The following is a 57,493-nucleotide window of genomic DNA, read 5'->3' on the forward strand; positions in this document are numbered from 1 at the left end:
TTACCAAAACAAAAACAAATGAATTTTTCTTCCAGAGGTGTTATATTTATGCTGTATAATTGTATGTGTTTTCAATCTGAAAGATGGAGGTGTTCAACTTGAAGGTGTCGAAAAAAAGAAGACAGGAACTCATAAAAAAGATCATACACGAAAAAAGAATAAGCAACCAGTTTCAAATCGTCGAGGAGTTGAAAAAATACGGTATAAAGGCCGTTCAACCCACCATCGCTCGAGATTTGAAGGAAATAGGAGCGGTGAAGATAATGGACGAAAGTGGCCATTATGTCTACCGACTCCTGGACGAAACACCAGTGATCGATCCCTGGAAAGAGTTGAAGAGAAACTTCAAGTCCTTCGTTGAAAGCATAGACAGGGCTGGAAACCTTATAGTCATAAAAACGATTCCAGGAACTGCCAGTGGGATCGCCCGTGTCATAGACAGGCTCGACATAGACGAGATCGTTGGAACACTGGCAGGAGACGACACCATATTCGTTGCTGTGCGAGATCCGGAAAGCTGTGAGAAAATCGTGGAAAAACTCTCGTCTATACTTTGATCTTTTTTCTCATGAGGGTGTAGATCACGGGTATTACAAAGAGTGTGAACAGCATGGATATTAACAGACCAAAGATCACAACCCACGAAATGGGTGATTCTATCTCTGCACCCTCTCCCTGGCTCAGCGCGGTGGGAAGCAGAGCCACAATGGTTGTGAAGGTGGTCATAAGAATGGGTCTCAATCTGCTCTGAGCACCCTCAAGAACGGACTCCATCAGGTCTTTTTCCTTTCTTATCTGTTCTATCCTGGTTAGCATCACGATGGCGTTGTTCACGACCGTTCCCGAGAGGGTCAAAAGCCCCACAAGAACAGGAACATTGAGAGAATATCCGTTCACAAGTACGGCAAAAGCAACTCCGACGATCGCAAAAGGAACGGTGAGGAATATGACAAAAGGCAGCACAAAGGATTCGAACTGAGCCGCAAGTATCATGTAGACAAGGGCTATTGCCATATAAACCACAGACCTGAGTTCCGCGAAAGCTTCATCCATGAATTCTTTCTGCCCTGAAATATCCACCTTAACACCTGAGAGGTTCATTCCACTCAGAACTTCTTCTACCTCTTTCGAAACATCACCTATCGCACCCTCTATACTCACCAGATCCACGTAAATGACTCGCTCGCCATCGGAATGGTCGATCACCGAAGGAACGGTCTTTTGAGTGACAGTTGCAATGGCTCCAAGCGGAACTTCTCCCTTCAATCCCTCAAGGGGTGTTCTGGGAAGATCCTCCAGAGATAACGTCTCTGCTTTCTTAAGAACGATCGGCAGTGTTCCTTCACTTGTTTTCAAAGTTCCTATGTTCTTTCCAAGCATGTAGGTTTGCAGGTCCAGGAAAACCTGACCCGCCACCACACCGTTCATGAGGGATTTGTTTCTGTCTATCCTCACGTGCACAACGCTCTTTTCATAAGAGTTTCGGATCTGGATCTTTTCAACCTCGGGAAGGTTCTTCAAGCGTTCGAATATCTCCTCGGCTTTTTCCTGAATGAGAGAAAGGTCTTCCCCTCTTATCTCAACCGTGATCGGATATCCCAGAACCTCGTACAACTGCTGTGACTGTTCCAGAACCTCTATCTTTGCATCCGGGATCTTCAGAGATGCGATGGCTTCTTTCAACCTTTCTCTGTTTTTTGCAAACTCTTTTCTGCTTCCTCCGAGGTTCACCATTATCCTTGCCTCGTTCTGTCCCCGTCCCATTATCTGTGAATACTCACTGGTTATTCCCACTTCCGAGTAGAAGGAAGTGATGTTGTAGGTGGATCTGTGCTCGTTCAGGTACTCTTCTATTTTCTGAACCGCTTCAGATGTCCTCTCATAGGAAGACTGAGGCGGCAGTTTCACGTCTATGACCACAAGGTTTGTCTGGAAGGAAGGAAGAAATCCCATGGGTTTTGATAGAAGAAACACAGCCGACACGATAACCAGGGTGAAAGCCACTGCAAGAACAAGTCCCTTTCTATTCATACACCATTCCAGGGCTTTTCGATAGGACTTCTGAAGCCTTTCGGTGAGTTTTCCTCTCCTTGGTTTTATCCATCTTGTACCGGCTGGAACGATGACGGTTGAAACAAAAAGAGAGGAAGAGAGGGCAAAAACAAAGGCGAGGGCAAAGTATTTGAACAGCCTCACCACAAAACCGGTGAAGAACACTATGGGTAAAAACACAGAAACGGTGGTGAGTGTGGAAGCAAGAATTGCCAGCCAGACTTCTCCCGTTCCTTCTCTTGCGGCGTCGGGGATGGACTTTCCCAGAGAACGATGGCGATATATATTCTCAAAGACAACGATGGAGTTGTCCACCAGCATTCCCAGTGCCATGATGAGACCACCGAGGGTCAATGTATCGAGATTAATTCCGAACGCGTACAGAAAGACGAAGGTGACGGTGAGAGAAAGCGGTATCGAAAAGGACGTAACGAGTGTGGAGATGAAATCCTTCAGAAAGATCAAAACCACAGCGAACGCTGCTATGAAACCGTAGAACAGATTCTTGAGAAGATTATCGATGGCTCTTTCGGTGTAGTATGCCTGGTTCATGGCCTCTATGTAATCTATTTTGGAATTACTCAGTATTTTCTTTATCTCACGAACAGTCTTGACGGTGTTCGCACCACTTCTTTTGTAGATGGCGATGAGCGATGCCTTTTTCCCGTTGACCCTGACTTCTCCCTGGACACTTTCTTCTGCTATCTTCACCTCTGCTATGTTTTTCAGGCGAACGGGAATCAAAAGTTTTGGTATTTCACCTCGAAGCAGAGACTGATATTTCACCCCTCTGAAACCCACGATGGTGTTCTTCAGATCATCGAGGTTTTCGAATCGTCCATCAACAGAGACAGAATAGATGTTCCCCTCAGAATCCTTCACATACCCGAACGGATAGACCAGATTCCCCGAGAGAATGGTTTCTATCAGTGAAGGATCAACATCGAACTTTTTTATCTTCTCGTGATCCAGAACGATTTCAACGATTTTCTTCGGCTCTCCCATCACTTCGACGCTGGCGACATCTGGAAGCCTTCTGATCTTCGAGACAACCTCTTCGTAATCTTCCTCAGTTGAGAAGGCATACACCGGAAGCAGGGACGGATCGAATTCCACAACGATCGGCTTGGCTCCTTCCGGGAGTTCTCGAGAGGCAAGTTCCACATACCTGGACAACCTTCCCACAGCATCGGCCGTTTTCACATTCCACTCAAACTCCACAAGGATGAAGGAGACAGAGTCCATGGACATGGAGGTGAACCTTCTAACACCCGGTGTGGACGAGATGTACTCTTCAAGGGGAAAAGTCACGAGTTCCTCTACCTCTTCTGCACCCGCACCCATGTAAGTGGTCAAAACAACCGCATAAGGGTACTCGATTTGTGGAAGAAGGTCCAGTTTGAGATGTTGAAAGGAGATGAACCCAAGAAACACAATGGCAGCCAGTAGCATCAATATTGCTATGGGTCTTTTCGATGATATCTCTGCTAGTTTCATCCGGATCCCTCCCCGGCTGGTTCAATTATATATCATTCCTTGAAGGAAAACTCATTATCATTCATAAGTTTCGTTTGCTATACGATATGATTACATATAAATTATGATATCTCATTTGTAGATAAAAAGCAAAATTTCAAAATGAACGAATTATCCATCGAAATCTTGACATACCATTCGAAGCTTCCTATAATTTCACACGGAGAAAGAAATTGAGGAGGTGGAACAATGGCGGAAAAGAAAGAATTCGTTGTTGGTATAGACCTTGGAACAACGAACTCCGTTATTGCCTGGATGAAACCAGATGGCACGGTTGAAGTGATACCGAACGCAGAGGGAAGCAGAATAACCCCTTCTGTGGTTGCCTTCACAAAGAGTGGAGAAATACTCGTGGGAGAGCCCGCAAAGAGACAGATGATACTCAATCCCGAGAGGACAATAAAGTCCATAAAGAGAAAAATGGGAACCGACTACAAAGTCAGAATTGACGATAAAGAATACACCCCTCAGGAGATCAGTGCCTTCATCCTGAAAAAACTCAAGAAAGATGCCGAGGCATACCTCGGAGGCGAAATAAAGAAGGCAGTCATCACCTGTCCTGCTTACTTCAACGACGCTCAGAGGCAGGCCACAAAAGAGGCTGGAATCATAGCCGGGCTTGAGGTGTTGAGGATCATCAACGAACCCACCGCAGCAGCGCTCGCGTACGGTCTGGATAAGGCAGGAAAAGAACAGAAGGTTCTGGTTTACGACCTCGGTGGTGGTACGTTCGATGTCTCCATCCTGGAAATCGGAGATGGTGTCATTGAGGTCATTGCAACCGCTGGTAACAACCATCTCGGAGGAGATGACTTCGATCAGAGACTCATAGACTGGATGGCAGAAGAGTTCAAAAAACAGCATGGAATAGACCTGAGAGAAGATAGACAGGCACTGCAGAGATTGAGGGACGCTGCAGAGAAAGCCAAGATAGAACTTTCAACGAAGATGGAAACAGACGTGAGTCTTCCGTTCATAGCGGTTTCTCCAAGTGGACAGCCGCTTCACCTCGAGATGAGAATCACCAGAAGTCTCTTCGAGTCGCTGACGAAGGACCTTGTCGAGATGACAAGGGGTCCGATAGAACAGGCACTCAACGACGCAAAACTTTCACCACAGGACATAGACGAGATCATACTCGTTGGTGGAATGACCAGGGTTCCAATGGTCCAGAGGTTCATAAAAGAGTTCTTTGGAAAAGAACCGAACAAGAGTGTCAACCCGGATGAAGCGGTTGCCATCGGTGCAGCGATTCAGGCAGCCATCCTTGCAGGAACAGAGGGTGCGAAAGGACGAGATATTGTCCTCGTGGATGTCACACCGCTCACACTCGGAATAGAGGTCAAGGGAGGCCTGTTCGAACCGATCATACCGAGGAACACCAAGATTCCCGTGAGAAAGAGCAAGATCTTCACCACCGTTGAAGACGGACAGACCGAGGTTGAGATCAGGGTCTACCAGGGTGAAAGACCGATCGCCAGAGAAAACATTTTCCTTGGAAGTTTCAAACTCGTCGGTATACCGCCAGCACCGAGGGGTGTTCCTCAGATAGAGGTCACGTTCGACATAGACAGCGATGGAATAGTCCATGTCTCAGCAAAAGACCTTGGTTCTGGAAAAGAGCAATCCATGGTGGTGACCGGAAGACACAAACTCTCTGAAGAGGACATAAAGAGAATGATAGAGGACGCAAAAAGATACGAAGAACAAGACAGACGTCTCAAAGAAGAGATCGAACTCAAAAACAGAGCAGACGACCTCGCATACAGTGTGGAAAAAACCTTAAGAGAACATGGAGACAAGATACCTGCAGATCTCAAATCCAAGCTCGAGAACATGATCAAGGAACTCAGAGACGCTATCAATAGAAACGACATACCAAGGGTGAAGATGCTCTTCGATGATCTCCAGAAAGAGAGCATGAAAATAGGAGAATACCTCTACAAGTCTGCAACAGGAGGAGAAGCCACAAATCAGTAAGAGGGGGGTGACACGATGCTTCTTGGAAGAAGGGAAGACATCTTCAGACCGTTCAGGGAACTTCAGAGGGAGATCGACAGACTCTTCGAGGACTTCTTCAAAACTGAGATCAGACCAGCCAGGGAAGTTTTTGCACCGGACATGGACGTGTACGAAACAGACGACGAAGTAGTGGTGGAAGTGGAAGTACCAGGTCTTGACAGAAAAGACATCAAAATAACGGTTGAGGAAAACATTTTGAAGATCTCTGGAGAAAAGAAGATCGAAAGAGAACAGAAAGGTAGGAACTACTACTTCGTCGAAAGAAGTGCGGGTAAGTTCGAAAGGGCCATAAGACTTCCAGACTACGTAGATGTGGAAAAGATCAAAGCAGAATACAAGAACGGAGTCCTCACAGTCAGAATACCGAAGAAAGAGGAAAGGAAGAAGAAAGTGATCGAGGTGGAGGTTCAGGAGTAAGGGGAGCGTGCGCTCCCCTTTTTTATTTTTCTAGAACTCCACGATGTAGACGAGATCTCCTGTGTTGAGCATGGCGGCGTTTGCCTCGTCCGTGTCCACATGAAATTCCAGGGCGAAATCTTCCCTCACCCTTATGAGAACATCGTCGAATATCAGCCTTCTGTCTCCGCTTTCAACGATCACCTTCACTATGTCCTTGTCTTTCACACCGTAGTATTCTGCGTCTTTTGGGTGCATGTGTATGTGTCTTTTCGCTATGATGACTCCCTTTTCCTTCACCAGGATCCCGTTTGGACCTATGATGACGATTCCCGGGGTTCCCTCGAGGTCCCCCGAGTCTCTTACAGGGGGTCTTACACCGAGCCTGAATGCATCCGTTCTGGAGATCTCCACCTGGGTCTCTTTCCTGACGGGTCCAAGCACACGGACGTTTTCAATGGCACCTTTTGGACCAACTATGGTGACGGTTTCCTTCGCAGCGTACTGGCCGGGCTGTCTGAGTTCTTTCACCGGTGTGAGTTCGTAACCTTTCCCAAAAAGTGTCTCCAGGTCTTCTCTGGAAAGATGGACGTGCCTGTTGCTCACTCCAACGATTATCCCGGGTTCTTTCTTGAGCAATTGGTACACCTCCCTAACTTTATGCATTATTCCATCTGTTATCATCTCACTTTTCTATTTCTTTCTGGTTGAAAGTTAATTAAAAAACGTATCTTATTCCAACGACGATCACCGCTGCAAAGACGATCCATCTCACCCACCTTGCCCCCTTTTTAACAGAAAAACTGGCTGCGATCCAGGCCCCCGTCATGTTTCCAAAGGCAAGGACCAGGCCGTATGGAACGTTCACCTTCCCGTTCAAAAAGAAGATGATCAGCGACACCAGGTTGTAAGATGCCACGATGAACACCTTCACAGCGTTCGTCTTGACCAGTTCGTATCCAAGAAGTAGAGCAATCGCTGGTATGAGAAGGAAACCCACTCCCGCCTGTATGAATCCACCGTATATTCCTATCAAAAAAAAGACGATGTATATGAGAATCCAGTTTCTTTTAACCTCCCTGTCTTCCACCCAGATTTTCGGCTTCCACACCAGCGAAAACGCCATGACAAGAAAGATAACACCCACGATCCTCTGAAGGACTTCCTTTTCTATCTGAACCGCTACGGAACTTCCAACCAGTGCTCCTGCGATGGTTGGTATGGAAACCAGAAGCGCCTCTTTTGCTTTCAAAACGTTTTTCGACCTGAACCTTTCGATGGCAACGAGGTTTTGGAGGATTATCGCTATTCTGTTTGTGCCATTTGCCACGTCTATTCCCAGGCCAAGTGCTGTGAGTATAGGAAGTGTTATCATGGAACCACCGCCTGCCATCACGTTCAGAAACCCAGCGAGGATTCCTCCAAGAAAAGCCAGAAACAGCACAGTCAGGCACCTCCTCTTTTGATGTATCACAGTAGTTATGATACCATTGTGTTCAAAGGGGGGATATACTTGGAGATTCTGAAGGTTGTAAATCTCAAGAAGTACTATGGTGATGTGAAAGCGGTGGATGGAATTAGTTTCACTGTGGAGCGCGGGACAGTTTTCTCCCTTCTTGGTCCCAACGGTGCTGGAAAGACCACAACTGTGGAAATACTCGAGGGTCTCAGAAAGAAAGACGAGGGGGAGATCTACTATTTCGGCGAAAAGAAAGAATCTCTGGACAGTGAAACCAAAAGGAAAATCGGTGTGTGTCTTCAGAAGAGTGCTTTTTTCGATAACCTCACTGTCTTGGAAACGCTGAAACTCTTCCGCGGCCTTTACGGAAAGGGACTGAAGCTGTCTGAGGTGGTGGATCTATTTCAACTGGAAAAGATCGAAAGAAGGAGAGTTAAGACACTCTCTGGAGGACAACTCCAGAGGCTGGCTGTCGCCGTCGCCTTCATCAACGATCCTGAGGTCGTGTTCCTCGATGAGCCAACAACAGGGCTTGATCCACAGGCAAGAAGGCAGATCTGGAGCGTCATAGAGCACTTCAAAAATCAGGGAAAAACGATCTTTCTCACGACTCACTATATGGAAGAAGCAGAAAAACTCTCCGATTACGTTTGCATAATGGATCACGGAAAGATCATAGCAGAAGGAACGCCGTCTTCCCTCATAAACTCTTCCGGTTTAAAAACCGTGGTTGAATTCGACAGCGATCAGAACGTGGATGTGAAGTATCTGGAGAAAAAAGACGGCCATTACGTTGTCGAGACAGACACTCCCGAAGACCTCATAAAAGAACTTTTGAGAAGATGGAACGTTTCGAACATAGTGATAAGAAAGCCCAACCTCGAAGACGTTTTTCTGAAACTCACAGGCAGGGATTTGAGAGAATGAAGGCTCTGATCGTTTCCATTTTCAAGAACGACTACCTCAGAGACAAAGGCGCTATCTTCTGGAACTTTCTGTTTCCACTGCTTCTCTATCTGATCCTTGTGTCGATTTTCGGAAACATGGGTTCGAACATGAACCTGAAAATCGGTATCGTGGGAAAGAGTGAAACGCTGGAGAGTGTTCTCAGAAGCCTCCCCTCCGGTATCGAGGTTGTCGAAGTGAAAGATGTAGAGCAGGATCTGAAGTATGGAAAGGTGGATGTGTGCGTTGTTTTGCCTGAGAATTTCGACTCCCTTTTTACAAGAGCGCTTCTGCTTTCCAGAACGAAACTTTCCATGCCGGTTGAAGTGGAGGTTTTCTACGCTCCAGAGAGAAGAGAATCTGTGATCCTTGCAAACGTTGTGGCGAACATCTTGGAGTCACTCGATCTTCACGTCAGAAAAGTAAGCAAGGTGAAGGTGGAGTACAGAAGGAAAGAAAAGCAAGATTTCAACTATTCACACTACGTGTTTCCTGCCATACTGCTTGTGGGTGTGATGTCCGTTGGACTTTTCACCGTTCCATACCAGATCGCTCTCCACAGAGAGCAGGGTGTTATGAAAAGGCTCTTCGTTTCTCCTCTGAGAAGCTATCACTATCTCATTTCGACCATGATCTGTGGCTTTTTCGCAATGGTGATATCTTCTTCCCTTATAACTGTCTTTGCGAAGATACTGTACGGAGTTTCGGTTTCTGGTTCTTCCTTTCTGATCGGAGTAGCAGTTTCCTTTCTGACGTTTCTAAGTATTTCTTTGCTTATGGTTTCTCTTTTTAAAAGTTTTTCTGCGCTGAACGCTGCCTCACAGGTCTTCAACCAGGTGTTCATGTTCATGGGAGGATTCTACTTCGATGTTTCAAACATTTCCTGGCCGCTGAAGGTGCTCGTTGTTGGAAATCCGGCGACTTACCTTGTGGATTACTTGAGAGGGTGTCTCGGCTACAAAACGGTTTACACAAATCACTTTCTGGTTGCCATTCTCTGGGTGGTCGTGTCTCTTGTACTCTTTTCGTTGAACTGGAGGCGGGTGATGGTAGTTGAGTGAATTTTTCTCACTCTTTTCGGCGATGTGGAAAGAATCGTGGAGGGACAGAATCGCCACTTTTTTCAGCGTTGCCTTTCCCGTGATGTTTCTTTTGATATTTGGCTTCATCTTCGGTGGATCTGGAGAGTCGGTGAAGACGGCCGTTGTGACCGTCGAATACGACCTTTCAGACTTTGGGGATGTGTACTCCTCTCTGGAGGAAGTGGAAGGTTACTATCATGAAGTGGCTGTGGTGGAGAGAGACAGAATCGTCTTCATAAGGAACACCACGGACGAATACTACCAGTCCCTTCTTGATTCCTGGGAGATGTCACTCAAAACCAAAGTGGAACGGCTCTTCAACAGATTGAATCCCGTGATCGTGGTGAAAAAGAAACCTCTGGAGACCACAAGGCAACTCACGGCCTTCGATTATACTCTCACGGGTGTTATAGCTATCTCTTTGCTCTCCATCGGACTTTTTGGCACGGTGGATGTGTTCTCTCATTATCGGGAGAGAGGATTTCTGAAAAGACTCAGAGCAACGCCCGTTGGAAACTTTTCTTTTGTCTTTGGTCTTGTATCGGCAAGGATGGCATACGGCATCCTTAGCACGACTATCATAATGGTCCTTGGAGTGCTTCTCTTCAAAGCCAAATATGAGTTGAACGTCCTTTTATTTTTGTTGTCAGTCGTGAGTTCTGTTCTCTGTTTCATAGCGTTCGGTGCTCTGATCTCCATTCTGTTCAAAAAATCAGAGGTTGCAACACAGGTTTCCGTTATCCTGTTCACCATAATGATGTTCCTATCAGGAGTTTATTTTCCGATCTCGTTCCTTCCCGATTATCTGAGAACAGTTGCTCTCTTTCTTCCGGTGAAGTACGGTGTGGAGGTCATCAGATACTCACTTGGCTTTGAGATCTTCACGTTCACCAGGTATCTTTTCGCCGTCTCCATCATGTTCGGTGCGGGCCTTGTCTTTGTTTTCTACACCTCTTCTCTCATCCTGAGAAAGGAGGATTAGAGGTTCCATCTGACAATCTCAGAAAGATCTTTTCTCACCCTTTCTGAGCGTTCAATTTCCCTGTGTTTCTCTGAAAGTTCATTTTCGTCTCCCAGGTACCCCACAGCGATCAGAGTTATGAGGACATGGTCTTCTGGTATCCCAAGAATCTCTTTTACCTTCACAGGGTCGTAGCCTGCGACGGGATGTGCCACAAGTCCCATCTGTGTTGCCTGAACAAGGAGGTTTCCCACGGCAAGACCCGTGTCGAAAAGGAAATACTCCCTGTTGTCCGAGAGAACACAGTCAGAGTCTTTCTTGCTGTGGACTGCTATCAGAACGGGGGCGTTTTTCATCCAGTAGTTTCCGCCTGGCAGGGCTTCGTGTAATCTTTTGAGAACGTCTTCGCTGTCCACCACGACGAATCTCCATGGCTGGTTGTTCATACAGGATGGAGCAAGATGCGCAGCCTTTATGAGTGTTTCTACCTCGTCCCTTGGTATTCTGTCTTTCTTCAGTGCCCTTCTTGCCCTTCTCCACTCTATGTGTCTGTTGAGTGAAAGATCTTCCTTTAGAAGTTGATCAAGCGCCTCTTTCACTTCCTGAACGTGTCCTTCGACCTTCACCTTCCTCCACTCTCTTCTCACAAATCCCCATCTGTCCAGGATGAACGTGGATCTCACTGTTTTCCCGTTCTCCAGAACGTCGAAGAATTCGTGGAGTTCTCCTTCTGGGTCTGAAAGAAGAACGACCTTCAGGTTGTTTTTCTCTCTGAACCTTTTCAGAGACTCGACGCTATCCCTTGAGATGCCCACAACCTGGGTTTTTTCGAAGTTTTCTCTGGAAAATTCAACGGCTTCCCTTGTACAACCACTCGTTCCTGCCTTTGGAAAGAAAAAGAGGATCGTGTACCTTCCATAAAGATCGACATGGGTGAAAGGCTTTCCTTCGTCCGTCAGAAGTTCGAAAGGTTTCACTCTCATGACACTCACCTCCAGAAAGTTGAAACTAATTCTCAATAACTATTGTACCACAGAAATACCCCGCCAGCGGCGGGGCGCATTTCACTTTCTTACGATCGTCGAGCTGTAGAACTGCCTTCTTGGATATTCTATTTCCCTTCTTTCCTTGTTGAAGGCTGAGACAGGAACGAGATATCCTACGATCCTCACGTACTCGTCCACTTTCTTTTTTCCACAAACGGGACATCTTTCTCCGTAGAACGCATGGTTGTGTTCGCAGACGCTGATCTTCGTGTTAAACGCAAAGTACATCACACCCATGTCGGCGATCATCTTCACCATGTTGAAGGATTCCTCTTCCGTTTTGAAGGGTTCTCCAAGGTTGATATGAAGAATCGCGCCGCCGCTCACTTTTCTATCCCACATGCCAGAGTAGCGTATCCTGTTCAAAACATCTGTGTTTGCGGCAAGAGGCACCCACTGGTTGGAGTAGATCGTGAACGGTTGTTTCTCACCAAAGAGAAATCTATCCTTCTGTGCAAGTGTCACCGCAGCCTTCTCTGCCGGGACCTGCTCTATGTTGAAGGTAAAGCCGTACTCGCTGTACCCTTTTTCTGCCTCTTCTTTTATCAGATCGAGGACGGTGTCCACGAATCTTTCTCCTTCTTTCGTGTATTTGAGGCCGTCAACGTCCTCTGTTGTCAAACCCATGATGGTAGCGCTCTCCCACACACCGGTGATACCGATCGTTCCGTACTGCCTGTTCAAAAGCATGAGTTCGTTCTCGTAGAGAGGAAGAAGACCCTCCGATATCCTCTCCTTTATAATCTCCCTGATCGAGGCAAGTGACTTCTTGACAAGATCAACCCTTCGTCTCAGTATCTGAAGGAACCTGTCTCTGTCTCCGTTGCTTTCGAGGGCGATCCTTGGAAGGTTGATCGTGATGACCTTGAAAGATCCTATGTTCAGGTCAGACCCACCGATGGAGTTCATTCTTCCCTTGAGTTTTTCGTCTTCACTGGAGAGAGAAAATTTCTTCAGCGTCTGTGTGGAGGAGGTGAGTCTACAGCAAGAGGCCACCGCGTCGATCGAGTCAGATATATACCAGTTCGTGTCCTGCCACTTCATGTTCACTCTGTTTATGAAGCGAGCGCTGTCTTCATCGAGGAACTTTCCATCTCTGTACAAAAGGGATGCTGTCAAAACAGGGAAGGTGAACATCTGACGCTCTCTTTCCTTTGACACCCACTCCCAGTAGTGTTTTTGAAGCCTTATTATGTCCTCCACGTGGTCTGTGATCAGAGAGCCGTCCGGGTAACGCTCTCCATCGAAGATGGCCTTTATGTAGTTTCTGTCAAGGTAGGTGAAGTTCGTATACGGAGACTGTGTTGTTCTGATCGGCTGGTTCAGAGAGTAGGTGAGAATCTGAAAGTGCTGTTCGATGTACCAGTCCAGTTTGTCCTCTGGAATGATCCCCTCTTCAAGGTCCTTTTTGACGAAGTACCACATCCACACGAAGAAATCAGGAAGGCCCACCGCTCCTGAACTCTGGTTCGAGGCGAACATGACAAACTGGATGACGTGCTGAATGAACGTGGAAAGGTGTTTTGCTGGCTCGGACTTTATCGTCTTTATGAAGGGAAGCCCCTTCTCCACGATCGGTTTCAGTGTGTAGGCAAAACAGTAAGGCATGAGCGCGGCATGGTGTCTGTCGTGAAGGTATATGGCCCCGTTTATCTGGGATTCGACGAACTCGTCTGCCACGCTTTTACCGTACATCTCCTTCATCTTCTGCCAGATCTTGTAGAGCGAGTACAGGTAGGTGTGGGGTTTTGAGATCTCGATGAAATAGGTGCTGATGTTGGTGACCCTGACGTTTGCGTTGGCATCGATGGTGGATTCGATGATTCCTCGTCTCACGAAGTCTTCTGTGAATTTCACCACATCCAGTTGATCACCAAGGCCATCCATCTGAAACATTTCGTAGCCGTATCTGGAAAGAAGTTCCTTCAACAACTCTTCGAAGTCACTTTCGAACGAATAGCGAACTACCATGGTGTTCCCTCCTCTTCACAGCACTGATCATCTTCTCAAAGGTTTCTCTGTTCACGTGAAGTTGATTCCGGGAAGCAGGGAAGCCTTCTCTGCGATAGGTGTGAAGGTATCTTCCCATGACGAACTCGTCCACGTACTGAACGTATTCCAGAAGGTTCTCTCTAACGATGTCTTTTGGAAGTCTCCAGGTGAAAAGAACAACGACCAGTCTGTCTTTGAACTTTTCCTTGAAGGTTTTCGAAAGAAGAAGCGTATCTTCCCTGTTGTAAGGTGCAAGGGGCTCACCACCCAGAAGAACGAGTGCAACCTTTGGAAAGTATCTCAGAAGATCTGAAAGTTTCTCGTCGATGGTTTTCACCACATCTTCTGGATCTCTTTTGAACCTTTCAGAAAGGTGCCACGTTTCTGGATTGTGGCACATGTGACACTTTGGCATTGCATCACAACCCTGAAAGTAAACAGACACCCCATAGAGATCTGGATGATCCCGGAGAGTACCGATTCTGTTTATGTACAAGGAAGATCCCCCTTTCGGTGGGTTCTGGTGTGATTATACCACAATATGTTGTGGTATTACGAGTTACATCTCAATAAATTGTTGATGGAGATTCTAAGATGATGGATCCGTTTGTTAATGTTTGTTACCATTTTTCGTAGTGGATCCTCTCGGGTTTGAACCTGTCCTCTGGAGTGGGTTGCTCTGCGGGGTATCCCATGGGAACAAGCGCAAAGGGAATCACATGCTCCGGTATTCCAAGAAGTTTCTGGAAGCTTTTCACCCTGTCCTCTCTCGGATACACACCGCACCAGACGGCACCAAGGCCGAGTTCTGCCGCTCTCAAAAGGAGATTCTCCACTGCAGCAGAACAATCCTGAACCCAGAACCCCTTGCACTTTTCAAGAGAGGGATCTCCGCAGACCAGAATGGCAACGGGTGCCTCCAGTATCATCTTTGCGTGAGGGTGTATCTCCGCCACTTTCTTTCTGGTCTCGGCATCTCTGATCACAACAAAGTGCCAGGGCTGCTGGTTGCAGGCAGAAGGTGCGTGCATGGCTGCCCTTATGACTTCTTTCACCAGTTCGTCTGGCACATCTTTTTTCTGGTATTTTCTGATGCTCCTTCGTTTGTAAACGATGCTCATGGAATCACCCCCGTTATAATTTTAAGTATGAAGCTGGAGAAACTCCACAAGGAACTGAGATCGATCCACGGTCCAGTCGGTAAGTGGTGGCCGGGAACATCTGAAGAAATCATGGTGACCGCCATTCTCACCCAGAACACAAACTGGAAAAACGTCGAGCGCGCCATGAAGAACATAAAAGAAGAACTCGGCAAAGATGATATTCTGAGAAAACTGTCCTTTCTCTCCACTGAAAGGATAGCACATCTAATAAGACCAGCGGGTTTTTTCAACATAAAGGCCAAAAGGTTAAAAGCTCTGCTTGAGTTTTTGAGGGAGTACAACTTCAATCTGAAACTTCTGAAGAGAATGCCACTGGGGGCTCTTCGAGAGTTGCTTTTAAAAATAAAAGGCATCGGCAAAGAAACGGCCGATGCCATACTGCTCTATGCCCTTGAGAAACCCATTTTCGTTGTCGACAGTTACACAAAAAGGCTCCTGGCGCGTATTTTCAACATCGAATTGAAAGACTACGATGAAATCCAGAAACTCTTCATGTCACACTATCCACCCAATGTTCGTCTCTATCAGGAACTGCACGGCCTCATAGTGGAACACGCCAAAAGGTTCTGTAGCAAAAATCCAAAGTGCAGAGAGTGTCCGTTGAAGAAAAAGTGCTTTTATTCACAGATGAATGGGCTTTCCTGAGACTCCTTCCAGAGCCCCAAGGATCGTTTCGGTGAGTGTTGGATGAGGATGAATAGCCTTTTCCAGGTCTTCTGCCTTCATTCTGTGTTTCACCGCTATGACTCCTTCCATGATCATATCCGTTGCCGATGGGGAAACGATGCTCATTCCAAGGACAACCCCGTTTTTGTCGGCAACGACTTTGACAAACCCGATGTTTTCCAGCATCGTTCTTGCTCTACCGTTTGCCGAAACAGGGAATTTGGAGATCACAACTTCTTCTGGATTCACATCTTTTTCCTTCAAGCCAACTGAGGCCACTTCTGGTGAGGAAAATATTATGTTCGGAACTGCCGAGTAATCCATCTCTTCTTCCATTCCCGCTATGTTCTTTGCGGCCACTATTCCTTCGTACATGGCAACGTGTGCCAGCATGATCTCTCCACGGATGTCCCCGATCGCATAGACCCCCTCGATGTTCGTTCTCATCTTCCTGTCAGTCACAACGCCTCTTTTTATTTCCACTCCAAGGGCCTTCACGTCTTCTGGGATGTTCGGTTTTCTTCCCACAGCGAGCAGAACCTTTTCTGCCCTCAATGTCTCTCCCGTTTCCAGAGTTGCTTCAAAGCCATTCTCTATCTTGTTAAGGGAAGTTATTTTTGCTTTTTCGAGGATTTTCACGCCTTTTCGTTTCAGGGATTTTTTCACCTCTTCGGCCACGTCTTCGTCTTCGTAGGGAAGAATGTGATTGGCAACTTCCACTATGGTGACGTTCACTCCAAAACTGCTGAAGAACGTTGCAAACTCCACACCTATGACACCACCACCCACTATGAGGAGAGATTCGGGAAATTCTTTCAACCTGAACACATCGTCGCTCGTCCAGACACCCTCCACATCGAAGGGAGGAAAGACACTGGGGATGGAGCCGTGGGCGAGAACGAGGTTCTTTGTCTCCAGTTTTGTCCCTGTCTCTTCAACAACGACGGTGTTTCTGTTTTCAACTATGCCCGTTCCTATGAACACGTCTACGTTGTTTTTCTTCATTAGGTATTCTATTCCCTTTCTGGACATCAGAACGCTCTTTTCTACGTGTTTCATAATGGAGGAGACATCGAACTCCACACCGGAGACCTTCAGCCCGTACTTCGAAGATTTATCCTTTATTTCACTCATCAGGTGAGATACCGTGAGCATCGCTTTCGTTGGAATACACCCTTTGTTGGTGCACGTTCCACCGAGTGCTTCTTTCTCCACAAGAGCCACTCTCTTTCCAAGTTGGGCAAGTTTTATGGCACAGACGTATCCTCCAGGGCCACCACCGATGATCACAGCATCGTACATGCTTTTCCCTCCTGAGAAAACCCCTCCCATGTGGGAGGGGTGAGGTTATTTTCCGAGAAATTCCAGAGCCACCTCGTAAGCCTTCAGGCCGTACATCAGAGCAGGACCTCCACCCATACAAACTGCCACCTTTATCGCGTCGAGAATTTCCTCTTCCGTTGCGCCAGCCCTCACGGCTGCTTCGGTGTGCCATACGATGCAGGGTTCACATCTGACGGCTACGGCAATGCCAAGAGAGATGAGTTCCTTTGTTTTCGTATCGAGTGCCTTTGGACTCTCTGCTGCATGGACGTACTCTGCGAACTTTCCAATCTCGGGTGCCTTGCCTATGACCTCCTGGAGTTGCTTTCTGATCTGCTCGAGTTTCTCCTTCGCTGCCATTTGAAACACCTCCTGTGAGATTTATCACAGAACCATTTCGGCCGCCTTCGCGAGTGGATAAACCGTTGGAGCAGAAGTCAGGAGTGGATGTGTTCCTATCTGCATAGTGAACAGATCGTTCGCTGTGATTCCTTTCTGCATCCCAAGACTGAGGATGTTCACGATCTCACCAACGCTCTTTCCTCCACACACCTGAGCACCAAGCAGTATCTTACTGTCTTCTGAGAAGATCAGTTTCACGATGAGTTTGGTGGTGTCTTCGAACTTTCCAGGGTGTCTGTCTGGGGCTTCTGCTCTTCCAACAACGATTTCGAAGCCTTCTTCCTTTGCGACCCTTTCAGTTATACCAACGGAGCCGAACGCCTTGCTTCCTATGACCGTTGAGTAAGCGTTCAATGAGCCCTTGTTCGTTCTGATGACTTTCAATCCGTAAAGATTGGATGCGGCAATTCTTGCATCAAACACAGCGGCAGAAGCGAGCATGAGCCTGGAGGGTTTCCCCGTCAGAAAGTCTCTGTGCTGCACACAATCTCCCGCGGCAAAGACATCGGGTTTTGATGTTCTCATGTATTCGTCCGTTTCTATAAAGCCGTATTCTGTCACCTTCAATCCCAGTTTTCTTGCGAGATCTGAATTGGGCCGGTATCCCGTTGCGAGTATGACGGCATCGGCCAGTATCGTTTCGGCGTTGTCCAGCCTGACACCCTCCACTCTTTTTGATCCGTAGATTTCCGTTACCTTTCTTCCTGTCAGAACCTTCAGGTTTTCTGCTTCGATTTCTTTTCTTGCGATCTCGCCGAAGTCGGGATCGAAGGACACAGGAAGCAGACTATCCATGATTTCAACCAGTGTGACGTTCTTTCCAGATTTCTTCAACTCGTCCGCCACTTCAACACCAATGAATCCACCACCGATGATCACAACGTTCTTCGAATCTTTGATTTTTTCGTACAACATCTTCAGGTAGTTTGCGTCTTTTGGAACCGTGAAGACACCTTCAAGGTCAACTCCTGGAATGTTCGGAACGTTCGGTGTGGATCCCGTTGCTATGATGAGTTTTTCGTAAAAGATTTCTTTTCCAGTTTTTGTGAGGAGTTTTTTCTCGTCGGTGTTTCCATCCACAACCTCGTCTATCAGAAGGTCTATGCCTGCACTTTTAAATCTCTCTTCTATACCCATGTAGTCGTTTTCCACGCCACTAAGTGTATGGAAGATGTAAGGAATTCCACACGGGACCGTTTCCTTTTCCGTTTTCTTCACAACGAGGATCTTTTTGTCCTTGTAGAACCTTTTGGTGGTGAACGCTGCGACGAGTCCTGCGGGACCTCCTCCCACTATCACAACATCGTACTTCATGTTCTCACCTCCCAGAAAGAGAAAGATTTCACAATCTGTCCATGAACAATTTTAACTCTTTTTGGGTTAAATTTCAACTTCAAAGGTAGAAAAATTTGTGGTGGAAAATCAATCGGCCCAAAATTCGTCTTTCAAACTTCTTTTCATGAGATCCTTCATCGACTGAAACGGAGATTTTCCTCCGTATATCACTCGATAGACCTCTTCAGAGATGGGCATATCTATTTCCAGTTCGTCTGCCTTCTTCACCACAGCTTTGACGGTGAAGGCCCCCTCCACAACCTGATGGGAACTTTCAAGGAGTTTTTGAGGATCGAACCCTTTTGCGATCAACTCACCAAAGCGTCTGTTTCTGCTGTACTTGCTGTTGCACGTGACCATGAGGTCTCCGATGCCTGCAAGTCCCATGAAAGTTTTCTGATCTGCCCCAAAGTGTCTGCCGAATCTTGCTATTTCGTAGATACCACGGGTTTCAAGAGCTGCCTTTGCGTTGTCCCATCCACCAAGGCCATCAAGAATACCCGCAGCGATTGCGATGACGTTTTTTAACGCTCCGGCGATCTCTACACCCACCACATCTTCGCAGGTGTAAACTCTGAAGTACTCGTTTGAGATTCTTCTCTGTAACTCCCTTGCGTTGTCTCCGGCAAGTGTAACCGCTGTTGGAAGTTTTCTTGCGACCTCTTCAGCGTGGGAAGGGCCCGAAAGAACGGCGTAAGGACATCCGAGAATCTCTTTCACAATTTCGGATATGCGTTTTCCTGTCTTTATTTCCAGTCCCTTTGAGAGATTCAGAACCATCGAAGGTTTTTTCGAAAGCCTGGAAAGATGTTCCCTTACGTGCTGCACAGGAATCGCTATCACGAGTATGTCGGTGCTTTTCAGTTCGTCGAGATTGTTCGTCGCTCTGACAGAGATTTCCATTTCATCTATGTAAGGACTGGTGTGGGAATTGTTTATAAGATCTGCGATTTCCTTTCTTCTTGCCCACAGAATCACTTCTTCTCCGTTTTCCTTTAAAAGTTGAGCAAAGACTGTCCCCCAACTTCCAGCCCCGAGAACGAAAAATCTCATCTTTCAGCCTCCCTGAACACTTTCTATCTGGAATTTTAACAGATTGAAGTATTGAAACAGGATATCCCATACAGGGAGCAACACAAGGAGGGTATCGAAACATGGATTTGCAGTATGCGTGGGAAGGATTTTCATATCTCTTTGGAGCAACAAAATCTTTCCTATACCTCTAAGAAAGGATTGAAACTTGACATTGTCAAAAGAACGTGGCACTAAACAACGGTTTCCATACCTCTAAGGAAGTATTGAAACCGTGCACCTTCTTTGAGAAGTTCAGTGGGATCTTTTGTTTCCATACCTCTAAGGAAGTATTGAAACGGAACTGTTAGATGGCTGGGATATGAAGATCAAAAAGTTTCCATACCTCTAAGGAAGTATTGAAACCTTATTTCGGTGGTCGAACGGAAGCGTGGTTCTTAGGGTTTCCATACCTCTAAGGAAGTATTGAAACTTGTTGAATGTTTGATTTATTGCTTCCATTACAGCGTGTTTCCATACCTCTAAGGAAGTATTGAAACGTACAACAGAGGCACTGGTTCACCGTTGAACAAAGCGTTTCCATACCTCTAAGGAAGTATTGAAACCCGTTGGATTTCAAAGAAATTATACCACAAAGCATTTCAAAAAGCAAGAATATATGAGGACATACAGAAGGTGTTTCATCACAGGTGATTCTAACACACAGAAAGATCAAGTCAAGTACTGTTTGGAAAAATGGAATAATTACATAGTCAATAGAAAGCCTAAAGAAAGGCAAAATCAAAAGATAAATTATCCTAACCTAGGTCAGGGCATTTTGAGTTGTTTTATGGGAAAATCTACTAGTTCTCATTTTCACAAATTTGTTTAAAAAGGTACTCCTTAAAAGGTTAGAGACTAAGTACGTGGTTTCTTTATTCATGATAGATACACGATAGAATATGAAGAAATATTCTCATACCCTGTTTCACATTCTCGCTCATTATTCCATTTTCCATGCATACATCACCTCTCTCAAACCCGCATGAATTTTTTCGTTACCGGTAATTGCATACTCTGCATCGCACATCAGGAGTCAGTTACAATCACCACCCACTTTGTGAATAAATGGAACTTACCGTAGTTTATTGAATAAAACTATGATCTTTTAGACTAACATCTTTTACACTAACATAAAAAATAGAAGATGAGTGGTAGAATCTTTCAAAAGGCATGAAGAGGGAAAAAATATGCTTTCCATATTCTTTGGAAGTTTCCTTGTTGGACTTTCTGGTGCGATGGCACCGGGACCCTTAATGGCAATCGCCATATCAAAAAGCACAAAAGACTGGAAAGCATCCCTGAAGTTGATAACAGGGCATGTTCTACTAGAAGCCCTTCTGGTGATGCTGCTTTTGGTTGGTGTTCGAACGATTCCTCCAGTTCTCATGAGGGCAATTTCACTAGCAGGTGGCATTTTTCTCCTGTACATGGGGATTTCTCAACTATTTGAAGCAAAAGACCCGTCTTTGATTTCGAACACAGGAAACAGCAGGTTCCCCCTGCCCGTTCAGGGAGCACTCGTTTCTTTTTCGAATCCCTATTTTCTTCTGTGGTGGTTTTCGGTTGGTAGTGCGTTCCTTTTTCGGGCAAGAGAGCATCTCCTATCTGGTGTTCTCCTGTTCTACTTCGGTCACATACTCTCGGATATAAGTTGGTATGCCTTCCTGGGCGCTGCTGGTCAGTTTCTCAAAAGACCTTCATGGAAAGGTGTGTACAGAATCGTTCTTGTGTCCATGTCGTTTGTTCTGATAGGGTTCGGTGTTTACTTCTTACTTACCGCCTTCAGAGGAGACTTTTCTCACGTACTCTAGTGCGAGTATGTATCCGTAAACCCCAAGCCCGCTGATCTGACCATCACAGACTTCCGCGGTGACACTCTTTCTTCTGAATTCTTCTCTTCCGTGTATATTGGATATGTGAACTTCGACCTTGGGAACTTTCACGATCTCAAGGGCATCCCTTATAGCGTAACTGTAATGCGTGAACGCACCGGGATTTATCACAAGACCATCGAAGTCGAGCTGATGCAGTCTGTCTATGATCTCTCCTTCGTGGTTTGACTGAAACACCTCCACCTCCACTCCGTTTCTTTTGGCCCAGTCTTCTATCATCCTCACCAGATCATCATAGGTGAAATTTCCGTACACGTTCCTGTCCCTCTTTCCCAGCATGTTCAGATTCGGACCGTTCACAACGAGCAGTTTCAATCTACCACCTCCAGAAGTTCGAGCGGATCCACTTCCAGAAACTCCACCTTTCCAGGTTCTCTCACATATGGAAGCCTCACCCTGGAGCCTTTCATGATTTTCTTGTCGTTCAGAATGAGGGTTCTTGCTTTTTCTCTGTCAACAGCCGGAACCGGGATGGGTACGATCTCTTTGATCTTTTCAACGATCCACCTGAAGGTATCTTTTGGAACGATCCCTTTTCTGTAGAGGTACATCGTTTCTTTTTCCAGTCCCCACGCCACCGCTATACCATGGGGCACCCCTTCCAGCATCTCATAGACATGTCCCAGGGTGTGTCCTAGATTCAGAGCGTGTCTCAATCCCTTGTCGTAGGGATCTTCCATCACTATCTTTGCCTTCTCTTCCACCGATAGCCTCACCATCTCACTGAGGATTCTGAGATTTCTCCTTTCTATCTTCTCTGGATCGTCGAAGAGTTCCAGCCCCCTTCCAGAGAGAAGGGCCATCTTGAAGGCCTCCACCACACCCTCTTCAAACCTTCCCTCGTCCATCGAGAGCGTGACAACGGGATCTATGATCACATAGTCTGGCATCCTGAAAGTTCCAACGATGTTCTTCACCCCTGCAAAATCGATGGCGTTCTTTCCTCCAACGGAGGCATCAACCTGGGCAAGAAGGGTGGTTGGATAGAAGGAGAGTCCCACACCCCTCTTGAAAGTGCTCGCTACAAAGCCTGTGAAGTCGGTGAGAGCCCCTCCCCCAGCACCGGCGATGGTCTTTCCCCTCGGGAAATCCATTTGCACAAGTTCGTAGTATGCCCTTGAGACGTGTTCCAGTGTTTTCACCACTTCTCCATCTGGAAAGACCAGGCTGCTATCTGGAAGATACCTTCCGTAGATCTTCTTCACTCTCTCCGTGGTGAAGACCAGATCTTCGTTTTTTACCCTCTTGAATCCTCCAAGAACGATCTTCACAGGATGGGGCTTCTCCAGCACTGAAACTTCCATCTCGTCCAGTGCTTCGAGGACGACAAGGGCAGTTGTTTCCCACTCGTTCAAACTGGAAGTGTCGATCCTCTTGAACTCCGCGTAGAAGTGCTTTCTCTTTTCCCAGATCTCGTATATCTTTTCTTTTCCTTCTTTGAGGAGCGGCCTGTTTTCCTCAGTCACCCTCTCGATCAGCACTTCGGGAGGAGCGTAAAGAAAAAGGGTTTTTTCTTTTTTCAAAAGGTTCCTGTTTTCCGGATCTATCACCACACCTCCACCCGTTGAAACAACGATGTTATCTTTTTCGACGAGTTCTTTCAAGAGTTCCTTCTCTTTCAGTCGGAAGTATTCTTCACCGTCCTCTTCGAAGATTCTTCCGATGCTTCTTTTTTCTCTTTTTTCTATCTCATCGTCCATGTCCACGAAATCAAGATCGAGTACATCCGCCACCTTTTTACCTATCGTGCTCTTTCCAGAACCCATCATCCCAACGAGGAAGATCCTCATTCTCGAACCTCCTTTTCAGGTCGTCGATGCTGCCTTCTCCAAGATGTTCAAGCAAAGCATCCGAGATCACCACAGAAAGGGCCGCCTCACACACAACAGAGGCAGGAGGTACTGCAGTTACATCAGACCTCACGTACGGTGTTTTCTCCGGTTTCATCGTTCTCAGATCAACAGAGTTCAGAGGTTTCCCCGTGGTGGGGATGGGCTTCACGTAGACGTTCACCCAGATGTCTTCTCCGTTGGAGATACCACCTTCTATTCCACCAAGGTTGTTCGTTTTTCTCTTTATCTGACCATTTTCTATTTCGAACTCATCCAGATAATCGAATCCGTTCCACATTTCTTCGCTTCCCACGATCACTCCTTTGACAGCGGGAATGGCAAAAAAGAGTGAGCCTATCCTCGAGTCGAGTTTTTTGAACAGTTCCGAATAACTCCCGATACCTGCGGGAACCTGCCTTGCTATGACTCTCACCTTTCCACCGAGGGTGTTTCCTTCCTCCTTTGCCCTGTCGATCTCAGCGACCATCTCTTTCGTTGCCTCAGGATCTGGGCAGAACACCACGGATTCATCCCTTCTTCTCTTCAACTCTTCGAAATCACCTGGAATGTCCCTTGCCTCGACATTTCCAAGTCTTGTGACAAATCCCAGTACCTCGATACCGAACTCTTTGAGGAGGCTTTTCAAGAGGGAGCCTGCCGCCGTGAGCGCCACCGTCCATCTTGCACTGGACCGCTCCACGTAGATGTTCAGATCGGGAAGTTTGTACTTCACCCACGCAGCGTAATCGATGTGACCGGGTCTTGGAACACTCCGAACATCTTTCACAGGGTTTCCCGCCCTGTTGGGAATGAGGATCGTCACCGGTGCACCCGTTGTGATGCCCTTCCACAACCCCGAAACGATCTCGAACGCGTCCTCTTCCATCTTCATTCTCTTTCCTCTGCCGTAACAGTTTCTCCTTCTGAAAAGATCCCTCCTTATGAGTTCCTCATCCACCCTTATCCCCGAAGGCAAACCTTCCAGGATTGCAACCATGTATTTTCCATGGGAATCCCCCGCTATCGTGAGTTTCATTTCAGAACCTCCCCGAACACTTCTTTGAAAACCTCCTCGTCGTATATTCCCCATATCTTCAGATTCTCCATTGCCTGGTAGTAAAACATGAGGTTTCCCTTTATGATGTGTTTCACACCAAGTTTTCTTGCTTTCACAACAAGTGGTGTGTCGAAGTAGATCACATCGTAAACAAGGCTCAGGTTTTTCAGTGAATCGTCAGAAACGGGAAGTTCCTCTCCCTTCATACCAACCGAAGTGGTGTTGAAAAGACTCCCTGCCCCTCTTACCATCTCATCGAGACGATCGAAAGGAAAGATCTTCACAGGAAATTCCAGATTTTTTGCCCTCTCAAGAGTTCTGTTCGTCACCCAGATATCCTCAACTCCAAGGTAAAGTAAAGCATAGATCACCGCCCGTGAAGCACCACCTGCTCCCACAACTACTACGGGCTCCTTCACCTCAACACTTTCAAGAGATCTCACAACACCGGTCCAGTCCGTGTTGTATCCCTTTCCGCGGAAAACGCAGTTGACCGCCTTTATTTTCTTTGCGTCTTCAGAGGGGGTCACGTACCTCATCACTTTCTCCTTGTGTGGAATGGTAACGTTGAATCCGTCGTACTCTTCCATCACCCTTTTTATCTCGCTATCGAAATCATCCGGGGGTATCTCTTCCATCACGTACAGATGATCCATCTTCGCTCTCTTGAAATACTCGTTGTACAGCCGCGGGGATATACTGTGCTTCACAGGGTATCCAATGATGCAAAATTTCATCCTATCACCTTCTCGAGTGCTTCGTAGAAGTCTGGAAACGAGACGGCCACACACTCGTGATTTTTCACCTCAACACCTTCCTCGCTCACAAGACCCGCTATGGAAAAGAGCATGGCCATCCTGTGATCGCCTTCCGGATCCACTTCTCCTCCCCTTATTTTTTGTTTTCCAGTGATCTTAAAACCATCCTGGAACTCTTCTATTTCGACACCGATCTTTCTGAAGTTTTCCACGAGCACCTTTATCCTGTCTGACTCTTTTTTTCTCAACTCTTCGGCTCCTCTGACAACGGTTTCACCTTCGGCAAAGACACCGAGGAGTCCAACAAGCGGAAGTTCGTCTATCATGAGTGGCACGATGTCTTTCGGTACGGTGATTCCCTTCATGTTCGAAGAGGTCTCCACCCTCACGTTTCCTATTGGTTCGAGATTTTCTTCTGTAACCTCCCACTCCACGTTTGCACCCATGAGTTTCATGATCTCAAGAAGACCCGTTCGGGTGGGGTTCAATCCCACCCCGGTTATCGTTATACGGGCATTGGGATGAATCGCTCCAAGAACGATGAAGAACGCAGCAGATGAAATATCTCCCGGTATCTTCATCTCAAATCCTTTAAACGTGGCAGGCTCAAGAACCACCCGTGTTCCTTCCACCTCGACGGGAACCCCCAAATTTTTGAGCATCCTTTCTGTGTGATCTCTGCTCTTTGCAGGCTCGATGACGATCGTTCTTCCGCTTGCCCTGAGTCCTGCCAGAAGGATGGCACTCTTCACCTGGGCACTCGCCACCGGTGTTTTGTAACTGATACCCGAAAGGTGATTTCCCTTTATGGCCATAGGAAGGAAGTTGTTCTGTCTTGCCATGAAACGTGCACCCATCATCTCCAGAGGTTCTATAATCCTTCTCATCGGCCTTCTGGAAAGGGAAGAATCCCCGTAGAGGACCGTGAACATTTCGTACGAAGCAAGGACCCCACTCATCAGCCTCGTGGTGGTCCCTGAGTTTCCGCAGAAAAGAGGTTCAATCGGCTCGGAGAAAGGCTTGGGAAAAACTCTCATCTTCTCCCAGTCACCTTCAAAGCGCGTACCGAGTTTTCCCAGAATATCGTGCGTTCTCTCCGTGTCCAGACATCTCAAAAGGTTGTAAAGTGTGCTTTCACTTTCTGCAAGGGCCGAGAGAATGAGTGCCCTGTGAGTTATGGATTTGTCTGGAGGAACACTCAGCGTTCCGGACACTTTTTTTGCGGGAAGAACCTTCACGCTACCACTTCCTTTATGATTTTTTTCAGACTCTCGAAGTCTTCTTTCTCTATGAAATTGTGGAGAGTGTTCAGGAAATTTCTTGTGTTTTCAAGGTACTTGAGGATGTTTTCTTTATTATATCTGATCATATCCAGCGCCATTTCCATGTTCTGTCTTGAGAGCCTCGTGTTCGACTGATAACCTGGTCCCGCGTACTCTTCATAGGGTTTCCCTGTGAATCGAGCGCTCAGAGAGATCAGGTACTGCACATGACTCACGGCGGCAACGATCCTGTCGTGTTCTCTGTAATCTATCCAGACCGGCCTGGATCCAAGATCCCTCACAACACCTTCAACGACATCGTCTTTCTTTTCATCGGGAGAACAGAGAAAAAAAATCCTTCCGCTGAACATCTCGGGGTCCCAGCCTGCTTTACCCTTCCTCTCGTTTCCCGCCATGGGGTGTCCTCCGATGAAGTTGAGTCCCCTTTCCTTTGCTATTTCCATGAAGGGGGTTTTCACACTTGCCACATCCAGGATCTTTCCTGTGAACTCAGTTTCCTTCAGAAAGCGCTCTTCAACAGCCATGGGGAGTGCCAGGATGAGAAGATCCGTGTCGAAGAGGTCTTCTTGTCTCAAAGCGGTTCTGACACCTCTTTCCTCAAGGGCCTTTGTTACATCTTCACTTTGATCGAAGGCGAAAACCCGGTGCTTTTCGTTCAACTTCAGAGCGATCGAACCTCCGATGCATCCTGCTCCAAGCACGGAGATCCTCAATTCACCTTCACCCCCAGGGCCTCGGCAAGCCCCTTCATCTCCCGGACCAGTTCTTCAAAGAGTTTGAAATCGAGGCTCTGTTTTCCATCTGAAAGCGCCCTTTCGGGCTCTGGATGGACTTCCACTATGATTCCGTGGGCACCGACGGCTATTGCAGCACGGGAGAGTGGTATGACAAGGTCTCTTCTTCCACCCGAGTGACTCGGATCCACGAGGATGGGAAGGTGCGATTCCTTCCTGATGATGGGTACAGCGGAGATGTCGAGGGTGTTTCTCGTTGCCTTCTCGAACGTCCTTATTCCCCTCTCACACAGTATGATCCTTGTGTTCCCTGAATTTGCTATGTACTCCGCCGAGAGTAAAAACTCCTCGATGGTGTTCATGAAGCCTCTTTTCAGAAGAACGGGTTTGTCGTAACTGCCCGCTTTTGAGAGCAATCTGAAGTTCTGAGCGTTCCTTGCACCAATCTGTATGATATCGGCGTATTCGGCCACCTTTGGAAGTTCTTCCTCACCGAGTGCCTCCGTCACAACGTACATGCCGTATGTGTCAGCAGCCTCTCTCAAATACTCCAGACCCTTCTCACCGAGTCCCTGGAAAGAGTACGGCGAGGTGCGTGGCTTGTAGGCTCCTCCCCTCAGAACCTTCACTCCCAGTTCACTCAAAAAGTGTGCGATCTCCATGAGCATCTCTCTGTCTTCCACCGCGCAGGGACCTGCCATGATGGTGAAGTATCCGTTTCCTATCTTCACATCTCCAAGGTCTATCACCGTGTCCTCCGGATGGAATTCCCGTGAGACGAGTTTGTAAGGCTTGAGCACCCTCACGACACTCTCTACACAGTCCAGAGACTCGAATTTGTCTGCCACCACGTATCTGTCGTCACCGATGATGCCTATCACCGTACGCTCCTGACCTTTGGAAATGTGACACCTCAGGTTGTAACTCTCTGCCAGTTTCACCACCTTCTTTATGTCTTCTTCCGTGGAGCCGGGCTTTAAGACCACTATCATAGACCTACCACCTCCCGAAGTTTTGATAACAAAAAAAGGGCTCCGCTGCCCGGAGCCCTCTGGTTTTTTATCGCTCCGGGCAGATACCGAAAGAGGCACCTGCCCGGAGCGGTTGCACTCACGGACAGGTGCCCCTGTTAAACCAAAAGTAATAATAATTGTGTTCAGCGGATTTGATGCACAACACATGTTCAATTTGCATAATCTTTCACCCCTGTTTGGTTACTATTCTAGCAAAGCACCCTTAAAAAATCAAGTGGGAAGTTCTTTTCCTCTGAGAGCAACAAGAAGAAGCACGGCGATCAAAAAGGAAAGGACTCCAACGGTGTAGTAAAGAAAATGAATCGACACTCTATCAACAAGATACCCGTAGAGCACAGATCCAAGTGGCGTTACTCCGTTTGCCACAAGAACAAGGAAAGAAAACGCTCTCGCTCTGATGTGCGAAGGTGTCATCTTCTGAAAAGCCGTGTCCAGAGGAACGTTGATTATTGGATTCAAAAAGCCCATTATCAAAAACGTCACAAAGAACATCATGAAGAGAACCAGTCTTTCCACACTTGAAGAAAAATCTGGCATGACGAGAACACCAAGAAAAACGATGGGAAGTTCAAAGAGGAAGATGGAAACCTTCATCGCCTTCCACATATTTCTTTTTGACAGATAAGATGCGATCAGGAGGTTCCCAAAGAGCGCCCCCAGAGTGAACGAGGTCTCAAGAAAGCCAAATTCCTGAGCAGAAAACTTCATCACTTCCCTGATAGTGTAAGGATAGACAACCATGAAGAGAGGAGAGATAAGAAGATTCAGAAAGAGTGCAAAGATAAGAATGGTCCTTATGAGCGAGTGATTCCAGATGAAAAGAAATCCTTCTTTGAGGTCCTGGAGTATCTGTTTGAAATGAGAAGGTTTCTTCTCGATCTTTTGACGGTAGACTATGAAGATTTCACTGATGGCGGAGAGAATGAAGGACACTCCGTTCACAAGAAACACGATCGCTATGCCGTAGAAACCGTAGATCATCCCTCCAAGAGCGGGCCCCAGGATCTGTGGAAAGATCCTCACCATTCCCATTATGGAATTTGCCCTCATGAGAAAATCTTCCGGCACGATGTCTGGAAACATCGCACCGGTTGGTATATCAAAAAGGTTGTCCATGACCGCCATGGCAACCTGTGAAACGTAGAGAACAGAGAGGGTGATGGCATTTCTGAAGGCAAGAAACGAGAGAAAACATATGAGAATTCCCCTCAGAAAATCCATCGACACCATGAGGAACTTTCTGTTCCCCCTGTCTCCAATTATCCCGGCTATCGGCATGAGGAGTATCCTTGGAAGCATATAGGCGATGCTCATAGTGGCGACCGCTGTTCCAGAATGCGTCAAATCCAGTACGAAAAGAGGAATTGCAACTGCTTGAATTGAACTCCCAAGAATCGAAACAAATCTTCCTAGGGCAAGAAGGACAAAGTTTCTCTTCCAGAAGGTAATATCGTTCACCACGCTCCCCCCTTATTGAACTCAGAAACTCTCAGTCACCATCGCACTGGATGTTTCTGTGATAACGGGTTCCTGAACCATCTGTGAAGATGAGACAGTCTCTGTAGCGGGGAAAAGTAGCACATACAACCATATCAAAGAAAACAACCCTCCTACAAGAATCGCCGAGATCATCAGGTACACCCTCATGGGCAATCACTCCTCTCTTTCGCTCTTTTTCTTCTTAGAGGAAACGGAGATGTTGCTGATGAAAGGGGAAAGCATCTTCATCATACCGCTGATAAAGAAGTTCGATATTCTGGCGACATCCCCGCCCACCGAAGGCCTTCTACCAGACTCTTTCGCACCCACAAGTGCAAGGTCTCCTTTCACTTTTCCACCGTCGAACTCGATCTTTCCACTGATGACGGCAAGGTCGCCTTCCACCTCTCCTGAAAAGAAGGTCTCACAGTTGATGAGAACAAGGTCTCCCTTTACCTTACCTTTTATGATCGCTTTCTTTTTTGAGAGAACGAGATCTCCTTCCATCACTTCGTCTTCCCTCAGAACGAAATCTTTTTCCGAGAGATCCTCCGGCCAGTTTCGTTCTTCTTTTTCTTTCTCTTTCAGGGCTTTTATCAGCATTTCTCCTTCTTCTGGGCTGATTTCTCCCTTCGCCACGGCCTCCAGAATCCTTCTGATCTCCTCAGACATCACTTTCCCCTCCTTTTTTCTTTCTTTTGAGAAGTTCCAGCGCCTCCCCGACACTGATCTTTCCTTCCTTCACCTGCTTGAAGAGATCCTCGTCTGAGACCTCTTCCTTCACCTCACCGAGTGGCTGAAGTTTCATCTTTTCCAGTATCCTCTCCAGTTTCCCTCTCAAGGCAAAGTAGCCCTGTCCCGTGTAACGCTCCATCTCCTTGAGGTTTCCCCTTGCCCTGAAGAAAAGGATGACGAACTCGAGTTCTTCTCTGTCGAGAAAATCAAACGGACTCGCCCTGAATCGACCTCTTACCGTTACATCGTCTCTATCGCAGTGGAGTTCCGTCACCATCATTTCTCTTCCACATACAGGACATTTGGGCAGCATATTTTGTCACCTCCTGCAAAATATTTTAGAACATATCCAAATATTTTGTCAAGTACCCAAAAAATTTTTTGTCGATCTTCCCCATTCGGATGGAACAGGATCTTCACGGATAATTAGCACGACCTTATTGAATTCTTAAATTTCCGGTGTTATGCTTTCATATGAGAAATGAGAATTATTCTCAAAAAGGAGGTGGAGAAGATGATCGTACTGATACCGGTGGACGTGTTGATAGCCATTCACAACGAAAAAGTAGGACAGACAAAGAAGAAGTAAACATCGTTCCCGTGCGCCCCTATTTTTTAAACCAGGCCTCGACAGGAGGCTTTTTCGTTTTAAAATACATAGGGTGATACCGTGTTTCTTCCTACGACACGTGAAGAAATGGAAAAACTGGGATGGAAAGAACTCGACATAATCCTTGTCACGGGAGACGCTTACGTGGATCATCCCTCCTTTGGAGTTTCCCTCATCGGTCACTACCTTGTATCTTTCGGCTTCAAAGTGGGAATCATAGCCCAGCCCGACTGGAAATCAGAAAAAGATATAACACGCCTTGGAAGACCACGGCTCTTCTTCGGTGTCACCGCCGGAAACGTTGATTCGATGGTGGCAAACTACACAGCCTCGATGAAGAAAAGAAAAACAGACGACTACACACCGGGTGGAATCTCTGGAAAAAGACCCGACAGAGCGACGATAGTCTATACCAACCTGATAAAGAGGTGCTTTCCAGGTGTACCCGTTGTTCTTGGTGGAATAGAGGCGAGTTTGAGAAGGTTCGCACACTACGACTGGTGGAGCAATAGAGTGAGAAAGTCTGTCCTTGTAGATTCAAAGGCCGATCTTCTCGTCTACGGAATGGGAGAAAAAGCGGTCCTTGAGATTGCAAAAACCCTTGCTGAAACAGGTGATCTGGAGAAGTGTAAAAGCATTTGTGGAGTTGTCTGGTGGACCTCTCAAAAGCCCAGCGAAGGTGTAGAACTTCCCTCTTTCGACGAAATCTCTGAAAATCCAGAAAAGTACGCAGAGGCTATAAAACTTCAGACCTGGTACACGGATCCACACAGGAACATTCCGATCTATCAGAGACAGGACACAAGATACGTTGTTCAGAATCCCCCGCAACCGCCACTTTCCCAGGAGGAACTCGATCAGATCTACCTTCTTCCCTTCGAAAGGGAAGTTCATCCGTTCTATGCGAGAATGGGAAGGGTTAAGGCAATAGAGACGGTGAAGTTCTCCATCACCGCCGTTCGTGGCTGTTTTGGTAGTTGTTCCTTCTGCGCCCTCACACAGCACCAGACCACACACATCTCTTATAGAAGCGAAGAGTCCATACTGGAGGAAGTGAAACTTCTCATCAAAAGAAAAGATTTCAAAGGCACCATAACGGATGTTGGAGGCCCCACCGCGAACCTCTACGGTTCAAGATGCACCGTCAGAGAAACCAGAGGACAGTGCCGTAAATTCTGCCTGTATCCCGGCGTTTGCAGAGGTGTTCAGCCAGATCACGACAGGTTCATCGCACTCCTTGAGTCGATAAGAAAACTGCCCTCTGTGAGGAACGTCTTTGTCTCTTCAGGTATCAGACACGATTTTGTTTTCGCCGAGAACGACCTGGACATCTTCATCAGAGAACTCGTGAAATACACCCCCGGTCAGTTGAAACTCGCCCCGGAACACGCCCATCCAAAGGTACTTTCTCTGATGAGAAAGCCTCCGGTGGAACTGTTTCTGGAATTCAAAAGAAGGTTCGAGGCATTCGCACAGAAGATGGGAAAGAAAAAGTACGTGATCGGCTACTTCATAGTGGGACATCCAGGAGAAGGCTGGAAAGAGAACAACTATCTGAGAGATTTCATCCTGAGGCATCTTGGGTACTTCCCGCAGCAGATTCAGATCTTCACACCCACTCCCGGAACGGTGAGCACTGCCATGTACTACTCTGGAATAGATCCTTTCACCGGTGAGAAGGTGTACGTAGAAAAATCTTTGAAAGTGAGAAACAAGATGAAGGAGAACGTCTTATTCAAGAAAAGGAGGGAAGAAAAATGAGAATCACCATTTTCTTTATTGTACTTCTTGGAGTGATGGTGTTCGGTGCATTTGAGCAAGAAGCCTACCTCTTTGTTCAGAGACTCACCAGCGAAGACTTCGAAACTGCCCTGTCCATGTGTACAGACCAGGTGAGAAAGCAACTCAGTCTTCAGAACCTTTCGAGCATCTGGAATTCCCTGAAAAGCCAACTTGGTGGCTTCAAAGAGATCGTCGCCTACGAAAAGACCACTCAGGGTGAATACGAGATATACATCTTCACCCTGAGATTTGAAAAAGAAGATATCTCAGCGCTGATCACCATAGACAAAGAGGGGAAAGTTGCCGGTTTGTTCTTCACACAGTCTGCGGGGGCAAAGTACGAACCCCCTGATTATGCAAATCTGGAAAGTTTTGAAGAAAAAGACATTTCCGTGAACGGACTTCCCGGAAAGATCACCATTCCAGAAGGAAAAGGCCCCTTTCCGGCCGTTGTTCTTGTCCATGGGTCTGGACCAAACGACATGGATGAGACGATAGGCCCCAACAAGATCTTCAGAGACATTGCGTACGGGCTGTCTTCAAATGGTATTCTCGTTCTCAGATACCACAAGAGAACGTTTGTGGAGAAGATGGATCCTACCTCTCTAACCGTTGAAGAAGAAGTCATAAAAGATGCTCTGGAAGCGGTGAGGATTTTGAAACAGAGAGAGGATGTCTCCAGGGTGTACGTTCTCGGTCACAGTCTCGGTGCCATGCTTGCACCGGAGATCGCAGAAAGATCAAAAGCAGATGGTGTTATCATGATAGCACCCCCTGCACGTCCACTCGAAGATCTCATGGAGGATCAGTTGAAATATCTTCAGTCTCTGGGTCTTGCAGACAACATTGAAGAAACTTTGAAGATTCTCGAAAAACTCAGAAAAAAAGAATTTCCACCCGATGAAATTGTTCTTGGAGTGTCCGCAAAGTATTTCTACGATCTGAGGGAAAGACAACCCGTTTTGACAGCAAAAAGGCTCTCTGTTCCCATGCTCTTGATCTTCGGTGGAAGGGACTACCAGGTGAGCGAAAAAGATCAAGAAATCTGGACGAAGGAACTCTCGGATAAAGAAAACGTGAAGATCGTTGTCTTTGAAGACCTCAACCATCTAATGATGACAGGAGAAGGGAAATCAACACCCGTTGAGTACATGAAGAAAGAGCACGTTGACAAACGGGTGATAGATGCGATCGTGGAGTGGATGGTAAAATAGATGGAAAAGAGACCGGAGGGAACAGGGTGAGGATCTACGATCCGTTCAGAGGAAAATGGATGGAAGAGGAGATAAAAACGCCTTTTCCTTCAAAAGGGCTGGTGGCCACTTCGCCTTTCGTCGATCTTCACGTTCACGTTCGCCTCAACGGTGGAGAAGACTACGATTCTTTAGAAGAAGCCTCCCTTGTGGGAGGCTTTTATAAAGTGGTGATACAGCCAAACACCAGGCCGGCTATAGACAGAAAAGAGATTCTGGATGAACACCTGAAACTCTCCAGGAACAGAAGGGTGACGTTTCTTTTCACCGTGTCTCCCTTTGGCTCTCTTGAGGCAGTGGGTGAGAGGGTTGTAGGTTTTTCAACCGACGGGATAGAGTACGACTATCCCACACTCGTTGAGACGATGAAGAAAAGAAAAAAAGCACTCTGGTTCGACCACAGTCAGATGTACGAGATAGATGGCATCTTCTACGAGGGAGCAGGTTTTGGTCTTCCAGAGCGTCCTCGCTCGAGTGAAGCGGTGGCTATTGCAAGAACGGTCTTCACAGGAATGGAGTACGGTTTTGAAAGATTCCACATCCAGCACGTGACGACCAGATACTCGGTGGAGATGCTCTCTTTTCTGAAAAAACTCGCCAGGGTCACCTGTGAGGTAACACCACATCATCTGTTCTTTTGTTACGAAGACATCAAAAACACCAACTTCAAGATCAACCCGCCTCTTGGAGCTCCCGAGGACAGAAAATCCCTCATCGAGGCGGTGAGAAAAGGTGTGATCGATGTCCTCGCAACGGATCACGCTCCTCACCCTGAAAAACCAGAGGACTTCTTCACCGCTCCCTATGGATCGACCTCCATAGAGATCGCCTTTTCTGTGTACTACACCGTTCTTGAAGATCTTGAAACGGTGATAGAAAAGATGACGAAAGCTCCCCTCGAGGTTCTTGGGATGAAGGGAAAGCTCACCGAAGAGGATCTTGTCTTCATAGACCCCGATGCACAGATTGTGGTGGATGCAGGGAAATTCAAAAGTAAAGGAAAGAACACGATGTTCGACGGTGTCAAACTGAAGGGAAAGGTCGTTGCGATGAAACTCAAAGGAAGATGGGTGATGATGGATGGAGAGGTTCTGCCTGACCAAGAAGAAAACGATCAGAGTGAACGAGGACACCTGGATCGTCCTCTTTGAAGAACAGATTGATTTTTCACCGGGGCAGTTCGTGATGCTTGAGACCCCCAAACTCGTCAGAAAACCCTTTGTCCTTGGCTGGTGGGAAGAAAGTCTTGCTATTTCCGCTCAGGTGAAAGGAGAGGGAACAAAATGGATCGTGGAAGAGGCAGAAAAGATAAAGGGACATGGTCCCCTTGGTAACGGTTTCAAAAGGAATGGAAAGGGACTTCTCATCATCTCCCCCACCTGTCTCACGATGGCAAAGGCGTTTGAAAGAACCATGAACGTGGACGTTCTCGTTGGAAGCAGAACTCCTATTCTCACACCCCTGGAATACGAAACTGTCATCGGAAACGATGAATTTTTGAAAAAACTCTCATCGCTTCCAGAGTACGACTGGTACCTTGTCTCTGGATCCAGAAGTATGGAGAAGGTGTGCTGGGAACACCTGAGGGGAAAAGAAGTTTACTTCTCACTCGAAGAATACATGGGATGCGGCATAGGTGCCTGCAAGTCATGTGCTGTTTTCACGGAAAGTGGCGTGAAACACGTCTGCACGGATGGTCCGATATTCAGAGGTGATGAACTGTGCTGGAGTTGAGACCCCCTCTTGTTCTTCTCTCCGGCCCTGCAGGTTTTGGTGAGTATCTGAAGTTGATAGATCACAGGTATATAGGTGGTGTTGTTCTGAAAACCGTCACGCTCAATCCCAAAGAGGGAAACTTGGCACCCAGAATGGCCGATGGAGATTTTTACGTGATAAACAGGATCGGACTGGAAAACCCGGGAATACACAGGTTCGTTGAAGACCTTCCCGAACTTCCCGTTCCCATGATTGCAAGTCTTGGTGGTGACTCGTTCGAAGAGTACCTGGAAGTGGCGCATGTGTTCAAAAAGGTGGCAGACAGGTTCTGTGCTGTTGAATTCAACTTTTCCTGTCCGAACGTGAAGGAAGGAGGTCTTTCCATCGTCAGAGACAGAGAAAGATGGAGAGACCTTCTGAGAGAACTCAGAAAGGTGCTCCCCGAGTCCTTTTTGATAGCAAAAGTGGGGATAGAAGGGATCTTCGTGGAAGAGGCAGCAGAAATGGTGAAAGACGCAGGATGGGAAGGGATCACGCTTGTGAACACGGTGAGGGGATTGCACTTTGAAAAAGACACTGTGATTCTGGGAGGTCTTTCTGGACCTATTTTGAAACCCATCGCCCTCAGAGCAGTGTACGAAGTGAAAAGAAGATTTCCGAATCTCTTTGTGATCGCAAGCGGGGGAGTGTACTCTGTAGAAGATGCAAAAAAATTTTTGAGTGTGGGTGCGGACGTGATAGGGGTGGGGAGCGCCCTTTTCAAGGATCCCGGTATCGTCGAAGAAATCGGAAAATACCTGATGGAGGTGAAAGGATGATACCCGTTTTGAGTCTCGACATGGAAGATCCGATCAGATTCATCGAAGAAAACGGTAGTTTCGATGTGGTGAAGGTGGGACACAACCTCGCCATCCATGGAAAGAGGATCTTCGACGAACTTGAAAAAAGAAGCCTGAAGATCATCCTCGACCTGAAGTTCTGTGACATACCTTCAACTGTGGAGCGCTCCATAAAAAGCTGGGACCATCCGGCCATCATCGGTTTTACACTTCACTCCTGTGCAGGATACGAGAGCGTGAAAAGGGCTCTTGAGACAACAGAAAAACACGTGTTCGTTGTGGTGAAACTGACGTCAGTGGAAGGAACTCTGGAAGACTACCTGGAGAAAATAGAAAAACTGAACGAAATGGGATGTGACTTTGTGCTGCCAGGTCCCTGGGCAAAGGTCCTGAGAGACAGAATAAATGGTAAGATCCTTGTTCCTGGAATCAGAATGGAGGTGAAGGCAGAAGACCAAAAGGATGTGGTGAGTCTGGAGGAGATGAAGGGAATAGCTGACTTCGCCGTCCTTGGAAGAGAGATCTACCTCAGCAAAGATCCAAAGGGAAAGATCGAAAGGATAAAGGAGATGATAATGTGATAGAGGAGATTCTGGAAAGAACGGGAGCACTTCTTTCAGGACACTTCGTTCTCTCTTCTGGGAAGCACTCTTCCAGGTACGTTCAGTGCGCTCGCCTTTTCGAATTTCCGGAGTACGGAGACATCGTTGGAGAGAAACTTGCAGAACTTTTGAGAAAGTACGACGTAGAGACGGTGGTCGGTCCTGCGATGGGGGGTGTGATTCTCTCCTATGTCGTTGCAAGGTATCTGAAGACAAGGTCACTGTTCACAGAGAGAGAAAACGGTGTGATGAAGCTCAGAAGAGGATTCACCGTGAAACCCGGTGAAAAGGTAGCGGTCGTCGAAGACGTGGTGACAACTGGGGGATCTGTGAAGGAAGTGATAGAACTTCTGAAGGATCTTGGAGCGAACGTAATGTGTGTGGGATCGATCATAGATCGCTCTGGCGGAAGAGTGGATTTTGGCGTGCCTTTTGAAAGTCTTCTCAAACTGGAACTTCCAGTCTATGAACCTGAAGACTGTCCCCTCTGCAAACAGGGAATACCCGCTGAAAAACCTGGAAGCAGGGGATTGAAATGATTGTAAAAAGCGCCCTCGTGTGGAACGGGAAGGAATTCTCCAGAAGGGATATCTTCATAGAAGATGGGGCCTTTTCTGAAAAATCGGAAGGTCCCATCCTGGATGCGAAAGGGTACTTTCTTGTTCCGGGATTTGTCGACTCACATGCTCACGTTGTGGGAACGGGTTTTTCCAGGTTCAGCGTTTCTTTCAGCACCTGGGACGAATTTTTCAAAAAAGATCTGAAAGGTGATCTGATAGTTGGAAGGGGCTGGTCTGAAGAACCTGATGAGGCAATCCTTCAAACACTGGACAGGATAGAAAAACCTGTTTTTCTCATCAGACGTTGCGGTCACAAGGCACTCCTGAACAAAAAAGCAATGGAAGTTTTGAACGTGAAGGAAAGATACCTTCTGGAGAACCTGGAAGTGATCTACGAACACGTGTTCAAAAAGAACATATCAAAATTCTACAGGTCAGGCGAGGAAGAATTCCTCAAACACGGTGTAACCTTCGTTCAAAGCGATGATCTCTACGGTGTGAGTACAGAGGAACTCCTTGAGGTACTGAAAAATTCCAGAATAAGGCTCTTTGAAAAATTGAAACCCAAAGGACTGAAACCAGAGCTCTTCGGGGACCTCAACTCGAAGGTCCATGTGAGGGGTGTAAAGGTCTTCATGGATGGTTCCCTGGGTGCCAGAACTGCTCTCATCTCAGGAGAGTACGATGACGGAACACACGGTGTCCAGCTTCTCACAAAAGAGAAACTCGAAGAACTTGCCAGATTCTGCGACAGGTACGGTCTTGTTCTGAACGTACACTCAATAGGAGATGAAGCGGTGAGTCTGGTTCTGGACGTTCTGGAAAGACACCCTGGTCACAGGATCGTACACGCTCAATTTGTGAAGGAAGAAGATCTGAAAAGAGCCAGAAATACATCCTTTTCCGTTCAACCACACTTCTACTTCGAAGATCAACCCCTTTTGAAGAATATGAAAGTGAACGCACTTCTGTACCCCTTCAGGAAGATGTTTGAGATGGGAATTTCCATTTCCTTCTCATCGGACTCTCCGGTTTCTCCGTGCGATCCAAAGTACATCGCTGAACACGCTTTGAAGATGGGTTTTTCCAGAGAAGAAACCTTCCACCTTCTGACAGAAGCGGGAGCAAAGCAGGTGGGGATAAAGGTAGGAAGGATAGAAAAGGGCTTCAGGGCGGACTTCTGTTTGTACGAGAGAAATCCGCTTCTTTTCGAGGATGATCCCGTGGCTGTGTTCGTGGAGGGGTGGAAGGTTTATGGTTGATCCTCTGATAGAAATTTTCCAGAGAAACATCGAGAAGGTAAAAATCTTGGGAGAAGTCTGGGATGTTCTGTTTTTCTTTTGTCCCAGATGATCTCGCTTCGAATCAGAAAACCTATCCGTTCGAACAGTTCTATGAGATAAACATGAAGCAACAGAAAATCTTCAGAAAAGGGATTCTCGGCAAGATCTTCTTTGGAGGATTTTGGGGGAGAGAACAAAGAACTCGTTTTTGTACCCTTCTTTTTGCCCGCATTACCATCTCCCGGAACGGGGGATGAAAATAAAAAAATGGAGCAGGCGGTGGGACTCGAACCCACACCCTCCGCCTTACCAAGGCGGCGCTCCACCGCTTGAAGCTACGCCTGCTCGCTGCTAGGGTTATTTTAACACATTGTCGCCTGTGATTCAAGATGTTTCCTGCAATCCTTTACGCTTCAAAAGATCTATCACCTCTTCGTTCACCACATGTTTTGGAATTTTCCCACTAAAGAAATCCACCACTGCCTGAGCAGCCATCATGTTCATTCTGTAGATGGCTTCCTTTGTGTGAGCACCTATGTGCGCAGTGGTAATGAGGTTTGGACATTCAAACAGTGGTGAGCCGGGATCTGGAGGCTCTTCAGAGAAAACATCGAGTGCGGCCCCGGCGATTTTCCCTTCCTTTAAAGCCTTCACGAGTGCTTTTTCGTCCACAAGACCACCACGAGAGGTGTTGATCAAAAAGGCAGATTTCTTCATCAGGGAAATTTCCCTTTCACCTATCATGTTTCTTGTGCTTTCGTTCAGTGGAACATGGAGCGATACAAAATCACTCTCCCTGAGAAGGTGATCCAGATCGTCGACCGGAGTGGCCTCTGACAATCTCACACTGTCCTTGCTCACGTATGGATCGTAAACGAGCACGTTCATACCAAGGCAAACAGCCTTCTTAACCACTTCCCTGCCTATTGCTCCAAAACCTATTACACCGAGTGTTTTTCCAGAAACTTCCTGCCCGATTATTCCTTCCCACTTTCTCTCCTGAAACAGTCTGTTGTGGGACCACACAAGGCCCCTGCTGAGTGCGAAGATGAAGGCGATGGTGAGTTCGGCAACAGAAAGCGAATTCGCACCGGCTGTGATGGTAACGGGTATTCCTTTCTTTGTTGCTGCATTCAGATCTATGTTGTCCACTCCCACCCCGTGCTTGGCTATGATCTTGAGGTTGGAGTTTTCTATCATCTCAGCCGTGACATGATGTGTGCCCACGATCAGAGCGTCCGCGTTTTTTAAAGCGTCTGGATCTATGGTATCGGCCCTTATTGTTTCAAATCCATTTTTTCTGAGAAACTCAACAGGTTCTCGAGAATATTTACCAAAGGTTCGTGTTACAATCAGAACTTTCCTCATATTTTTCCCTCCACGTTCAGTACTTTAGCTCCGAGACGGCAAGTCTGCTCTTGTTCAGGTTTTCTATAGCCTTTGGATCTCTCGCTGCAAGAAGTGTGTAAATCGTGTCGAGTATGACAAGTTGTACGATTCTGGAGGTCATAGCGTCCGTTCTTATCTTCGTCTCTTTCGTGTTTGTTACAAGGACAACGTCTGAGTACTTTGCGAGGGTAGACTTCTTGTTTCCCGTTATCGCAACGACCGGTATCCTCATCTCTCTGGCCTTCCTGGCGAAGTTCACAACGGATATCGTTTCCCCCGTGTGCGAAACGGCAACGAGGAGATCACCGGGAGATGCGGTGGCAAGGATGGTGGCTATGATGTGTTCGTCGTTGGAGAACAAACAGTTTTTTCCAATGCGGGTGAACTTGTGAAACGCATCGAAAGCAACAGCAGCAGAAGCTGCAAAACCTATGAATATAATCCTTCGGGCCTCTCTGAACATTTCGACGGCTTTTTTGATCGACTCAACATCTATGGAGTTCAGGGTATCCAGAATTGCCCTCACAGTGGCTTTGAAGATCTTTTCAGTAATGGTTTCTGCGTCGTCTTCACTGGAGACATCTTCGTAAACGATCTCAAGAGGTGCTCTTGAAATGCTCTGTACCAGGAGCACCTTGAATTGCTGAAAACTGTTCAGCCCCAGTTTCTTGTAAAACTTCACCACGGAAGCTTCGCTTTTCACACCCGCTTTTTTACTGAGATCGCTAATGGAACTTTCTATGACCCCTCCTGGATCTGAAAGAATAACATCGGCTATTTGTTTTTCCGCGTTGGTGAATTCATCGTATTTTTCCTTAATCATCTGAATCACATCCACATTAAGACCTCCTCACACAGCAGTGGATCCTCCATCTATACTTATGATACTTCCCGTCATAAAGCCCGCCTCATCGCATGCGGCAAAAAGGATAGCGAAAGCAATTTCCTCTTCTTCTCCAAGCCTCTTCATGGGGATCCTGGACGTCATTTTTTTCAGAAGTTCTTCCGGATTTGGGGATGCGTTTACCCTTGCCATCAATCCCTCAGACTTCGTGGTACCCGGGCACACCGCGTTCACCCTTATTCCATAGTCCACGTAATCGACCGCAAGGGATCTTGTAAGACCCAGAAGCGCTGCCTTTGAAACACTGTAAACACATCTTCTTGGGATTCCAACGAGCCCTGCTTCTGAAGATACATTCACAATAACTCCTCCACCCTGCTTTTTCATCTGCTCGACCGCGTATCTCGACAGTAAAAACGGTCCTTTGACATTCACAGCGATCGTTCTGTCGAAGTCCTCTTCTGAAGTCTCTTCTATGTTTCCATAGGGAACTATACCCGCGTTGTTCACAAGGATATCGAGTCTCCCAAACGCTTCCACCGTTCTTCTCACTATCCGTTCTGCATCCTTTGTTACGTCTCCAAGAATGAACACGGCCTCTCCACCCTTGCTTTTTATCAGTTCCACAGTGCCATTGCCTTTCTCCTCGGAAATGTCGTTCACTGCCACTTTCGCTCCTCTCTCTGCGAACATGATGGCGGCTTTTTTTCCTATTCCGGAACCTGCTCCCGTTATCAAAACCACCTTTCCCTGAAAGTTCATAGCTTCAATCCCTCCTTATCCAAAGATGAGGTTCGGTATGAACAGCACGATCTGCGGGAAGAAGATGATGAGAAGTATGGCTATCACCGTTACTATGAGGAAAGGCCAGGATGCCTGAATGTACTCTTCTATGCTCGCACCAAGGACTGAACAGCCTGCGTACATGGAAGCCCCCACAGGTGGTGTCTGGTTTCCCATAGCGGCAGAAAGAATGAAGACCAGACCGAAATGGACGGGATCGATTCCCAGCTGCCTTGCCACAGGAAGAAGTACAGCCGTGAGCATTAGTATTAGAGCCGTTGCATCAACGAACAGACCTGCAAACACGAGGAATATGGAAATCATGACCATCAACACGTTTGAATTGCTGGTGATACCGAGAAGGAACTGAGCAAGTCTTTCTGGAATCCTTTCCCATATCATTCCATACCCAAAGATAGAAGACATCGAGAGGATGAACATGACACTGCCAATATCGCCAAGAGAGTTTTCGAGGGTTTCCCAGTAGAAAGTCCTGATGGACATTTCCCTGTGAATCAGAAAACCAACCAGCATTCCATAAAGCACAGCAAACGAACCAACTTCCGACGGAGTGAAGATACCTCCTCTGAGTCCTACGATCAACAGAACAGGAAAGATGAGTGCCCAGATACTTCTTCCCAGTGTTCTGAAAATCTCACCTGTTGAAGCACGCTTTTCTCTTTCCGGAGCAAGGTTCAGTCTATTCGCAACAAACCATATGGTTATCATATAGACAACCATTAAAAGAAGCCCAGGTCCAATTCCCGCCGCAAAGAGCCTTCCAATGGAAACCTGACCTATCGTACCGTAGATGATGAAAGCGATACCAGGTGGTATGATCGGCGTGATCAAAGATGTCCAGACGTTGACAGCCACTGCAAAACCTCTTGGATATCCTCGTCTTAGCATTTCAGGTCCAAGCATCCTTGTTTCCATCGCTGCATCCGCTATACTAGAACCAGAAACCCCTCCCATCAACGTGGAAAGAACCGCCGAAACCTGACCGAGTCCACCTTTCATATGACCAACAAGAGTGGAAGCAAAATCAAGAAGCCTTCTTGTCACACCAGCGGAGTTCATCACGTTCCCAGCCACTATGAACATGGGGATTGCCAGAAGAGCGAAATTGACCGTCTGAGAAAGCAACCTTTGAATGGGGATCGTAATGGGAAGTTCAGGATGCTGAAGGAACCACAGAAAACCAGATATTCCAATTGCGAACGCAACAGGCATCCCAAGAATCAAAAATACAGCGAACGCGATCAGCACTATTAGCATATTATTGTGCCTCCTTCTTGTTGCGGAATTCGGCCAATATCTTCAAAATGGTGGATCTGAACAGGAGTACCCCACCGACAGGAACACTCAAGGTAACCCAGGTGTAGCTGAAGTTTGGCATACCAACGAAGGTTCTGTATCTTGTTTTATAGGACAGATAAAAGCCCCACACGATCAGATAGAAAGAAAATGCAAGGATTATGAAGTAATTTATGAGCCTTATGATCTTCTGTTTGCGTTCTGAAAGACGTTTCACAAAGACATCCACAGACATCATTTTGTTTTCACGCCATGCGATATCCACCGCAAAGAAAGCCGCCCAGCCGAACAGAAACGTGCTGAAATCCACCGCCCAGTTTATAGGATGACCTATGAATCTTGCAACACCAGAGGCAAAAACCATGACGATCATCACAAGAAGGAGTATCTTGGCAGAGTGCTTTTCGATTTTCAGAAGGATCTCGTCCAGTTTTTTCACGTCTCTCACCTCTGACAGATAGGATGAAAGCCCGCCCCCGAAGGGGCCGGGCTGATGGTCACTCTCCTTTCACTTCTCTGATCAGCTGGTTGAGAGCATCTTCGAGTCCAAGGTTCCTGTAAGCCTGTTTTGCTCTTTCCATGAAGGCTTCTTTGTCGATTTCAGAGGCCGGTATCACCGTCATACCCTTTTCAATACACTTCTGTTTGAACTCTTCTTCGAGCTCTTTCATGATTTTGAGAGAAACCTCTATACCTGCTTTGTCCATTTCTTCCTCAACTATCTGCTGGTATTCCGGTGGCAGGCTGTTGAACCAGTCTGCGCTGACGATCTCAAAGTTGATGAGGAGGAAGTGTCCCGTCTCAGACATGTACTTCAAAACTTCGTACAGACCACCGTTGTAGACGTTCGCGTAGGTGAGTTCTGCACCGTCGACCGCTTTCGTCTGGACTGCCGTGTAGATTTCTCCAAAGTTGATGGCAACCGGTACCGCTCCGAGGGCTCTTATGGACTCCTGCCATGCTGGAGCACCCGGTGTTCTGATTCTGAGTCCCTGGAGATCCTCGGGTTTTCTGATGGGCTTGTTCGTTACAAAGTGCCTGTAACCCTGTACCCAGTAGAATGAGAGAACCTTTATGTTGTACTTCTGTTCAAGTTCCTTCAGCCACTTCTGCATCGTTGGTGACTGTTTGATCTTCTTCAAAATCTCAATGGCTTCTTCGGGTGTTTTCGCTCCCATGAAGTCGATGAAGTAGGCAAGGTTCATAACACCGATGTCCTTCACGTACATTCCAAGCCTTGCAGAGTCGGTGTTCCATCCCACAGGTGCTCCCATCCTGATCTGCTCGATGATGTCTTCTTCCACACCAAGCTGAGAACTCGGAAAGACTTCAATTCTGACATCACCGTTTGTTTTCTCTTCAACGGCCTTCGCCCACTTCAGAAATGCCTGGTGGTAGGGTTCTCCGGGAGCGAGAACGTGACCGAATCTCAGAGTCCACCTGGCACCGAACACAACAGACACGAGAAACACACCCAGAATCACCGCTAGGAGAATCTTCCTGCTCACTATCCCACACCTCCTCTGTAAAAATATTTTTTTCTCATGATGATGTGTTTCACATTTTGCAAAAAAATTTTATGTCGGACGAGGATGCAAAGTCAACGGTTAACATTTCTGTTACATAGTGTGGTGATAGGATATCGATAAGGAGGGACTGGGATGCGGGTGTTTGCCTTTCTTGGTGACAGATACCACGATCATGATCTCTTTCTGGAAACGCTGAAGGACGTTTTGAACGGGCAAATCCACGATCTTAATCCAGAAGACTTTTCAGAGATAGAAAAACTTCCGGATCTTGTCGTTATAGGACGCTGGAACCTTCTCGATGAAACCATCCCGTGGGTGAGTGAAAAGGAAACAAAACTTCTGGAGGAATACATCAAAACAGGTGGGAAACTCTTTGTCTGGCACTCCGGACTTTCCCGCTTTCCCGAGAGTTACAACAGACTCGTTGGAGGAAGGTTCATACACCATCCGCCACAGAAAAAAGTGAAATACTACGGAAAAAATGTTGAATTCGAACTGATAGATGAGCACTACTTCGTTGAGCTGTACTCGGATGTGGAGATATTCCTCTGGAGTGAATCAGAAGACGGTGTTTCCATCGCGGGCTGGACGAGAAGGTTTCACGAAGGGAAAATACTGGCCCTCACGCCCGCTCACGGTGAGGGCCTGAAGGATGAAACTTTCAGGAACTTTTTGAGGAACACCCTTTCATCTTTCATGACTCAGGCTTCCTGATAACTCTCCACCGGATAGTCGATTTCCTCGAGTTTTTTCAGAACACTGTCCAGATCTTCTGTTTCAACGATAACTTTCTTTTCCTCCACACTCACTTCGTAATCTTTGATCCCAAGTTCGTCTAGTGCCTTCGAAATCCTCATCTTGCAGTGATTACAGGAAATATCCGGTACGTTGAGTACGTACTTCATAACAGCACCTCCTCACAGAAATTGAGATTCTATCTCTCTTATTATCCTCTCTTCCTCGTTGATCTCCTCCACGATTCTGTTTAGATCTTCTAGAACCTTTTCAACATCCAGACCTTTCTTTTTGCAGGCGTCCTTCAAACTCTCCATCTTCGCACAGCAGGTGTCAAAGCCGTATTTTCTGAGTGCCCTTTCCAGTCTCTCATGGGCTTCCATGATTTCCTTGAGAGTGGTATCCTCTCTTATCTTCTCAATCACTTTCCTCACCTCCTTTTCTGGCAGTTATCAAACGTACCACATCGCCAAGAAGGTGCTTTTTTTCCTCGATCACAAATCCTGCTTTCTTTATGTTATCAACCGTTTTTCGGAGCATGCTCGTTCCCAGAAGAGGCTTTGTGAAGATGTGCATCACAAACAACATCACGTTAACGTACCATTTTCCGCTTCTCATGTGTTCAAGAAAAACGGCTTTTCCAGAGGGCTTGAGAACTCTGTGAACTTCTTTCAAACCCTTTATGGGATCCGGCACCGTACAGAAGACGAACGTGGAAACAACGCAGTCGAACTCTTCGTCTGAAAAAGGAAGATTCTGAACGTCCGCTCTCAACAACTTCACCTTTTTTTCTGGAAACTTTTTTAACCTCTCCTGACACACCCTGAGCATTCCTTCACTGACATCTACACCCACAACGTCTACATCGTCCGGATAGTACGGAACGTTCTTTCCAGTGCCGATGCCAACTTCCAGAATCCTCTTCCCCTCCACTCTTTTGAAGAGTTCTTCACGAAACCTTGAGAAAAACTTCTTCTCGATGAAGCATTCGAATCTATCGTAAAGTGATGCAAATCTGTCGTATTTCTTTTCGACACTCACTATTTCACCCTCATGGAATTGAGGGTCACGGTGATGGAACTGAACGCCATGGCAAGTTCTGCGATCACCGGATGAAGCAATCCCATCATCGCCATTGGAATGGCTATCACATTGTAGAAGAAGGCCCAGAACAGGTTCTGTTTTATGATTCTGAAGGTTTTTCTCGACACCTCGATGGCATCGACGACTTTTGATATACCACCCTTTGTTATGATGATGTCTGCACTGTCGATGGCAAGGTCTGTTCCTGAACCTATTGCTATTCCGACGTCTGCCCCTTTCAAAGCAGCGGCGTCGTTCATACCGTCTCCCACCATCGCAACTTTCTTTCCCTGGGCCTGGTAATATCTCACAAGGTCCAGTTTCTCAGAAGGTTTCACACCCGCGTGGAACTTCTCTATCCCAAGTCGCCTTGCAACCGCTCTTGCTGTCTTTTCGTTGTCTCCCGTTATCATGACAGGTTCTATTCCCATCTCCTTGAGCCTTCTCACGGCCTCGGGACTGTCTTCCCTGATAGGATCTTCTATCGCAAGAAATCCCACAACTTCACCGTTTCTTCTCACCTCAACCACGGTCTTTCCCTCTTCCAGAAGAGACTCGTACCTTGAGTAATCCTGGGGCTTTCCAACAAAATACTCTTCTCCCTTGTAAAGTGCCCTTACCCCTTCTCCCGGGATCTCTTCCACGTTTTCTATCTCGACCACATCCTGAGAGAGTTCCGAAATTGCTTTTGCAAGAGGATGGTTCGAATTTCTCTCCACGCTCGCTACGATCCTCACCAGTTCGTCGGAAAGGTTGTGATCCACCACCCTTGGACTGCCCTCGGTGAGCGTTCCTGTTTTGTCTGTGAGAACCACCCCAATGTCCTTCGATGTCTGAATCGCCTCGGCGTTTCTTATGAGAAGACCTTTCTTTGCCGCAAGTCCCGTTCCAGTCACAAGGGCCATGGGAGTTGCAAGACCAAGCGCACATGGACACGCTATGACGATCGTGGCAACAAAGACGAAGATGGAAAAGGTCAGCGGATCACCGGTCTGTATGATCCACGGAAAGATCTCCCTTGCTTTTTCTACAAAGGGAAGGAATTGTTCGTAATTGAAGTACCACACCAGGGCACTGGCTATCGCAAGGACGATGATCGTGGGGACAAACCACATGGTGATTCTATCGGCGAGAGCCTGAATCGGCACCTTCGAACCCTGCGCTTCCTGAATCAATTTGATCATTTGAGACAAAAAGGTGTCTTCTCCTACTTTTGCGACTTTTATTTTGATAGGGCTCGATACATTCAAAGAACCACCGATTACTTCATCGTTTTCTCTCTTCAAAACCGGTATGGATTCTCCCGTCACTACGGACTCATCGATTGAAGACTGGCCTTCCACGATCACCCCATCCACGGGTATTCTTTCGCCGGGCTTCACGAGTACGATGAAATCCTCTTTCACCGCCTCTATCGGCATCATCACTTCTCCTTCATCGGTGATGACACGGGCTTCTTTCGCCTGAAGTTTCAGAAGGGCTTTGATTTCTTTGCTGGCCCTGTCACGCAGATAAGATTCTATGAAACGTCCTGTGATGTGGAACGCAACGATCATGGCACCTATGGCACCGAAAGACATCACGGGAAGTCCTATACTGTCGAGAACAGCCGTTACCCAGGAAGTCACCGCACCGAAGAAGATGAGTGTGTCCATGTTCGTGTGCTTATGGGTGAGGGCTATCCATGCCCCTCTGATCGTTCCTCTGCCCACATAGAACGTAACGAACGCACCTGCGAAGACCTCTATCCAGGTGAAATACGGCACCTTGGAAACAAACATGTGATAAATCATAAGGAGGGCAAGAGGAGCCGTGACGAGCCAGGCAAGGATCAAATTCTTTTTCGATTCTTCGTAACGCTTTCTTTCCACGTCCTCTGGTGATTCTGTACTGATTCCATAACCTACCTCTTCCACCGCTTTTTTGATTTCCTCGAAGGATAACTCTCTTTCTGCCACGATGAAACCCGTGGAGGTTGCCAGATTCACCGCTGCGAATTTCACCCCGTCGAGTTTTCTCAGGGCCTTTTCAACGGTTTTCGCACATGTGGCACACGTCATTCCTGTTACGGTGAAGGTCTTCTTTATCCCTTCATTCTTCACAGCACGATCCTCCATTGTCCTCTGATCGGCCATCTTGCCACACCTCCCTCGCCCAGGTTTCTGCAATGCACGCTCCCATGGTGACAGCAACTTCGAGGATCTCTTTTATTTCATCCTTTGTGGCACCCATTTCGATCGCTTTCTGATAATATCCCTGAGCACAGGGTTTGCACTTTTCCACAACCGCTATGGCTAAAGCCGTCAGCACTTTGTACTTTGCAGGGATAGAACCGTCAGCGAAAGCCTTGTTTCTCATTCTTACAACGGCACCACTCACTTCAGGGAATTCCTTTCTCCAGCGTTCAAATTCACTCATCCTGGATCCTCCTTTTCATTCTTTCGTACTCTTCTTCGGTGATCTCACCGCGGGCAAACCTTTCCTTCAGTATCTCAAGAGCCTTTTTGTTACTGGTTCTTCCTTCCGTTTTCTCATGTCTTTCTCCTCCAAGCCACCTGAAGAGAAAGGCAAAGAGAACCACCAGAATAACTGCCCAGAAAATCATCATGATAACTCCTCCCCAGTTCCAGGGCCAGAAGCCCCAGCTCCAAAAACAAAAAGGACACATCGTTGATTCCTCCTCTCAAATTATGCTACACTAATTGTAGCACATTATGAGAGACTAATTCAAGTCGAATTTTTCCAGTAAGGAGGTGGATTTTATGAAAGTGAAGGATCCCGTCTGCGGAATGAAGATCGAAAAGGAAGAGGCGGTGGAAAAGGTGGAATACATGGGGAAAGAGTACTACTTCTGTTCTCAAGAGTGTGCTGAAAAGTTTAAAGATAATCCAGAACAATACGCGCACCGGGGAAAGTCACGTGGTCATGGATGTTGTCATTGAAAGATTAAAAAAAGGCGCCGCCCGGCGCCTTTTATTCGTTCAGGATTTCTTCTATCTCCTTCATCACATCCTCTGTGAGTTTTTCTTTGATCTCCACCGCCTTCAAATTCTCTTCCAGTTGCTCTGGCCTGCTCACTCCAAGGATGACACTGCTCACGTTCCTGTTCTTCAGTATCCAGGCGATGGCAAGTTGAGGAAGACTCGCTCCCAGTTGATCCGCTATTTTCTGGAGTTTTCTGAGTTTTTCGAATGTCTTTTCGTTGAGCAGTCCTCCTTCTTCGAGCCACTTTCTCACCTGCGGGAACGTGGCAAGCCTCGATCCTTCCGGGATACCGTTGTTGTACTTTCCAGAAAGAAGGCCCGAGGCAAGAGGAGAATACGTGGTGAGACCCATACCGTACTTTTCGTACAGAGGAGCGTATTCTTTCTCCACTCTCTCCCTCACGAACATGTTGTACTGCGGCTGCTCCACGATGGGTGGCATAACTCCCAGTTCCCTGCAAACCCTGTGAGCCTCTTCTATCTCTTTCGCACTCCACTCAGAAGTTCCCCAGTAGAGCGCAAGACCTTCTTTCAAGATGTAATCCATGGCGAAGACGACCTCTTCCATGGGAACGTTTGGATCTGGTCTATGACAGTAGAGAATGTCAACATAGTCCATCTGAAGTCTCTTCAATGAGTTCCAGGTTCCCTCAAGAAGGTGCTTTTTCGACAGTCCCAGATCGTTCGGACCGCTTCCACCCCAGAAGATCTTTGTGGAAACGACTAAATCTTCTCTTCTGAAGTTTTTGAGAATCTTTCCGAGCATAGCCTCCGCTATTCCACCCGCATACGCCTCTGCCGTGTCGAAGAAGTTTATCCCACTGTTGAACGCTTTTTTCACAACCTCGGTGGCCGTGTCCAGATCGAGTTGTTTTCCAAAAGTGAGCCACGATCCGAGTGAAAGTTCGCTGATCTTGATACCCCATTTTCCAACCTTCCTGTACTCCATAAACAGCACCTCCTCACAGCAGACTGGAAACAGACACCCTGTTTCCCTGAGATCTCACACATGCTTCTATGAAGGCAAGATCCTTCAGCGCCTCGAGAGGATCTCCCAGATCGTTTCTCTTTCCTCCCATGATCACACGGTAGAAATCCTCGAATTCTCTCTGATAACTATCCTGATGGGGAACTTCTATCTCTTCTCCGTTCAAGACTATTCTGTCCCAGAATATCTCCATTCTTCCCTTCGTTCCAACGATCTCGAACCTGTCGTCTCCTCTCAGAGAATAGGAAACCGTGTAATTTCCAACAACACCGCTTTCAAACTCAAAAATCGAAGAAAGAAAATCCATCCCGCCAAGGAGTGGGGAGATATCCTTTGCGATGGCAGAAACCCACGCTATCTCACCAAAGATCAGTCTCATCGCCGCCACATGATGCACGCCTCCGTCCGAGAGAAAACCCCCGATGTGTTTTGGGTTCTTTCTCCAGTCGGTGTGAACGTACTCGTTGTTTTCGTCCATTCCCACCCAGATCTGCCAGTTCATGTAGAGTGGTTCTCCTGCCATACCTTCTTCGATCAACTCTTTTGCCTTCCAGAACACGGGAATGTGCCGGAAGTTCTCCGCGATGTACACCACCTTGTTCGAATTTCTGGACAATTCAACGATCTTTTTCCCCGTTTCCACATCGGTGGAGATGGGCTTTTCACAGATCACGTGGATGCCTTTTTGGAGCGCTTTTTCGATGAAAGGAAGGTTCAGTTCCACCGGGAGGGTGAGATCAACGGCATCGACAAGACCAGAGTCTAGGAGGTCCTCGTAACTTTCGAAAACTCTAGGATTTCCCGCCATCTTTGCGAACTCTTCTGCGTGTTTTTTCGTTCTGCTGGTGACCGCTGTGATTTCAAAAAGGTGGGAAAGTTTCATCAAAGCAGGAAGATGAAGCGTTCTGGCGGCGATTCCACACCCCACGATACCGAGCCGTACCTTCTCCACAACCATCACCTTCTATCCTCTGATATTTTACCACATTATAGTTTGAAAATGTTTTCATTTCAAGGTTCGACGAAAAGATCTATCCAGGGTTTTTCAAAAGAAAACACGGTGTAGAAGACAACGGAAAGAACAAACAAAACTGCAATGGTGAATTTAAAGGCCGTTCCCGTAGAATACTTCTCCAGTTCTTTTTCGAGGACAACCGCCACGATGGCAGACAGGAAGGTCACAGTGAACGCCCAGACAAGATCAACTGCGAGGGACTCGATGTGTCCAAAGAAAGCAGGAAGCATGTACCAGATCAACACGATGAACCAGGGAAGAAGCGTCGTGGAGAAGAGCCGGGGATACCAGAACCTGAACTTTTTTCTCTTCGAAAGAAAATACTCGATGATGTTCGTGAAAAGATACGCCCAGAAACCGATCTTCAGATGCTCGAAGACAGACTCATCGACGCCACAGAAAGGTCTCAGAAACTCCCATCCAGAAAGTTCGTAACCAAAGTGGAGAACCGCATAGACACCAAGGAAAATCAGAGCCTTCCAGATCATTCTCTCTCCTCCCTGGGAAAGGTTAGTACAATTCTAACAAAAAAAGGGCGGCAAGCCGCCCTCGAAACTGTGCCGTTGAGTACGTGTTCACTCTTTCAAAAGGATCAAAACGTCAAGCGGCGGCATTTCTACCCTCTTTTCGTACAGAGCACCAGTCAACATGTCTTTAAATTTTCCCTCTGGAAGATCCACGGTTCTTCTTTCGCCAGAGTGGTTGAAAAGAAAGTAGAACGTTTTTTCACCCTTGACCTTCTTCACCACTTCCACACCATCTGCTGGAGTGATGTCTGCTCTCAAGCCATGCTCTTTCTCTATGAACTTCACAAGATCCCATACGAGATCGAAAGACACGGAAGAACCAACGTAATAGACCCATCCTTTACCGTAGTTGTTTCTCAAAACGGCAGGCTCGTTCGCGTAGTAATCCTTCCTGAACCTTCCAAGAACTTCTGCCGTGGTGGTCTTTATGTAATCAAAAACAAGACTACATTCGTAGGACCTTCCAAACATCAAAATCTCGTTCTTTTCCTCGGGAGGCAGGGCATCTATCTCTTCCACATAACCTCCCACAAGGTCTCGAAGATAGCCCGGGTATCCACCGAGAACAACCTGGTTGTCTTCGTCAACGATTCCACTCATCGTCGTGAGAACCAGTACACCTCCGTCTGAGACGTAATCCTTCAGTTTCTGTGCAAGATCCTTTCCAACTATGTAGAGCGCCGGTGCAACGAGCAACCTGTACTTTTTAAAATCCTGATCCTTTCCCACAACATCCGCACCAAGTCCTGTCTTCACCAGGGCCTTGAAGTACTTCTGCACCTCATCCAAATGCCTGAAGTCTATGTTTGGTGTGAGGGTGTCCTCCATCGCCCACCAGCTTTCCCAGTCAAAGAGAAGGGCAGTCTGGGAGACAACTCTTGTGTCGAGAATATCCGATAGGGACTTTATCTCTTCTCCCACTCTTTTCACTTCCTGAAACACCCTCGTCTTGGTGCTGTCAACGTGTGTGATGACGGCCCCGTGGAACTTCTCCACACCACCCCTCGACTGTCTCAACTGAAAGAACATGAGAGTTTCGGCTCCGTGAGCGAGACCATGATAACACCAGAGTCTCATCTCCCCGGGTCTTTTCTGGGGATTGTACCATCTCCAGCACGCCTGAGAAGGGGACTGTTCCATTAGAACAAAGGGCTGACCTTCTTTCAACCCGCGTATCAGAGAATGTCTCAACGAGATCACAGAGAAATCCTCTCTGTATCCGGGGTAGTTATCCCACGCTGCAACGTCCATGTGTTTTGCCCATTCGAAGTAGTTCCACTCCTTGAAAGTTGCCGCAATCAGATTCGTGGTGACGGGTATGTCTGGAGTGTGTTTCTTTATTGCCCTGTATTCCTCCAGGAAACACTCGAGCATACTCTGTGTCATGAAGCGTCTGTAATCCAGATAAAGTTCCGGAAGAACAGATTGATACCTGTCCTTTCTCCAGAAGAGAACACTTCTCGTTGTTGGAACAGGAATCTCTTCCCAGGCGGTGAAGGTCTGGGACCAGAAACGCGTGTTCCATCTTCTGTTCAATTCATCGAGTGTGCCGTACTTTTCCTTCAACCAATTCTGAAACTTCCCCCTGCAGATATCACAGTAGCAGTAGTTCAAATATTCGTTGTTCACGTGCCAAAGAACGAGAGCAGGGTGATCCTTGAAATGTTCTGCGAGTTTCTCTGCGATGTTTCTTGCAAAATATCTGTACTTCTCACTGTTGGGACAAAAGTTCTGTCTGCCTCCCTTCTCTCGCTTTACACCGTTCACGTCTGTGAGAAGGATTTCAGGGTATTTCTGCGTCATCCAGTGAGGGGGAGCGGATGTGGGAGTTGCAAGACAGACATAGATACCTTCTTTGTACAGACGATCCATCACTTTTTCGAAGAACGAAAAATCGTAAGTGTTCTCGTCTGGTTGGATAAGACTCCATGAGAAAACCCCGAGGGTGACCACGTTGATACCTGCTTCTTTGAACATCCTGATATCTCTTTCGAACGTTTCCTCGTCCCACTGTTCCGGGTAGTAGTCTCCTCCGTACCAGATCACAGGAAGTTTTGGATTGATCACCCTGTGTTCACCTCCAAAAAACCCCGGCGAGCGCCGGGGTGAATCGTCATTTCTGTTCTATGTAGAACTGTATCGGCATGGCGTTCCATGGGCTGAAGAACGGCGTTGCGGTCACCAGTTCTTCGGGTACATTCTTGAAGTTGTTCTTGACGATAGCGGGAGACACGTCCTCTCCCACAGTCCCTATCATCCAGAGGTTTTCTCTGTGGATCTTCGTCACTTCTTTCATGAGTTCCTTTATCTTCTCTGGATCGGGGGTGTTCTGGATCCCTTTCCAGAGGTCAAGCAGCCTTTCGAGTGGCTCTCTTATTCCCTCAGGAGGCACGATCGCATCTTCCTGCTGTAGATATTCCTTCAGAGATTCTTCTCCTTCAAGGTAAGAACCAGCCCAATCAGCCCAGCCAATGTACCACGCGGAAGCGTACTCCGTGCTTCCAGGAATGATCCACAGGGGATCCACAAGGGGCTGACTTGCCCTGTCCATCACCCAAGCCTGTGCATCGAAATCGTGTGCACTGAGCCTCGAATCATAGAGTGACCTTTCGAGGTTTTCGATTTCGACCCACACACCTATCTGTTTCCAGTATTCTTTCACCATCGTCCAGACATCAACGTGGGTCTGACCAGTGACCTGTACGGTGAATCTCAGAGGTTTTCCATTGGGAAGAAGTCTGTACTCGCGTTTGCTGTCCCACTTCAGTCCCATTTCGTCGAGGAGTTTGTTTGCTCTGTCTGGATCATACTCCACATACGCCTTCTCCCATTCGGGATCGTAGTACGGAGATCCACTCACGAACGAGGCTTGCCTTGGTTCTGCGAGTCCGTTGAAGAGAATCTCGTTGATCTCCTCTCTGTTGATAGCAAGTGAAAGCGCCTGTCTGAATCTCACATCCCTGAAAACTTCTCCGAGTACAGGATCTGGTGGATCGGAGATGTTCAGCATCACCATGCTCACGGATCCATTGTCGGTTTTCCATCTCAAAACCTTGTAACCACCGCTCTTGGCGTTTTCGAGAAGGAGCGGCAGAACACCCGGACCAGGTCCCAGAAGACCTATGTGTCTCCACTGCATGTCGATTTCACCAGAGATCGCCTTCAGTATTATGACCTCACTACTTTGAACGTATTCGTGTCTGATCCTATCGATGTAAGGCAGTTGATTCCCTTCGATGTCAACCGCCCAGAAGTATGGATTTCTCTCGAGTATGTAGAACTGTTCTGTTGGATCTGTGATGGGTTTCCAGGGTGTCAAAACGGGCAGATCAAGACTTTCGAGAAAATCACTTTTGTCATTGAAAAGATCTACCCATGTGTTGTGAACACCCTCAACCATTTTCTTTTCGATCTCTTCCATAGGGGTGTAATTTGGGTGGAATTGCTTCAAGAAATGTTTGGGAGAGCCTGTGAATCCTCTGTTCGCCACCTGAAGTAGGAACAGGGCGTAGGGCTGCTTGAATATGAACTTCACCGTGTATGGATCAGGTGCTTCAACCCTATCAAGGAGTCTGTACCAGGCGGGTTTCGCAGGGGTGAGTTCATCGTTCCCCAGTATATCGTCGACCCAGAAAAGAATATCTTCGGAAGTGTAGGGATGACCATCGGACCACTTCATGCCTTCTCTGAGATGAAAGACATATACTTTTCCATTTTCAAGTATGTCCCAGCTTTTCGCTACTCCCGGTACAAACTTCTCTCCGTTCTTGTCCCAGAACACAAGACTCGCTTGGTTGATCCTGGGAATACCCCACCTGTCAGAAGGCCCTTTCCAGACTCTCCTCCAGGTGCCACCGTACTGTCCTACACTTTCCTCAGGAACTACAACAAGAGGTTCCTTTGGAAGCCTCTGCTCGACCGGTGGGAGCTTTCCTTGTTTCACAAGTTCGGCAAGCATGGGTGCCTCGTTGAACTTTTCAATCTTTTTACCCGTGGCTTTGTAGTAGTCTTCAGGTGTTGCGTAGACACTCCAGGAAAGACCAATCACAATGAACAATGAGACCAGCAGAAAAACAAAGACTTTCCTCATGAACACACCCCCTTTGATGAATGTTTTTATTTTTTCCTCTAAAGAAATTTCTTCGTTATTATACTACCACCACTGTACAAAGAGAACCAAACACGAAAAAATCCGATTTTCTGGAATTATTCACAACTATCGATAAATATCGATTTTTACCGTCAATTTTCTCATCTGAAACTGTATTTCCTAATTTGAAAAAGCCTTCAGAAAAGATACTCGACGTTAATCTTCTATAATTCGCTGGTATCTGGTTTCAGAGGAATTATTCAAACTCTGCGTGAAAACAGTTTCATGATAATCTTAGTTCAAAAGGAGGTGGGCCAAGATGCGTTTCACAGAAGGGCTGTGGAGATTGAGAGAAGGGGTACAGCTGTTCAAACCAGAACAGGTGTACGAATACTCCTGCGATGGAAAAAGATTGATCCTTCGATCGCCGTTTCAGAGGGTGGAGCACCGGGGACAGACGCTTCAGGGTCCGGTCTTCGAGATCGAGATCTCCTCTCCGTTTGAAAACGTAATAAGAATTCGGTTCAGACATTTCAAGGGAGTACTCGAAAAGTCACCGTACTACGAAATCCACCAGGATGAAAGCTTCACACCGGATATCAAAGAAACAGAAGGAAGTTTTATCTTCACCTCAGGAAAGGTAAAAGCGATCATAAGGAAGAATCCTCTCAAGATGGAATTCTTCTACGAAGATCGTTTCCTCACGAAATCGGATCTGGGATACGCCGTGGCACCAGAAGGGAGGTTCTGTCTTGAAAGACTTCATCTGAGTGTGGGAGAGATGATCTACGGTCTCGGAGAAAGATTCTCACCTTTCGTCAAAAACGGTCAGAGAGTTGTCATGTGGAACGAAGACGCAGGGACGATCTCCGATATGACCTACAAGAACGTTCCCTTTTACGTGAGCAACAGAAGATACGGAGTCTTCGTGAACAATCCTGGAAAGGTGGATTTCGAGATAGCAACAGAACATGTGGAAAAGGTTCAGTTCAGTGTGAAAGGAGAAACGCTGGATTACTTTGTCATAGCAGGAGAAGATCTGAAAGAAGTTCTGGAACGTTACACACTCCTTACGGGAAGACCAGAACTTCCACCTGCCTGGAGTTTTGGACTCTGGCTCACGACGTCCTTCACCACACAGTACAACGAGAAAACGGTGATGGAGTTCGTAGAGGGAATGAAAGAGAGGGATATCCCTCTCAGCGTTTTTCACTTCGACTGTTTCTGGATGAAGGAATTCCACTGGGTTGACTTCGAATGGAACAGGGAAAACTTTCCGGATCCAGAAGGTCTTTTGAAACGGCTG

General features: G+C 47.1%; 58 protein-coding genes, 1 tRNA gene and 1 CRISPR repeat array (1 of these 60 running past the window's edge). Of the genes, 19 read left to right on the top strand and 40 right to left on the bottom strand.

Going from position 1 to position 57,493, the window contains the following annotated elements:
- Nucleotides 1–98 precede the first annotated feature (98 nt).
- Nucleotides 99–557, top strand: coding sequence for an arginine repressor (gene argR, locus TRQ7_RS02960; RefSeq protein ID WP_041843974.1), 459 nt, complete (start codon nt 99–101; stop codon nt 555–557).
- Here the strand turns inward: argR and TRQ7_RS02965 are convergent.
- Nucleotides 547–3,549, bottom strand: coding sequence for an efflux RND transporter permease subunit (locus TRQ7_RS02965; protein WP_041843975.1), 3,003 nt, complete (start codon nt 3,547–3,549; stop codon nt 547–549). The two genes, argR and TRQ7_RS02965, sit on opposite strands and share 11 nt — an antisense overlap.
- A gap of 228 nt (nt 3,550–3,777) precedes the next feature.
- Here TRQ7_RS02965 and dnaK point away from each other — a divergent pair, with 228 nt between their 5' ends.
- Nucleotides 3,778–5,568: a molecular chaperone DnaK gene (gene dnaK / locus TRQ7_RS02970; RefSeq protein ID WP_041843976.1), complete on the top strand. Its 1,791-nt coding sequence runs from the start codon at nt 3,778–3,780 to the stop codon at nt 5,566–5,568.
- A gap of 15 nt (nt 5,569–5,583) precedes the next feature.
- A complete protein-coding gene (locus TRQ7_RS02975) occupies nt 5,584–6,027 on the top strand; it encodes an Hsp20/alpha crystallin family protein (protein ID WP_041843977.1) in 444 nt (147 codons plus the stop codon).
- 30 nt (nt 6,028–6,057) lie between these two features.
- On the opposite strand, the gene TRQ7_RS02980 is transcribed toward TRQ7_RS02975, so the two are convergent.
- The gene (locus tag TRQ7_RS02980; protein WP_052472222.1) at nt 6,058–6,690 is read right to left on the bottom strand and encodes a phosphate propanoyltransferase; all 633 of its coding nucleotides are present in this window, start codon (nt 6,688–6,690) and stop codon (nt 6,058–6,060) included.
- 34 nt (nt 6,691–6,724) lie between these two features.
- Nucleotides 6,725–7,450 (bottom strand): sulfite exporter TauE/SafE family protein, encoded by a 726-nt coding sequence (locus TRQ7_RS02985; RefSeq protein ID WP_038066506.1) that lies wholly within the window; start codon nt 7,448–7,450, stop codon nt 6,725–6,727.
- Between the two features lie 21 nt (nt 7,451–7,471).
- Here TRQ7_RS02985 and TRQ7_RS02990 point away from each other — a divergent pair, with 21 nt between their 5' ends.
- Genes TRQ7_RS02990 through TRQ7_RS03000 form a run of 3 tightly spaced genes read left to right on the top strand, consistent with a single transcriptional unit; the run spans nt 7,472 to nt 10,474 of the window.
- Nucleotides 7,472–8,392: an ABC transporter ATP-binding protein gene (locus TRQ7_RS02990; RefSeq protein ID WP_041843979.1), complete on the top strand. Its 921-nt coding sequence runs from the start codon at nt 7,472–7,474 to the stop codon at nt 8,390–8,392.
- Nucleotides 8,389–9,471, top strand: coding sequence for an ABC transporter permease (locus tag TRQ7_RS02995; RefSeq protein WP_015918814.1), 1,083 nt, complete (start codon nt 8,389–8,391; stop codon nt 9,469–9,471). The genes TRQ7_RS02990 and TRQ7_RS02995 overlap by 4 nt, the downstream gene beginning before the upstream one ends.
- Nucleotides 9,464–10,474, top strand: coding sequence for an ABC transporter permease (locus TRQ7_RS03000; RefSeq protein WP_041843980.1), 1,011 nt, complete (start codon nt 9,464–9,466; stop codon nt 10,472–10,474). Before TRQ7_RS02995 ends, TRQ7_RS03000 begins: the two co-directional genes overlap by 8 nt.
- Here TRQ7_RS03000 and TRQ7_RS03005 read toward each other — a convergent pair.
- From TRQ7_RS03005 to TRQ7_RS03020, 4 genes are all read right to left on the bottom strand, one after another.
- The gene (locus TRQ7_RS03005; protein ID WP_041843981.1) at nt 10,471–11,436 is read right to left on the bottom strand and encodes a nitroreductase family protein; all 966 of its coding nucleotides are present in this window, start codon (nt 11,434–11,436) and stop codon (nt 10,471–10,473) included. The two genes, TRQ7_RS03000 and TRQ7_RS03005, sit on opposite strands and share 4 nt — an antisense overlap.
- An 81-nt stretch (nt 11,437–11,517) precedes the next feature.
- The gene (locus TRQ7_RS03010; RefSeq protein ID WP_041843982.1) at nt 11,518–13,470 is read right to left on the bottom strand and encodes an anaerobic ribonucleoside-triphosphate reductase; all 1,953 of its coding nucleotides are present in this window, start codon (nt 13,468–13,470) and stop codon (nt 11,518–11,520) included.
- Nucleotides 13,442–13,987, bottom strand: coding sequence for an anaerobic ribonucleoside-triphosphate reductase activating protein (gene nrdG, locus TRQ7_RS03015; protein WP_041843983.1), 546 nt, complete (start codon nt 13,985–13,987; stop codon nt 13,442–13,444). The genes TRQ7_RS03010 and nrdG overlap by 29 nt, the downstream gene beginning before the upstream one ends.
- A 124-nt stretch (nt 13,988–14,111) precedes the next feature.
- Nucleotides 14,112–14,612 carry a nitroreductase family protein gene (locus TRQ7_RS03020; RefSeq protein ID WP_041843984.1) on the bottom strand — a complete coding sequence of 167 codons (501 nt, stop codon included), beginning with the start codon at nt 14,610–14,612 and terminating at the stop codon, nt 14,112–14,114.
- Nucleotides 14,613–14,639: 27 nt separating this feature from the next.
- Here TRQ7_RS03020 and TRQ7_RS03025 point away from each other — a divergent pair, with 27 nt between their 5' ends.
- Nucleotides 14,640–15,299 carry an endonuclease III domain-containing protein gene (locus tag TRQ7_RS03025; RefSeq protein ID WP_041843985.1) on the top strand — a complete coding sequence of 220 codons (660 nt, stop codon included), beginning with the start codon at nt 14,640–14,642 and terminating at the stop codon, nt 15,297–15,299.
- Here TRQ7_RS03025 and lpdA read toward each other — a convergent pair.
- The 4 genes from lpdA to TRQ7_RS03045 all read right to left on the bottom strand — a co-directional run bounded on the left by lpdA (nt 15,276) and on the right by TRQ7_RS03045 (nt 19,433).
- Nucleotides 15,276–16,622, bottom strand: a complete 1,347-nt coding sequence (lpdA, locus tag TRQ7_RS03030) for a dihydrolipoyl dehydrogenase (protein WP_038066527.1) — start codon at nt 16,620–16,622, stop codon at nt 15,276–15,278. The two genes, TRQ7_RS03025 and lpdA, sit on opposite strands and share 24 nt — an antisense overlap.
- A gap of 45 nt (nt 16,623–16,667) precedes the next feature.
- A complete protein-coding gene (locus TRQ7_RS03035; protein ID WP_038066529.1) occupies nt 16,668–17,003 on the bottom strand; it encodes a carboxymuconolactone decarboxylase family protein in 336 nt (111 codons plus the stop codon).
- A 24-nt stretch (nt 17,004–17,027) separates the two neighbouring features.
- Nucleotides 17,028–18,359 carry an FAD-dependent oxidoreductase gene (locus TRQ7_RS03040; RefSeq protein WP_015918822.1) on the bottom strand — a complete coding sequence of 444 codons (1,332 nt, stop codon included), beginning with the start codon at nt 18,357–18,359 and terminating at the stop codon, nt 17,028–17,030.
- Nucleotides 18,360–18,467: 108 nt separating this feature from the next.
- Complete coding sequence (locus tag TRQ7_RS03045; protein WP_015918823.1) at nt 18,468–19,433, bottom strand: NAD(P)H-dependent glycerol-3-phosphate dehydrogenase; 966 nt, start codon at nt 19,431–19,433, stop codon at nt 18,468–18,470.
- A gap of 157 nt (nt 19,434–19,590) precedes the next feature.
- Nucleotides 19,591–20,017: direct repeats of the CRISPR family, unit length 30 nt; unit sequence GTTTCCATACCTCTAAGGAAGTATTGAAAC.
- Between the two features lie 585 nt (nt 20,018–20,602).
- Between TRQ7_RS03045 and TRQ7_RS03050 the strand changes: the two genes are divergently transcribed.
- The gene (locus TRQ7_RS03050; RefSeq protein ID WP_144399073.1) at nt 20,603–21,265 is read left to right on the top strand and encodes a LysE family transporter; all 663 of its coding nucleotides are present in this window, start codon (nt 20,603–20,605) and stop codon (nt 21,263–21,265) included.
- On the opposite strand, the gene aroQ is transcribed toward TRQ7_RS03050, so the two are convergent.
- From aroQ to TRQ7_RS03100, 11 genes are all read right to left on the bottom strand, one after another.
- Nucleotides 21,224–21,661: a type II 3-dehydroquinate dehydratase gene (gene aroQ / locus TRQ7_RS03055; RefSeq protein ID WP_041843987.1), complete on the bottom strand. Its 438-nt coding sequence runs from the start codon at nt 21,659–21,661 to the stop codon at nt 21,224–21,226. The genes TRQ7_RS03050 and aroQ overlap by 42 nt on opposite strands.
- Entirely contained in the window at nt 21,658–23,136 is a 1,479-nt protein-coding gene (gene aroB / locus TRQ7_RS03060) for a bifunctional shikimate kinase AroK/3-dehydroquinate synthase AroB (protein WP_041843988.1), read from the bottom strand. Before aroB ends, aroQ begins: the two co-directional genes overlap by 4 nt.
- On the bottom strand, nt 23,084–24,214 hold the full coding sequence (aroC, locus tag TRQ7_RS03065; RefSeq protein ID WP_041843989.1) for a chorismate synthase: 1,131 nt from the start codon (nt 24,212–24,214) through the stop codon (nt 23,084–23,086). Before aroC ends, aroB begins: the two co-directional genes overlap by 53 nt.
- Complete coding sequence (gene aroE, locus TRQ7_RS03070; RefSeq protein WP_041843990.1) at nt 24,211–24,972, bottom strand: shikimate 5-dehydrogenase; 762 nt, start codon at nt 24,970–24,972, stop codon at nt 24,211–24,213. Before aroE ends, aroC begins: the two co-directional genes overlap by 4 nt.
- Nucleotides 24,969–26,231: a 3-phosphoshikimate 1-carboxyvinyltransferase gene (aroA, locus tag TRQ7_RS03075; RefSeq protein ID WP_041843991.1), complete on the bottom strand. Its 1,263-nt coding sequence runs from the start codon at nt 26,229–26,231 to the stop codon at nt 24,969–24,971. The genes aroE and aroA overlap by 4 nt, the downstream gene beginning before the upstream one ends.
- Nucleotides 26,228–26,989, bottom strand: coding sequence for a prephenate dehydrogenase (locus tag TRQ7_RS03080; protein WP_041843992.1), 762 nt, complete (start codon nt 26,987–26,989; stop codon nt 26,228–26,230). Before TRQ7_RS03080 ends, aroA begins: the two co-directional genes overlap by 4 nt.
- Nucleotides 26,986–28,002 carry a 3-deoxy-7-phosphoheptulonate synthase gene (gene aroF / locus TRQ7_RS03085; RefSeq protein ID WP_041843993.1) on the bottom strand — a complete coding sequence of 339 codons (1,017 nt, stop codon included), beginning with the start codon at nt 28,000–28,002 and terminating at the stop codon, nt 26,986–26,988. Before aroF ends, TRQ7_RS03080 begins: the two co-directional genes overlap by 4 nt.
- 252 nt (nt 28,003–28,254) lie before the next feature.
- Nucleotides 28,255–29,502: an MFS transporter gene (locus TRQ7_RS03090; protein ID WP_041843994.1), complete on the bottom strand. Its 1,248-nt coding sequence runs from the start codon at nt 29,500–29,502 to the stop codon at nt 28,255–28,257.
- A gap of 21 nt (nt 29,503–29,523) precedes the next feature.
- Nucleotides 29,524–29,691, bottom strand: a complete 168-nt coding sequence (locus tag TRQ7_RS09720) for a hypothetical protein (protein ID WP_168098974.1) — start codon at nt 29,689–29,691, stop codon at nt 29,524–29,526.
- A 6-nt stretch (nt 29,692–29,697) separates the two neighbouring features.
- On the bottom strand, nt 29,698–30,195 hold the full coding sequence (locus tag TRQ7_RS03095; protein ID WP_041843995.1) for a hypothetical protein: 498 nt from the start codon (nt 30,193–30,195) through the stop codon (nt 29,698–29,700).
- Nucleotides 30,188–30,571, bottom strand: coding sequence for a DUF2089 family protein (locus TRQ7_RS03100; RefSeq protein WP_041843996.1), 384 nt, complete (start codon nt 30,569–30,571; stop codon nt 30,188–30,190). The genes TRQ7_RS03095 and TRQ7_RS03100 overlap by 8 nt, the downstream gene beginning before the upstream one ends.
- A gap of 357 nt (nt 30,572–30,928) precedes the next feature.
- On the opposite strand from TRQ7_RS03100, the gene TRQ7_RS03105 reads away from it, so the two are divergent.
- Genes TRQ7_RS03105 through TRQ7_RS03140 form a run of 8 tightly spaced genes read left to right on the top strand, consistent with a single transcriptional unit; the run spans nt 30,929 to nt 38,882 of the window.
- Nucleotides 30,929–32,629 (top strand): YgiQ family radical SAM protein, encoded by a 1,701-nt coding sequence (locus TRQ7_RS03105; RefSeq protein WP_041843997.1) that lies wholly within the window; start codon nt 30,929–30,931, stop codon nt 32,627–32,629.
- A complete protein-coding gene (locus tag TRQ7_RS03110; protein ID WP_041843998.1) occupies nt 32,626–33,864 on the top strand; it encodes an alpha/beta fold hydrolase in 1,239 nt (412 codons plus the stop codon). Before TRQ7_RS03105 ends, TRQ7_RS03110 begins: the two co-directional genes overlap by 4 nt.
- Nucleotides 33,865–33,890: 26 nt before the next feature.
- The gene (locus TRQ7_RS03115; protein ID WP_052472223.1) at nt 33,891–35,054 is read left to right on the top strand and encodes a dihydroorotase; all 1,164 of its coding nucleotides are present in this window, start codon (nt 33,891–33,893) and stop codon (nt 35,052–35,054) included.
- Nucleotides 34,984–35,637: a dihydroorotate dehydrogenase gene (locus TRQ7_RS03120; RefSeq protein ID WP_041843999.1), complete on the top strand. Its 654-nt coding sequence runs from the start codon at nt 34,984–34,986 to the stop codon at nt 35,635–35,637. The genes TRQ7_RS03115 and TRQ7_RS03120 overlap by 71 nt, the downstream gene beginning before the upstream one ends.
- A complete protein-coding gene (locus TRQ7_RS03125) occupies nt 35,625–36,437 on the top strand; it encodes a dihydroorotate dehydrogenase (RefSeq protein WP_041844000.1) in 813 nt (270 codons plus the stop codon). Before TRQ7_RS03120 ends, TRQ7_RS03125 begins: the two co-directional genes overlap by 13 nt.
- Nucleotides 36,434–37,039, top strand: a complete 606-nt coding sequence (pyrF, locus tag TRQ7_RS03130; protein WP_041844001.1) for an orotidine-5'-phosphate decarboxylase — start codon at nt 36,434–36,436, stop codon at nt 37,037–37,039. The genes TRQ7_RS03125 and pyrF overlap by 4 nt, the downstream gene beginning before the upstream one ends.
- Nucleotides 37,036–37,599: an orotate phosphoribosyltransferase gene (pyrE, locus tag TRQ7_RS03135; protein ID WP_041844002.1), complete on the top strand. Its 564-nt coding sequence runs from the start codon at nt 37,036–37,038 to the stop codon at nt 37,597–37,599. Before pyrF ends, pyrE begins: the two co-directional genes overlap by 4 nt.
- On the top strand, nt 37,596–38,882 hold the full coding sequence (locus tag TRQ7_RS03140; RefSeq protein WP_041844003.1) for an amidohydrolase: 1,287 nt from the start codon (nt 37,596–37,598) through the stop codon (nt 38,880–38,882). Before pyrE ends, TRQ7_RS03140 begins: the two co-directional genes overlap by 4 nt.
- A gap of 289 nt (nt 38,883–39,171) precedes the next feature.
- On the opposite strand, the gene TRQ7_RS03150 is transcribed toward TRQ7_RS03140, so the two are convergent.
- The 7 genes from TRQ7_RS03150 to TRQ7_RS03180 form a co-directional block, all read right to left on the bottom strand.
- Nucleotides 39,172–39,248, bottom strand: a tRNA-Thr gene (locus tag TRQ7_RS03150).
- 39 nt (nt 39,249–39,287) lie between these two features.
- On the bottom strand, nt 39,288–40,271 hold the full coding sequence (locus tag TRQ7_RS03155; RefSeq protein ID WP_041844005.1) for a phosphoglycerate dehydrogenase: 984 nt from the start codon (nt 40,269–40,271) through the stop codon (nt 39,288–39,290).
- A 16-nt stretch (nt 40,272–40,287) separates the two neighbouring features.
- Nucleotides 40,288–41,130, bottom strand: a complete 843-nt coding sequence (locus TRQ7_RS03160; protein ID WP_041844006.1) for a MurR/RpiR family transcriptional regulator — start codon at nt 41,128–41,130, stop codon at nt 40,288–40,290.
- 12 nt (nt 41,131–41,142) lie between these two features.
- Nucleotides 41,143–41,898: an SDR family oxidoreductase gene (locus tag TRQ7_RS03165; RefSeq protein ID WP_015918839.1), complete on the bottom strand. Its 756-nt coding sequence runs from the start codon at nt 41,896–41,898 to the stop codon at nt 41,143–41,145.
- 15 nt (nt 41,899–41,913) lie between these two features.
- A complete protein-coding gene (locus TRQ7_RS03170) occupies nt 41,914–43,197 on the bottom strand; it encodes a TRAP transporter large permease subunit (RefSeq protein WP_015918840.1) in 1,284 nt (427 codons plus the stop codon).
- Nucleotide 43,198: 1 nt separating this feature from the next.
- Entirely contained in the window at nt 43,199–43,675 is a 477-nt protein-coding gene (locus tag TRQ7_RS03175) for a TRAP transporter small permease (protein ID WP_041844007.1), read from the bottom strand.
- 58 nt (nt 43,676–43,733) lie between these two features.
- Nucleotides 43,734–44,744 (bottom strand): C4-dicarboxylate TRAP transporter substrate-binding protein, encoded by a 1,011-nt coding sequence (locus tag TRQ7_RS03180; RefSeq protein ID WP_041844008.1) that lies wholly within the window; start codon nt 44,742–44,744, stop codon nt 43,734–43,736.
- A 153-nt stretch (nt 44,745–44,897) separates the two neighbouring features.
- Here TRQ7_RS03180 and TRQ7_RS03185 point away from each other — a divergent pair, with 153 nt between their 5' ends.
- The gene (locus TRQ7_RS03185; protein ID WP_041844009.1) at nt 44,898–45,479 is read left to right on the top strand and encodes a ThuA domain-containing protein; all 582 of its coding nucleotides are present in this window, start codon (nt 44,898–44,900) and stop codon (nt 45,477–45,479) included.
- Here the strand turns inward: TRQ7_RS03185 and TRQ7_RS03190 are convergent.
- The 6 genes from TRQ7_RS03190 to TRQ7_RS03215 are packed head-to-tail and all read right to left on the bottom strand — an operon-like array spanning nt 45,467 to nt 49,251.
- Entirely contained in the window at nt 45,467–45,670 is a 204-nt protein-coding gene (locus TRQ7_RS03190) for a heavy-metal-associated domain-containing protein (protein WP_015918844.1), read from the bottom strand. The genes TRQ7_RS03185 and TRQ7_RS03190 overlap by 13 nt on opposite strands.
- A 12-nt stretch (nt 45,671–45,682) precedes the next feature.
- Nucleotides 45,683–45,934, bottom strand: a complete 252-nt coding sequence (locus TRQ7_RS03195; protein ID WP_015918845.1) for a DUF542 domain-containing protein — start codon at nt 45,932–45,934, stop codon at nt 45,683–45,685.
- Nucleotides 45,918–46,541 (bottom strand): methyltransferase domain-containing protein, encoded by a 624-nt coding sequence (locus TRQ7_RS03200; protein ID WP_041844010.1) that lies wholly within the window; start codon nt 46,539–46,541, stop codon nt 45,918–45,920. Before TRQ7_RS03200 ends, TRQ7_RS03195 begins: the two co-directional genes overlap by 17 nt.
- The gene (locus TRQ7_RS03205; protein ID WP_038066548.1) at nt 46,541–48,718 is read right to left on the bottom strand and encodes a heavy metal translocating P-type ATPase; all 2,178 of its coding nucleotides are present in this window, start codon (nt 48,716–48,718) and stop codon (nt 46,541–46,543) included. The genes TRQ7_RS03200 and TRQ7_RS03205 overlap by 1 nt, the downstream gene beginning before the upstream one ends.
- A complete protein-coding gene (locus TRQ7_RS03210) occupies nt 48,675–49,001 on the bottom strand; it encodes a carboxymuconolactone decarboxylase family protein (protein WP_012310636.1) in 327 nt (108 codons plus the stop codon). Before TRQ7_RS03210 ends, TRQ7_RS03205 begins: the two co-directional genes overlap by 44 nt.
- Complete coding sequence (locus TRQ7_RS03215) at nt 48,994–49,251, bottom strand: PLB family transporter (RefSeq protein ID WP_012310637.1); 258 nt, start codon at nt 49,249–49,251, stop codon at nt 48,994–48,996. The genes TRQ7_RS03210 and TRQ7_RS03215 overlap by 8 nt, the downstream gene beginning before the upstream one ends.
- A 94-nt stretch (nt 49,252–49,345) precedes the next feature.
- Between TRQ7_RS03215 and TRQ7_RS03220 the strand changes: the two genes are divergently transcribed.
- Entirely contained in the window at nt 49,346–49,525 is a 180-nt protein-coding gene (locus TRQ7_RS03220) for a YHS domain-containing protein (protein WP_038033454.1), read from the top strand.
- A 31-nt stretch (nt 49,526–49,556) separates the two neighbouring features.
- Here TRQ7_RS03220 and TRQ7_RS03225 read toward each other — a convergent pair whose 3' ends face one another.
- The 5 genes from TRQ7_RS03225 to TRQ7_RS03245 all read right to left on the bottom strand — a co-directional run bounded on the left by TRQ7_RS03225 (nt 49,557) and on the right by TRQ7_RS03245 (nt 56,187).
- Nucleotides 49,557–50,516 carry an aldo/keto reductase gene (locus TRQ7_RS03225; RefSeq protein ID WP_041844011.1) on the bottom strand — a complete coding sequence of 320 codons (960 nt, stop codon included), beginning with the start codon at nt 50,514–50,516 and terminating at the stop codon, nt 49,557–49,559.
- Nucleotides 50,517–50,529: 13 nt separating this feature from the next.
- Nucleotides 50,530–51,507 carry a Gfo/Idh/MocA family oxidoreductase gene (locus tag TRQ7_RS03230; protein ID WP_041844546.1) on the bottom strand — a complete coding sequence of 326 codons (978 nt, stop codon included), beginning with the start codon at nt 51,505–51,507 and terminating at the stop codon, nt 50,530–50,532.
- Nucleotides 51,508–51,566: 59 nt separating this feature from the next.
- Nucleotides 51,567–52,058 (bottom strand): DUF6512 family protein, encoded by a 492-nt coding sequence (locus TRQ7_RS03235; RefSeq protein ID WP_041844012.1) that lies wholly within the window; start codon nt 52,056–52,058, stop codon nt 51,567–51,569.
- A gap of 87 nt (nt 52,059–52,145) precedes the next feature.
- Nucleotides 52,146–54,164, bottom strand: a complete 2,019-nt coding sequence (locus tag TRQ7_RS03240) for a beta-galactosidase (RefSeq protein WP_041844013.1) — start codon at nt 54,162–54,164, stop codon at nt 52,146–52,148.
- Between the two features lie 46 nt (nt 54,165–54,210).
- A complete protein-coding gene (locus TRQ7_RS03245) occupies nt 54,211–56,187 on the bottom strand; it encodes an ABC transporter substrate-binding protein (RefSeq protein ID WP_041844014.1) in 1,977 nt (658 codons plus the stop codon).
- 319 nt (nt 56,188–56,506) lie between these two features.
- Here TRQ7_RS03245 and yicI point away from each other — a divergent pair, with 319 nt between their 5' ends.
- Nucleotides 56,507–57,493: the 5' portion of an alpha-xylosidase gene (gene yicI, locus TRQ7_RS03250; protein ID WP_041844015.1), read on the top strand. The gene runs 1,308 nt beyond the window's last position; 987 of the gene's 2,295 nt are visible here — the first part of the coding sequence; the start codon lies at nt 56,507–56,509; its stop codon lies off the right edge, out of view.

It is taken from the genome of Thermotoga sp. RQ7 (assembly GCF_000832145.1).
Taxonomy (GTDB): Bacteria; Thermotogota; Thermotogae; order Thermotogales; family Thermotogaceae; genus Thermotoga; species Thermotoga neapolitana.

Coding starts and splice junctions, on each gene's coding strand:
- TRQ7_RS03215 (WP_012310637.1), bottom strand. CDS start 49,251: ATGTGTCCTTTTTGTTTTTGGAGCTGGGGCTTCTGGCCCTGGAACTGG.
- TRQ7_RS02995 (WP_015918814.1), top strand. CDS start 8,389: ATGAAGGCTCTGATCGTTTCCATTTTCAAGAACGACTACCTCAGAGAC.
- TRQ7_RS03005 (WP_041843981.1), bottom strand. CDS start 11,436: ATGAGAGTGAAACCTTTCGAACTTCTGACGGACGAAGGAAAGCCTTTC.
- TRQ7_RS03210 (WP_012310636.1), bottom strand. CDS start 49,001: ATGAGTGAATTTGAACGCTGGAGAAAGGAATTCCCTGAAGTGAGTGGT.
- TRQ7_RS03120 (WP_041843999.1), top strand. CDS start 34,984: ATGGAGAGGTTCTGCCTGACCAAGAAGAAAACGATCAGAGTGAACGAG.
- aroF (WP_041843993.1), bottom strand. CDS start 28,002: ATGATAGTGGTCTTAAAGCCCGGCTCCACGGAAGAAGACATAAAGAAG.
- TRQ7_RS03025 (WP_041843985.1), top strand. CDS start 14,640: ATGAAGCTGGAGAAACTCCACAAGGAACTGAGATCGATCCACGGTCCA.
- TRQ7_RS03110 (WP_041843998.1), top strand. CDS start 32,626: ATGAGAATCACCATTTTCTTTATTGTACTTCTTGGAGTGATGGTGTTC.
- TRQ7_RS03225 (WP_041844011.1), bottom strand. CDS start 50,516: ATGGAGTACAGGAAGGTTGGAAAATGGGGTATCAAGATCAGCGAACTT.
- TRQ7_RS03140 (WP_041844003.1), top strand. CDS start 37,596: ATGATTGTAAAAAGCGCCCTCGTGTGGAACGGGAAGGAATTCTCCAGA.
- TRQ7_RS03220 (WP_038033454.1), top strand. CDS start 49,346: ATGAAAGTGAAGGATCCCGTCTGCGGAATGAAGATCGAAAAGGAAGAG.
- TRQ7_RS03020 (WP_041843984.1), bottom strand. CDS start 14,612: ATGAGCATCGTTTACAAACGAAGGAGCATCAGAAAATACCAGAAAAAA.
- lpdA (WP_038066527.1), bottom strand. CDS start 16,622: ATGTACGATGCTGTGATCATCGGTGGTGGCCCTGGAGGATACGTCTGT.
- TRQ7_RS02975 (WP_041843977.1), top strand. CDS start 5,584: ATGCTTCTTGGAAGAAGGGAAGACATCTTCAGACCGTTCAGGGAACTT.
- TRQ7_RS03035 (WP_038066529.1), bottom strand. CDS start 17,003: ATGGCAGCGAAGGAGAAACTCGAGCAGATCAGAAAGCAACTCCAGGAG.
- TRQ7_RS02990 (WP_041843979.1), top strand. CDS start 7,472: ATGTATCACAGTAGTTATGATACCATTGTGTTCAAAGGGGGGATATAC.
- TRQ7_RS03100 (WP_041843996.1), bottom strand. CDS start 30,571: ATGCTGCCCAAATGTCCTGTATGTGGAAGAGAAATGATGGTGACGGAA.
- TRQ7_RS03040 (WP_015918822.1), bottom strand. CDS start 18,359: ATGAAGTACGATGTTGTGATAGTGGGAGGAGGTCCCGCAGGACTCGTC.
- aroE (WP_041843990.1), bottom strand. CDS start 24,972: ATGAAATTTTGCATCATTGGATACCCTGTGAAGCACAGTATATCCCCG.
- dnaK (WP_041843976.1), top strand. CDS start 3,778: ATGGCGGAAAAGAAAGAATTCGTTGTTGGTATAGACCTTGGAACAACG.
- TRQ7_RS02965 (WP_041843975.1), bottom strand. CDS start 3,549: ATGAAACTAGCAGAGATATCATCGAAAAGACCCATAGCAATATTGATG.
- aroB (WP_041843988.1), bottom strand. CDS start 23,136: ATGAGGATCTTCCTCGTTGGGATGATGGGTTCTGGAAAGAGCACGATA.
- TRQ7_RS03170 (WP_015918840.1), bottom strand. CDS start 43,197: ATGCTAATAGTGCTGATCGCGTTCGCTGTATTTTTGATTCTTGGGATG.
- TRQ7_RS09720 (WP_168098974.1), bottom strand. CDS start 29,691: ATGAGGGTGTACCTGATGATCTCGGCGATTCTTGTAGGAGGGTTGTTT.
- TRQ7_RS03010 (WP_041843982.1), bottom strand. CDS start 13,470: ATGGTAGTTCGCTATTCGTTCGAAAGTGACTTCGAAGAGTTGTTGAAG.
- pyrF (WP_041844001.1), top strand. CDS start 36,434: ATGATACCCGTTTTGAGTCTCGACATGGAAGATCCGATCAGATTCATC.
- aroC (WP_041843989.1), bottom strand. CDS start 24,214: ATGAAACTCACGATAGCGGGGGATTCCCATGGAAAATACATGGTTGCA.
- TRQ7_RS03095 (WP_041843995.1), bottom strand. CDS start 30,195: ATGTCTGAGGAGATCAGAAGGATTCTGGAGGCCGTGGCGAAGGGAGAA.
- TRQ7_RS03190 (WP_015918844.1), bottom strand. CDS start 45,670: ATGAAGTACGTACTCAACGTACCGGATATTTCCTGTAATCACTGCAAG.
- TRQ7_RS03205 (WP_038066548.1), bottom strand. CDS start 48,718: ATGGCCGATCAGAGGACAATGGAGGATCGTGCTGTGAAGAATGAAGGG.
- TRQ7_RS03155 (WP_041844005.1), bottom strand. CDS start 40,271: ATGAGGAAAGTTCTGATTGTAACACGAACCTTTGGTAAATATTCTCGA.
- TRQ7_RS03045 (WP_015918823.1), bottom strand. CDS start 19,433: ATGAGATTTTTCGTTCTCGGGGCTGGAAGTTGGGGGACAGTCTTTGCT.
- TRQ7_RS03165 (WP_015918839.1), bottom strand. CDS start 41,898: ATGAACTTTCAGGGAAAGGTGGTTTTGATAACGGGAGCAGGTTCCGGA.
- TRQ7_RS03235 (WP_041844012.1), bottom strand. CDS start 52,058: ATGATCTGGAAGGCTCTGATTTTCCTTGGTGTCTATGCGGTTCTCCAC.
- TRQ7_RS03185 (WP_041844009.1), top strand. CDS start 44,898: ATGCGGGTGTTTGCCTTTCTTGGTGACAGATACCACGATCATGATCTC.
- TRQ7_RS02980 (WP_052472222.1), bottom strand. CDS start 6,690: ATGATAACAGATGGAATAATGCATAAAGTTAGGGAGGTGTACCAATTG.
- TRQ7_RS03245 (WP_041844014.1), bottom strand. CDS start 56,187: ATGAGGAAAGTCTTTGTTTTTCTGCTGGTCTCATTGTTCATTGTGATT.